Below are 54,634 nucleotides of genomic sequence, written 5' to 3'. Positions count from 1 at the left end.
TGACTCTGTTTTGGCAATCGGACGCAAGTCAAAATATGGAGGCACCACTGGCAGATTGGCAAAAGACCACTTGCCACGTTTTACGTCGAATTCTTCGGGAGCGGCGATCTCTAATAAATGACCCACTGCAGAAGAAATCAGAAATTCATCGCTTTCAAAATAATCTTCATATTTTGTAAAGCCACCCAGGGCCTTAGCAATGTCATTGGCAACTGAGGGCTTCTCGGCAATGATGAGAGCCTTTGGGTTATCCCCGGCAGTAGTCTTCGAGCTGCTTTTTTTGGTAGTTGCTTTAGTCGCCACGCGTTTTGCCTAAATTTGAGCTAAAAATGATGATTTATTGGGTAAAACGGAGGGTCGATTAATGCCTAAACAGGACCCAGCCAACTGCATACCCCTTTTTTATTATTAACCGATAAATTAAGAAAAGTCCAAAAACCCCAATTTTTTGCCTATTTTGGTTGCAACAGATTGCCTATTTTTATAGCAAAACCTTGCTTTAAAGCTATTTAAACGCGGTTTTTAGGGAAAAATCGAGCTCCTCAAGTATGTCACTGGTCCTAAAGGCCAGTTTTGCGCCTTGTTGAATCAGCAGGTGACAACCTATTGAATTGGGGTTGCTTACAGGGCCAGGAAGGGCGAAAACCTCTCTTCCCAACTCTGCAGCCAAGCGCGCCGTAATGAGAGAGCCCGACCTTTTTGCCGCTTCTATGACTACAACGCCAAGCGATAGGGCTGCAATGATGCGATTTCGCCTGGGAAAGTGACATGCCTTTGGGCCCGTCCCCATAGGCAACTCAGATACCAGTAGCCCCTGTTGTCCAATGGCCCTAGAGAGGCTGATGTTTTGACGGGGATAAACAAGGTCTAAGCCGGTACCCAGTATGGCGGCGGTAAAGTGGCCCGGCCCAAGCTCAATAACCGCATGGTGGGCCGCGCTATCAATGCCCATTGCCATCCCAGAAACAATGAGCGCCCCCGCCTTGGATAAACCCTGTGCAAGGTGGCGAGCATTTTTTAAGCCTTCTGGGCTGGCTTTTCTAGAGCCGACGATGGCAATCATGGGCTTCTTTAAAAGACCCGCATCCCCATATATATAGAGCGAGTCTGGAGGGTCATATAAATCGTGAAGACGGCGAGGGTAGTCAGCACTTTTGCGATCGATGCGGATGGCGTTGGTCATTACAGGCGTTAATTGCATAAATCAATTTTGTGCCTTAGGGGAATTAGAACAATCAGGACAGACTGATAGCTCTGTTGGATAATTCTTATATGGCCTTGTTAAACGTCCTTTGTTATCCAGATCCCCGCCTGCATAAGGTTGCAAAACCGGTTGCACAGGTTGACGCTCGCATTAAAAAAATTGTCGCTGATATGGCGGACACTATGTATGAAGCACCCGGTGTTGGCTTGGCGGCAACCCAGGTAGACATACATGAGCGCATCGTAGTGATCGACGTATCTGATGAACAAAACGAGCTGATGGTTTTTATTAATCCGGAAATTGTTTGGGCAAGCGAGGAAACGAAATCTTGGCGCGAAGGTTGTTTGTCCGTCCCTGAGTTTTATGATGAAGTTGAAAGACCAGCAGAAATCCGAGTTAAGGCATTAGATGTTAACGGCAAAGAATTTGAAATAAACGCTGATGGTTTGTTAGCGGTTTGTTTGCAGCACGAGTTAGATCACTTGCAGGGAAAAGTATTTGTCGAATATTTATCAATCCTCAAGCGAACTCGTATCTCACAAAAAATGAAGAAGCGCGCTAAAGAATTAGTAGGTCAGCGCTAAGCGCCCCAATGAAAATTGTCTTTGCTGGAACCCCAGAGTTTGCTGCGCAAGCCATGCGTGCAATCCACACTGCTGGGCATGAAATTGTTTTGGCTTTCACTCAACCGGACCGCCGTGCTGGCAGGGGTATGCATTTACAAGCAAGCCCGGTTAAAGAGTTTGCTTTAGAAAACAATATTCCGGTATTGCAGCCCGAAACTCTAAGGCGCACTAGTGTTGATCCACAAAAAAAAGTACAAGCTGACGAAGCCTATGAGCGCCTCTCCTCAATCGAGTTTGATGCCATGGTTGTTGTTGCATATGGCTTGATCTTGCCCCAAGAAATTTTGGATATTAGCGAACGACCCGGAAGATTTGGCAGCTTTAATATTCACGCTTCCTTGCTTCCGCGTTGGCGTGGTGCTGCGCCAATTCAGCGGGCGATTGAGGCCGGAGATGCAAAGACTGGTATTTGCATTATGCAAATGGATGCAGGTCTTGATACTGGTGATACCGTTTTAGTTTCTGGTCTTGATATTGCCCCCGATGAAACAAGCGCAAGCTTGCATGATCGATTGGCACAACTTGGGGCAGATTCGATCGTGAGCGTCTTAGATGCTTTGCAGCAAAGTAAAAATATGAACCGGGTGCCACAGCCAAACGAAGGCATTACTTATGCTGAAAAAATACTAAAGAGCGAAGCAGAAATTGATTGGTCCTTAAGTGCAAAAGAAATCGATCAACGCATTCGTGCCTTTAATCCTTTCCCTGGCGCTACTGGTCAGGTTGGTGGTTTGGCGTTGAAGCTTTGGGATTCCAGAATTCCGGAGATCGGGGCGGTAGGCTCAACCGGCAGCGTTGGTGATGTGCTTGGGTTCAGTGGTGATGGCGTATATATTCAGTGTGGTCAAGGTGTCGTCGAGGTTATGCACATGCAAAAACCTGGGGGCAAAAAAATTGACGCTAAAACCTGCTTACAGTCGATTGGCGTTGATCAAAAACAGTTGCACTTTTTGTCAAAGGAGTAGAAATGTTTAATTTTGCAAAGACTGCTGTTTTGATGGCAGCCATTACTGCGTTATTTATTGTGGTTGGTGGCATGCTGGGCGGCGAGCAAGGCATGTTGATGGCTTTGTTGATGGCTGTCGGTATGAATTTTTTCAGCTATTGGTTTTCTGACACCATGGTATTGAAGATGACTAATGCACAACAGGTGGACGAAAGATCTGCGCCCCAGTTTTATGCATTGGTGAAAGAGTTGGCCGAGAAGGCTGGTTTGCCAATGCCTAAAGTATTTTTGATTAATGAAGATGCGCCGAATGCATTTGCAACGGGACGCAATCCAGAAAACGCTTCCGTTGCCGCAACAACCGGCATTCTAAAAATTCTCTCGAATCGTGAGTTGCGCGGCGTTATGGCCCATGAGCTGGCGCATGTTCGCCACCGAGATATTTTGATTTCAACAGTGGCTGCAACTATGGCAGGTGCAATTTCTGCATTAGCAAACTTTGCGATGTTTTTTGGCGGGCGCGATTCAGAGGGCAGACCCAACAATCCAATAGCGAGTTTGATGGTGGCGATATTGGCGCCAATAGCGGCAAGCCTGATTCAGATGAGTATTTCACGAGCACGGGAATATGAGGCTGATCGTGGTGGTGCAGAAATTAGCTCTGATCCAGAGGCTCTTGCGCATGCACTAGAAAAAATTCATAACTATGCCCAAGGTATTCCATTTCAGGCTGTTGAGCAACATCCAGAAACTGCACAGATGATGATTCTGAATCCTCTTAGTGCTGGCGGCCTTGCGCAACTATTCTCAACCCACCCCCCTACAGAAGAGCGGGTGGCACGCTTAATGCACATGGCTAAAAACGGGGAATACCCCGGAGCAAATTAATTTGACCGACCAAAAAACACCACGCAGTCTCCCGCTTTCAGAAGCAATCACTATTGCAGCACAAGCAATCGGTGAGGTAATGAGCGGAAGATCGCTTACAGAAGTCTTGGATCAACTTGAGCCGCATGAGCGACCTATCGTTCAAAGCCTCAGTTTTGATGCGCTACGAAAGTGGGTGCGCTCGCATGAGTTAATCAAGCAATTTATTCCAAAGACTCCGCCGCCTGAAACAGATCACTTGCTAAGCGTGGCAATCGCTTTATTTTTGCAGGATGCAACAGAGGGCAAAGGATATCCAGCGCATACCATTGTTGATCAGGCTGTGAAGGCGTGTGGCGAATATGACAAGACCATGTATGCCAAGGGGTTGATGAATGCGGTTCTACGTAAGGTCAGCCTCTTAGTGCAGCCGCCCGAAGGTGATAGGCGTTACCCGCCTGACCCCATTCCAATGTATGTGCCCGCATGGTGGCGCGCAAATTTAAAACGCAATTACTCTAAACAGTGGCAAGCGATTTTGTTTCAGCAGGCTAAGCGCGCACCATTAATTTTGCGTGTCAATCAACGGCAATATACGCGCGAGCAATATCAATCATTGTTGTCTGATGCTGGCATTGCATCAAAACCAATTGATGAAGTGGCTGGTATTGCTTTGCCTTCTGCGCTTTTAATTCCAGAAGCTGTACCTGTTTCTGATTTGCCAGGTTTTTATAGTGGCGCTGTATCTGTCCAAGATGCGGGAGCTCAGCTTGCTGCAATTTTGTTAAACCCACAAGATGGCGAGCTAGTGTTAGACGCTTGCGCAGCTCCCGGTGGCAAAACAGCGCATCTATTAGAGCTTGCCGATTGCTCAGTGCAGGCTTTGGAGTTAGATGGTGAGCGGATTGGAAAGATTGGCGGTAATTTAGATCGCCTTCGCTTGCATTCTGACAAGGTAAGAGTGCTTCGTGGAGATGCCTCTAAAGCTGCATGGTGGGATGGCATTCCTTTTGACAAAATTTTGCTCGATGCGCCCTGCTCTGCTTCGGGGATTGTGTCTCGCCATCCAGACATACCGTTTTTAAGACGTGAGGCTGATGTAAGGGCCCTGCAAGAAAGGCAGCGCGGTATTCTGAATCAGGCGTGGAAGATGCTCAAACCAGGGGGCGCCCTCCTATATGTCACATGTTCAATATTTTTTGAAGAGGGTGAGGATCAGGCCGCTTGGTTTGCTGAGCAGCACCGCGATGCGGTACGATTAGGCGCTCCAGGTCAGATTTTGCCTGGTGAACTAAACGACGGTTTTTACTATGCTTTGTTTAAGAAAAATGGGCCATGAGCCAAAGAATTAAACAATTCCTCTTTTTGTTCTTGATGGTTTTGGGAATTTTCTCAACCACCGTGAGTGCAGAAGGTATCAAGATCAAATCCTTTGAGTTGGAGAGGTCTGATAACGACTGGCTTTTGAGCGCTACGTTTCAGATTGAATTATCCCCGGGCCTAGAAGATGCAGTACAAAAAGGTGTGGTGCTGTATTTTCAGACTGAGTTTGATTTAACGAGATCTCGCTGGTATTGGTTTGATGAAAAGCCAGCTCTTGTACAAAGACAAACCCGTTTGTCATATCAGCCCTTAACGCAGCAGTACCGCATTGCTTCCGAGGGCTTTACTTTCTCAGCTAAATCGATGTCTGAGGCGTTACAAGCAGTGGGCAGTATTGGTGGATGGCGTGTAATGGAGAATTCACAACTAGACCCAGGTAAATCCTATACGGCTAGTATGCGCATGAACCTAGACCTTAGTAAGCTGCCAAAACCTTTTCAGGTCAACGCGCTAAACAACCGTGATTGGAATGTTTCTAGCGATTGGTATCGCTTTCCGTTCTCTTCAAATGGCCCCAACCTGATTAAACGATGAGATCTATAGCGTCCCTGCTGGACTCGGGCTTTTTTACATCAAAAGCATTGGGTAAAAAAGTTGTACCAATCACGATTGGTTTAATTGGTGTATTCGCTTTATTGCTTTTGGTTTTGTTGGCAATAGCCTCATCCAATACTGAGTTTTTTGATAACTACTTCATTTGGTTATATGCCGCAAATGTTGTTATTGGAATTTGTCTGACTTTAGTTATTTTGACTCTAGTGGGTGTGATTGCAGTGCGTTGGTATCGAGGTCATTTTGGCACGCGTTTGATTGCCAAGCTAGCGATGATTTTTGCTTTGGTTGGCATTGTTCCCGGTTTAATTTTGTACGGCGTTTCTTTGCAGTTCGTATCCCGCAGTATTGAAACCTGGTTTGATGTGAAGGTAGAGTCGGCATTGAATTCTGGCTTGGAGCTGGGGCGTGTGACTCTGCGTGTTGCTCAAGAAGAGATTTTGGGCGAAGGTAACTTTATTGCCGAGCAGATTGCACTGGTTCCAGCGGGCGCATCTACGGAGCAAGTTGCGACTATGGTTATGAAGATTCGTAACCAGTTTGGTATTCAGGAGGTGAGCCTCTTCAATATGCAGCGTAATTTGATTCTTACTAGTGAGTTAAAGCCCAAAAAATACTTTCCTCCGCCTAGTGCAGATGTGGTTGCTGAAGCCTTTAAAAAGAAAGGGACCACCTTCTTAGATCAGATTGAAGTGGATGGCGGGCAGCGTGGCTATCGTATTAGAGCAATCGTTCCTGTAATACGAAAAAAATCGATTCATAACAAATCAGATTCCAGTAAAGATGCGGATGATAAATATTTTTTACAGCTGGTGCGCTATATCCCTGCCCCATTGGCAAAAAACATTTTTGCGGTTGAGTCTGCCTATAGTGAGTATCAAGAAAAATCATTAGGGCGCACAGGTTTGCGCAAGATGTTCGTCGGAACTTTAACCCTCACACTCTTTTTCGCGGTATTTGTTGCAATCACCTTGGCGCTCATGTTGGGTAGGCAGTTGGCCCGCCCACTCCTAATGTTGTTGAGGGGTACGCAGGCGGTTGCCCAGGGTGACTTGTCGCCTAAGCCCGAGTTAGATACTGGCGATGAGCTAGGAATGCTTACGCGCCAATTTAATGTCATGACAAGGCAGTTGGCAGATACTCGGACCTCTTTACAAGAATCTAAGGCATTCTTGGAGCGCGTGCTGGGAAGTCTTACTGCAGGCGTATGTATTTTTGATAAAAACTACAACGTTGTTTCTAGCAATGCAGGGGCTGACCGAATTTTTGGTCAAGACCTCACCCAGCTTGACGGAAAGCCCTTAAGTAGCAGCCCTGCTCTACAAGAGTTTGAGGGCGCCATTAAAGAAGGCTTTGCCACCATGAAGCTGGCTGTAGTTAGCGAGGGTGACGCGGGACAAAATGCCAAACAAACCAATGCGCCTGTATGGCAAAAACAAATTCAGCTACACAGCACCAATGAGTTTGAAAATGAATTAGGCGTTACCTTATTTGTGCGTGGCACAGAGTTGACTGGTGATTTACGAATGGTTGTCTTTGATGACATTACCGATGTGGTGAGCGCACAAAGATCGATTGCATGGAGTGAGGTAGCAAGACGCCTTGCCCATGAAATTAAAAACCCTCTTACACCTATTCAGCTCTCTGCTGAAAGACTGCAACATAAGCTTGCTGGTAAGTTAAGTCCTGAGCAAGAAGAAATGATTAATCGCAGTACTGAAACCATCATTGGCCAGGTGCAAGCCATGAAAGAAATGGTGAATGACTTCAGGGATTTTGCCAAGACGCCAACCCCTCAATTGAAGCCGGTTTCTATTAATACACTCACTTCAGAAATTTTGGGGCTTTATGAAGGTAGCCCATTGAAAACGAAGTTGGATCCAGCTTGCCCAAATATTATGGGTGACCCAACCCAGCTGAGGCAGGTAATTCATAACTTACTCCAAAACGCTCAAGATGCTACTCTTGAAGGCCCAAATCCCACCAGTCCAGTAGAGGTAAAAACAGAGTTGGTGCCTTATGGTGAGCATAATGGCGTTGTCCAAAATGCGGTGCGCTTAACAATAAGTGATTGTGGGGTTGGATTTCCAGCTAAGATATTGGCAAGAGCCTTTGAGCCGTATGTAACAACTAAGAGCAAAGGCACTGGATTAGGTTTGGCAGTGGTGAAGAAGATTGTTGATGATCACGCTGCGAAAATTGAAATTAGAAATCGTATGCAGGGCGATGAAGTAGTTGGTGCGCAGGTATCAATATTGTTTATGAATCTAGCAAAAGAGGCAGCCTAAGCATGGCTAGTATTTTGGTTGTTGATGACGAGATGGGAATTCGCGAGCTTCTCAATGAGATTCTGACGGATGAAGGCCATACTGTGTACGCTGCAGAAAGCGCAATACAAGCGCGTACGATTCGCGAACAAATGCGACCTGATTTAGTGCTGTTGGATATTTGGATGCCTGATACCGACGGCATTACTTTATTAAAAGAGTGGTCTAACACTGGCCAACTCACAATGCCTGTAGTCATGATGTCTGGCCACGCAACAATTGATACCGCTGTCGAAGCAACTCGAATTGGCGCCCTCAATTTTTTAGAAAAGCCGATTGCCCTACAAAAGCTTTTGAAGACGGTTAGCAAGGCTTTAGAGAGCTCTCCTAAGTATGTTGAACCCGAACAAGAGCGTGCTGTTCAGGCCAACACAAATGCGGTAACAACGCCAAAGCAGGCTGTTGTCGAATCAGCTCCAGCACCTGCCGAGGGTGAATTCATCAGCGGAATAGCAAAAACGTACTTTGACCTGCCGTTAAGAGAGGCTAGAGATCTATTTGAAAAAGCGTATTTTGAGCATCAGATGCAAATCATGGGTGGCAGTATGACCAAGATTTCTGAGTACACGGGCCTTGAGCGTACCCACTTGTATCGCAAGCTAAAGGCGCTTGGAATAGATACCTCGCGGAATAAAGGCGAGAGCTAGACCCCCTTTAACCATGGGCATGAAGCCCATGAAATTAAGCAAATCCCCCAAATCAAGGGCGCTTAAAGCAAATTCGTTATAATTCCAAGTCTTGGCCTGGTAGCTCAGTCGGTAGAGCAGAGGATTGAAAATCCTTGTGTCGGTGGTTCGATTCCGCCCCGGGCCACCAAGAAACACCAAAACCACCTTCGGGTGGTTTTTTCATGCCTAGCCCCTTAGTTTTAATCACGTCATACTTCAAACATAAATAACCAGTAGAGTGTTAACTTAACTTTTAAAGGGGATCTACATGAATCGTATTAAGGGCGTATTAATTAGTTTGATCGCTGCTGCTACATTAGCTGCATGTGCGTCGATGACGGGCGGAGCCATGGCGCCATATACCAAAGTAAATGATGGCATGTTAGTAGGTAGTAATAATATGACCCTGTATACCTTTGCCAAAGATGCGGCTGGTTCAGGTAAGTCTATGTGTAATGGCCCATGTGCCACCAACTGGCCACCACTATTAGTTGATGGTAGTCCAGCAGTGTCTGGCGATTATTCTGTAATCACTCGTGATGACGGCAAAAAGCAATTAGCATTCAAAGGAATGCCCCTGTATTTCTGGGTTAAAGATACCAAGCCAGGAGATAAGACTGGAGACGGCTTCTTAAATGGTGCTTGGAAAATTGTGAAGATGTAATAGTAGCAAGCAGGATTAAGCATCCTAGGCCCAGGCCGATTCCGCCCCGGGCCTCCAAGAAACACCTAAACCACCTTCGGGTGGTTTTTGTTTGGAGAATTGCGTATGGGGCGCCTGATTAAGAAGTGTCCTTTAAAAGGACAAATCAATTAGACATCCCTGCGTCAGTCGATGTCGTTTTAAACGACAAATTAGACGCTGAAATCAAAAACGCTTAACGAGGTTTAGAGCGACTGCGGGAGCAGTTCTGTAATTGGTGCTAAGGGCAGTATTGCCGTTGGTGTTAATGGCAGTCACACTTCCTCCCATATTGGCAAGGGCGTAAAGATCTAGGGCTGTGGTTCTATCAATCGCATAGGAAAACTTGGCAAATACGGGAATGAACTTGTTTTGACCAACGCCACCAGCGTAAGGGCCTGAATCATTTAGGCGAAAGCGATAGCTATTATAGGCTGCACCGCCCGACACTTTAAAGTCACTAGTAACCTTATAGGTTAGCTCCAGACCTGCGCCACCCGCTGGACCACCTGGGAATGGATTATTTAGATTCCAGCGATCAGAGATCTTCCAATCAATCACAATAAATGGAAATACTCGGTTCGTATCAATCTGGCGAAAGACGCCAGTACCCAGGCCTAGATTTAAGGTGGGCGAGAGTTGTTTTGAGCCATTAAAAATAGCGCCATAAGTAAGGGAGTTATTTAGATTGGCGCCAGTCTCTGCAGAAGACTCTATTGTGGGAATAAAGTTGAGCCTCCAATCAGAGTCGAGTTTGTGAGAATAGCTGAGGCCCAGTGCCGGAGTGCTAATCGTCGTCCATGGACTCTTCCCACCATAGCCGTAGCTATTCATATTGCTCCAGTTCCAAAACTGGCTGCCATAGCGAACAGAGACGCCAATTGAAGTTGCCGCTGAAATGGGTTTCAGCAAATTGAGCGTGGCGCCAGCACTAGACCACCCAAAATTCCCACCCGTATTTAGGCTGGTATTAAATTGGTTTATTCCCGTAACACTAACCGTAGCCTTAATAGCATCATTTTGTGCGACTCCATCAGGTTGGGCATGGCCTACCATAGGAATTCCAAACCAGATCAGGGATATGCTTAAGGTGGACAAATATTTTTTCATGGTCTTAGGATAACTGTTTTCTAGAATCCAAGGCTGTATAAAAAGCAATAATAAGCCTCTAATATTAAAAATATCTATTTAAACGACAGTTATTATGTCTAGATATCCTCTGCCCTGGTTCGATTCCGCCCCGGGCCACCAAGAAATACCAAAACCACCTTCGGGTGGTTTTCTCATTTGTTAGCTAAAGCATTAACGCAGTTCGACTTTGCCTGTCGCTGTCGTTTTAAACGACATTTACTGGGCCTCTAACCTAAGATATGTTCTGCTGATATTTCCTTTGTGTAGTTCATTAAAGTTCGCTAACTTTTCAAATTGGGGGGCATTTGATAAGCCCTTAACGGCGGCTTCAACACCCGCCATTTCCTCAGCGTATTTTTTTGTTCCATCAACAAGAAACTTCAGATAGTCGCCTGTTTGTCTCTTTGCTTTGTTTAGATCGCAAATATTGCCATGTCCAGGAACAATTACCTTTGGATTAATAGATTCAATCTGATTAAAAGCATCTAACCATGTTGAGGCATTACTTTGCGGCAAAACTCCTAACAATCTATCGACGTATATATGGTCTCCCGAAAACATGATGTTTTGGTCTGGAAGATACACCACGACATCGCCTTCAAAGTGAGCGTGATTAAGATATTTAATCTGAACTTTTGTGCCACCAAGATCCAGAGCAACATCATTTTGAGTAATTGGTTTTTGAGCATATGCTGGTTTAGTTCCGTTAAAGCGATCCTTTAAAACGGCTTTAACCGAGTCTACTTGCCCGCCCGCCATCAATTTTTGCGTGGCAACCGTTTTACTAAGAGCAATCACTTCAGCGCCTTGCGATATAAAGTAATCATTGCCTAACCAGCGATGGTCTTGAGAGCCTGTGTTGATGACCCATCGTATTTTCTGCGCAGTTATTTTTTGAACCTCTTTACTAATTAGCTCCGCTCCTTGTTTTGATGCGCCGCTATCAATCAGTATGACTCCATCCTTTGTAACCACAACCCCATAGTTGGCATTTAGACCTTGGTTCTCATAAGTTCTACCGCCAATTTCACCAATCAAGGCATAACTAGATTCATTAATCTTTTGGCTTTTAAGGGTTTGAGCATATGATGCTGAACCGAATGTTGCTACCAAAAATATAGTTAAGAAAAATTTTGTCATAGAAAGTCCATATTGAATGGCTCTATTATTAGTGATTAGTTTCTAAAAGGTAAGCCTTAATACCCCTCACATTAACTATTTTTGTATGAAATGAAGCAACTTATGGATTTTTTAAAATGACAGTCTAGAAATAGAGTCAGACATCCTCGGCCCTGGTTCGATTCCGCCCCGGGCCACCAAGAAACACCAAAACCACCTTCGGGTGGTTTTTTATTTGTTAGCGTCTAGAGACAGGACGCCATTAGTCTCGGTTAGCCCCATCATGAGTCGTCCCTTTAAAAGGATAAATCAAGTTAGCATCCTTGCGTCAGTCGATGTCGTTTAAAACGACATTACAAATATATGCGTATATACGTATATATAGAAACCTTACTTTCTTTGATTAAGTTTTCCTGAGCTCCATATGTCTAGTTGCCGTTGAGCTTCAGCAGTGATGCCATCAATAGAATCTTGGGGTAACTGCTTAAGGCATTCTGCCAAGGCTTCGGGGCTGAGTTTTTCAGCAGACTTGCTCTTCTTGATTTCTTGCGGTGATTTGCCATCCCAGGCAAATGGATTGCCAAACGCTGGTGTATCAGGCAGGCAATCATCCCTGTAAATTGGGGCATCATTTGTAGCAAATGGCGTAAATGAAATGGTTCTCTCAAAAATAAGTGATTTCCCAGTTGGCGTGGGCGGCAAAGCAGGCATAGACTTCATTGCCTTTCTCGCCAATTGCTCTGCTTTGTCCGATGTTTTCCAAAGTGTTTCCACTTTAACGACAGCGCCATTCGGAGCAATTTCAATTCTAAATCTCACTTGCCCTTGGTCTGGCCCCTCAACAGCAGTTCCCATCATACTTCGCACTTGCTGACCAAAGGAATGGCGATAGCCTTTGCTATTTTTGAGTGTGTACTTTGAGGCAAAAGCCCACTCTTCTGCTGTTGGCGCTAAGGGAGCGGCCAATGATACTGGCTGTTTATCGATGTTTTGACTGGCGTTTAAGTCATTATTGGTTTTAGCGATAGGCTCTTCAAGCTGAACCTCAATGATGTCTGGATTTTTATCTTTGGGTTTTAAGTGGGTGAAGCCTTCATATGATGTCCACAGCAGAAATAGCCCTAGGTGAAGAGCGATGGAGAGCCAGATAGCGACGGAGCGCATAGGCGCCGGTTGTTTGGTCAATTTAGAGGCTTAGACTGTATCGATTGCGTTATAGGTTTGCTTGTTGTCCATACATCATGTCATGGCTAGCTAGGTGCCGTTTAAGCGTCTTAATCAGAATAGGCTGCCATTGATGAGTCATTGATTTGTCGTTTTAAACGACAAATCAATACTTGTAGTATTTAATACATTAATGTAGCATATATTACATGAACAAGTTCTATGCCCTCATCCTATCTTTGCCTACTTCCAGCCCTACGGAGCGGATGCGAATTTGGCGTTCTTTAAAGGCTTCAGGCGCCGCTGTTCTGCGAGATGGTGTATATATTTTGCCAAATGATAAGCAACACAAAACAACATTCGAGCTTGCTTCAGAGCAAGTATTAAGTGCGGGTGGTTCAGCTTATGTAGTGACTATTGAACAGCCGACAAGCGAAAGTTTTAAATCGTTGTTTGATCGAGCAGAAGACTATGCCCAATTAATTCAGCAATCTAAGGCTCTGATTAAAAAACTTAAACCCAAATTAATACTTGAACAAATTAAAGAAGCGCGAAAACTTCGTAAGCAATATGAGGCATTAGTAGCAATTGATTTTTATGTTGGTGAATCAAGCAGACAAGCTAATCGTGTTTTAGAAGAATTGGAGCTTGCGATTGCTGCCATTCAATCTCCAGGTGAGCCGCATGCCATTCAGCGAAAAATTACCAAGCTCAATATCAAGAACTATCAAGGCAAGAGGTGGGCAACCCGCTCTAGACTTTGGATTGATAGGCTCGCTAGTGCTTGGCTTATCCGTAAGTACATCGACCCAAAGGCATCATTTATCTGGCTTAAATCAATAAAGGAGTGCCCTAAGACCGCGTTGGGATTTGATTTTGATGGCGCTACCTTTACCCATATAGATGGCCTAGTGACATTTGAAGTGATTGCCCAAAGTTTTGGAATTGATGATGCGGCTATTAAGCGTTTGGGCGCTGTGATTCATGCTTTGGATGTAGGTGGTATTCAACCAGCTGAAGCGCAAGGTGTTGAGGCAATCATTGCGGGGTTGAAGGTATCCACTAAAACCGATGATCAATTGCTCGACAAAGCCAGCGGTGTATTTGATGCCTTGGTAGGCGCATTTACGAAAGAGGGTGTGAAATGAGCAATTCAATAGAACAACTCAAACCAAGTTATTCACTTTGGCAATTGGTTATCTATATGCTCAAGTTGGGTACTTGGGGTTTTGGAGGACCGGTCGCTTTGGTAGGTTATATGAATCGAGATTTAGTGGAGAAGTATGGCTGGATAACTGAAGCTGATTATAGAGAAGGAATGGCCTTAGCTCAGATGGCCCCTGGTCCAATGGCTGCACAATTAGCCATATATCTTGGGTATGTGCATTACAAAATTCTTGGAGCAACTTTAGTAGGTATTGCATTTGTGATCCCCTCATTTTTTATGGTGGTTGCTCTAGGATGGGCATATGTGGCTTATGGAGATTTAGCTTGGATGCAGGCAGTTTTTTATGGCGTGGGTGCCGCCGTGATTGGCATCATTGCGATTAGCGCCCAAAAACTCACTAAGAAAACGATTGGTAAAGATAAGTTATTGTGGGCAATCTTTGTAGTGATGGTGGTAAGTACCGTCATCACTCAATCTGAAATTGCCTCACTCGTCTTTACTGCAGGCCTTATTACTTTATTTGTTAAGGCGCCACCAAAGTGGTTTAAGAGCGGTGGACTGAACTCCATTGCCGTTACTCAAGTACCAGCATTTACGAGTATTTGGGGTAGCTTTGATCTTTCACTTCTAAGTCAAATTGCCATCTTCTTTACAAAAGCAGGCGCCTTTGTATTTGGTTCGGGATTAGCCATCGTGCCATTCTTATATGGCGGTGTAGTTGTAGAGCATCAATGGCTAACTGAGAAACAGTTTGTCGATGCGGTGGCTGTTGCAATGATTACGCCAGGTCCTGTAGTCATCACTGTTGGCTTTATTGGATATCTCATTGCTGGCTTTACTGGTGCCAGTGTTGCGGCATTGGCCACTTTTATTCCTTGCTACTTGTTCACTATTATTCCAGCACCTTACTTTAAGAAATATGGCAAGAATCCGAGTCTGGTTGCTTTTATTGACGGAGTAACAGCCGCCGCAGTTGGTGCTATTACTGGTTCAGTCATTGTGATTGGTCAGCGCTCTATTGTGGATATTCCGACTGCTGTATTGGCTATTGTGACGACCGCATTGCTTTGGAAATACAAGAAACTCACTGAGCCGGTGGTGGTAATTGCGGCCGCTTTATTTGGTCTAGTGTTATACCCAATGTTTCGTTGAGTAGTTTTAGAAACTTCATTAAAGAAGTTAACATTATTGGTGGCAGATCTAATTTAGCCGCAATGGATGTTGATAATTTAGTGAAAGTCTTAAAGCCTGTTTATAGAGAGACTTATGCAGAAAAGGTCGAATAAAAGGTTAAATCAAGACTGCGCTTAGCCATAGAAACGTCCTTTAAAAGTACGTTTCTTGTTCAGGTTGTCCAACTCTAAGTCTGAAAATAAAATAGCGGTATGACAACGGTAATCTGCCCACAAAGTGACTAAGGTAATTAAAGTACCCGAAAGCCACCTAGAGGTAATCTCCTCACCCCAGCAAGATTTCCAACCCACAGCCCTAAGTCAGCTCAAATACGCAGAGCCCACAGAGCTTTATCTGCGTGATGGCGACGTAGTTCTCTTTCGCAGGCCAAATAGCCCACTCTGGCAATGTCGTTTTAAACGACATGACAACACATGGGACAGAGTCTCAACCAAGCAAGCATCAATTGAGCATGCTGTCAGAGTTGCCTGTGATTTATATGATGAAGCTAGATTTCGCCAGCGTCTAGGGCTTGCGCAAAAAGCACCCACATTCGCAGAAATAGCGCACGCCACACTTTATGAAATGCGGCGTGATTTGGGTGAAGGAATTGGAAAGAGTGTTTATCTAAGTTACATCACGTGTATTGAGAAATACTTTTTACCTTACTTTCAGGATAAGCGACTAGAAGAAATAACTTATACAGACATTCATGAGTTTGAGATTTGGCGTAATAGGCAGATGCGGCTAGTACCCAAGTCCAGCACCTTAATGAACTTTGCCAGTGCTTGGACAAAGTTACAGCAGACAGCAGTTAATAAAGGTTGGATTAGTGAGAGGGTGGCAATCCCAAAACTAACAACACGAGGGCACAAAGGCAAAACTCGCCCAGCATTTAGCCGAGAAGAGATGGATTATTTGTTGGGGTACATGAAAGATTGGATTAATCATGGCAGATTGGAGATAGAGCAATTAACCCGCCCATTATTAAGAGACTATGTGGAGATTTTGTTTTACACAGGCATGCGGCATGGCACCGAAGCATTGAATATCTGCTGGAACAATATTGAATGGCATACGCAAGGAGATAAAAAATATCTACGTATATGGGTTAGTGGCAAAACAGGTGGCCGTTGGTTAATTGCTAAACATAAAGCTATAGATGCTCTCAAGCGATTACATAGTAGACAGCTAGCCGTTAAAGATATTTCATTTGACAGATTATTTGAATCACGTGCGCCTAATCGTATTTTTGTATTTGCTGATGGACACCAGCCAGCACGAATTGACGGAGCGTTTAAAAGACTAATGAGAGATACTGGTTTGGGGTTAAGTCAGGATGGGCAGATGCGTACTTTGTATTCATTGCGCCATACTTACGCCACTTTGGAGTTACTTGAAAATAAGACTGATATTCATACTCTAGCCAAACAAATGGGAAATAGCGCCGCCATGATTGAGCGACACTATTCCAAGCTAACCCCTACGATGGCTGCTGAGCAATTGGCCTAATGTGCTAGAGAACAATCTATTCAAGCCATTTAGCAGACTTGTACCAACCCTTAATTTTTTCTTCTAAAAATTTTAAGGTTGGATTTGCAAAATTTAAGAAGCACTCAGATTTAAGTAGCTCCGTAGAATCTTTCAATGATGGATCAATTAACTTATTTTTGTTTACAGTTTTTTCAAGATCCTGAGTTTGTTTGATTAAGCTCTTTGCTTGCTTTATAGAGTTAACAGTATTGTATGTTTCTTGGCAAATGTCCCAAAGTTGATCCAAAGATTCTTTAGTTAAAGTTAAATGATCAACAATAACTTCACTATGTGTTAGATCAAACATAACATTACGTTTGGCATCGCCACCTAAACGTAATACGGTATTCATATAACACGGTCCATGGTGCCAATGACCTATGACTGAATTAAGGCTAAGACCACTATGTACTATATCTAAGACATGACTGAATTGATGAATATTTCCCGCATAATGACCATCGGCTTTATAAAAACCAGCAGATTTGGTTCCTAAAAATTTCTTTACATTGCTCGGCGTGGGTAGTGTGTAATCAATGCCGTGACGAAAAAAAATAAACTTAACTTCTTTTTCATTTCCAATAAGCTCTCGCATAGTCGCCCCTTAAGCAAGTTTAGAAATAACTTCGCCTGTGTAATTAGGCAAAATCTGTACTTGAGCGCCACTCAAATTGATTGAGCGAAACCCTTTTTTAAATTCCATGTCAAACCATGCCAGCTTTGCTTTAGCACAAAGTTCCTGACCCAAAACATGAAAAGAGTTCTTGCCATTAGCAAGCTCGATCACTCCATTAATATTTGCAGAGCGATACTTTGCATTTGTAACGCGAATCGCATAAGCATTAGTAACTTCAGTGTGTTCTGCTGCAATAGCATTTTTGCGTGTGTGTGGTGCTGGCATGATTTTCTCCTTAGTTAGCAGCTTGATTAGATTTGGCTCGACGTGCTTGACGAGCTACGTTGTTAATGACATTACGTAGCGATCCATTTGCCCCTTTGATAGTCGGAATCAACTCTTCGTCGTTTAAAACGACATCGTGAGCTGCGACAACCTTGTGAGCTATTGGCAGATAGGTTTCTGGATCAGCAGCATTCATCTCAACTAAAATGCAGCGATCAAGTAGGCCTTTATCTAGCTTAGATACGCTATTGGTGGTTAATACAAATACGCCACGTGTTGTATTCAGAGATGACTTAAGACTTTCTTGTGCCTGTTTAGTCAGAACATCCACCTCATCCAAAATGATGTAATGCTTGCCGCTGGCATTTAATGATTGCGTCGAAAGAATCTTGTCAATTGTTTGCGAAACCTGAACGCCATTTAAGCCTTGGCGACAGCCGATGTATGACTCAGGCAATGCCTGAACATGTCCAGTTGTGCCTTTTTCAATTGCATTGGGAAGCATATTGGCAAGCGTGGTTTTACCTGTGCCATAAATGCCGTACAACAATACGCCGCTCTTGCCTGCATATGGCAAAGGTTGTGCACCAGTCACAACATCCTTAATGCGCAGGCGTGATTCTTCATTGCTGTAAATGAAGTCATCGGGAGTTTTAGGGCTAATTTCATCTTGATTAAACATGTCTTTTCCTCAGTGATGGTTGGTGGCAACCTGTAGCAGTTGCCACCAGGTTCGTTAAGCCGCTACAGGCTTTCCATCCGCATCGTTAGCGGCCTCAATTTCTTTTTTCGCTTGAGCTTCGATTTCCTCAGCTTTTGCATACGCGGCTACATAAGCTGCTGTCAAAACACCTGAAGAGCGAAGTACTGCGTAAACTCCAAATGAACCATCTGGTTGTTGATTGCCCAGCATTACGCAGTCATCTCCCATGTGCTCAGCGTCAGCAACATGCGATAACAGCTCGGACTTAGCAAAGCCAATAAAGAAGCCACGAGAAGCAAGACGTTCCTTCATGATCTGCGCCTTCTCAGCGGGCGAGATGAAAGTCTTGCTTTGAGAAAGGCGAATTTCTTGTACGCCACCCATCTCGTCAATCCAAGCTGCTAAGTTTGAAACGCCAACACGCTGCTTTTTGGATTCGCGCAGCACTAAGGAGTAGCTGCTGATGCGACGACGGTTTTCCATCCCAAAGACAGCGCGAAGTACGCGAGTCTCAATGGGTGTTTCCTTGTTGTAACGCCAGCCACGCTCTTTGTAGAACTTTGCTAATGAGTCTGAACGCTGCTTAGCTTCAGCAGAAGGCAAGTCTTTGCAGAATGCTTTGCAATCTTGTAAAACTAGATACAGCTCCTCATTGCTTTTACGCAAAGACCCCTGCTCCCAGTGAATACGAGCCGCCTCCATTGCTTTGATGTCGGCAACTGAGTAATGCATAGGTGTTGCTGACACTTTTGCCATGACATTGCCAAATGTTTTGTCATCATTGGCTACTAGCGTAGCTGATGACACTTTTACTTCTACCGCTTCGTTTGCTAGAATTTCCATGTTGTTACCTTTCTTTTTCGTAACGCAGGTTGATAAAGTTTTTAAGAGGATTGCGTTACTTGTAAAAAATTCTAGAGAGCGTTTTAGCGTCTGAAAATTCGAAAAACCTGAACTATCAACTTTTCCGAACAAATAAATGGACTATTTAAATTTCTACAAAGGTTTCCCCGTCGAGAACGATGTATGGGGGTTTGATGTCGAGGTTGCCGCCTCTAAAGCTGAGGGGTCAATGTATGAAGCTTGGTTTAATGTGCTGAAGGCCTCCCATTGGTACGCTGAAATACAGTCAACCAGAAGATTTAGAAATGTGGCTATGGCTCATACCTATAGAAGGTTCGGGGACTTGAGCCAACTCAACTTTAAAGAATGGTGGAAGATTAGAGGGCACAGGATTTTTAAAGAAAAAGTTCCGTATAGAACAATTAAGCCCGTTTCACTTGATTACAAAATCAAACGATCGAATAAGGAACTTAAGCCATCAACTCTGGTATTGGAGATTCCGCTTAATTTGTCGCTCGATAAGTTAAAAGAACAATTCGATAAGATTTTGCGAGCTCAAGAAGAGTATCAAAATCTAAAGAAATACAATCGATGGGATGAAAGTACCGCCCCTACAAGACTTTTTAAAGACAATCTGAAATTTGGGTTCGATCGAATCAATCGCGATTTAAAAATCTATCTTGAATATCAGTCAGAATCACAAAAGCAAGGTTTTGTTGCATATAAGCTAGCGCAAAAATATGGCTTATTGGGGCACCTAAAGCCTGATGAAAAAGTAACTCCAGATGAAATGAAGAATCTTTTAGATCGTCTTGACTATGTTCTAGACACTACGAAAAAGTTGATAGCCAATGCAACTGTTGGAAGGTTTCCAGATGCAGGCTACTTTGAGCCTGCTGAAGATTTATTAGACTAATTCCACTGCCGCTTTCATCTGGTCTGGGCTGGAGTATAGATACCCAGCGGTAGTACTAATGTTGCGATGGCCCGCTAGGGACTTCAATATATGTATAGCTGTGCCCTTGTTTGCCAAGGAAGTTAAGAATGATCTTCTGCCTGAGTGTGAGCTGCAACCTTCAAGTCCAGCACGTCTATATAGAAAGTGAAAGTACTGTGTAAGCGTATTGGCTGAGAAGCCAGCTCGTTTTTGGGTATAGAACAAAGGCTTATTGGTATCGGTAACTCGTATCCATTTAACGTACTGAGCAATTTCTTTTTGCATACGGGCATTGATATATACAGTTCTAGCGTATTTGCCCTTAGTTTGTTCTGGCCTTAGGCGGATTTCATCTTTAATGGTTCCGCTGTCGTTTAAAACGTCGCAAATACGTAGAGCTGCAACTTCCCCCACTCGCATTCCTGCGTAATGGGTTAAAAGTAAGGCGCAGCGATTGCGGGCAGAATGCTTGCGTGTAGCGATGTGATCAAGAACTCTGCGTAGTTCTGTTGTGTTTAGTGTTTTTGCTTGTGACATATGTAGCTCCCAAAATGTAATAAATAAGCAGCTACAGTATGTTTTCTTATGTTTGGTTTGAGCAACCGAAAATGGCAAAACAAAGATCTTTTCAATTTCAATGACTTAGCTCTAAATGTAATAGTTTCATACTTCTATTACATTTCGTGGCTTAAATGCCACAGCTAAATCCTTCGTTTAAGCATATATATTTAGCCCTCAGCTACCCATGTATGCGGGTGAGCTAGATCACCGCTTAAACGAATAATTTGATACCCGAATGGGTCCTGTGCCCTTTAAAAATAGAGCTGCGAAAAATTTATATGAAGTACTTATAGATTCAGGGTGGTGATTTTGCGTCTATACCCAGTCAGGTAAAATGCAATTCAATTACATTTCATAAAAATTTAAATGAAAACTGTTGCCGCCATATTTGAATTTGAAAATTTCCCCATTCAGCTTGAATTAAAAAATTTCTCAGTAGCTTTAGATGAGCGAATTCGGTCACAAGACTCAAAAGGATATCTTGGAAAGTCAATGGCTATCAATGAAGGGGTTCCCATTGCAGTTCTCTGTGCGTATGAAGATGGCTCAACAGCAACGGCTCAGGAAATCATTGACTCTGTAATGGGTCTGGTTGGACAAGCAGTAGTTGCTTTTGGTGGTTGGGGGTTGTGGGATTCAGTCAGAAATAACTGCTCTGGTTGGGAAATTACTAAAGAAGAAATGCCAGATTTTTATACTCAACTTGAACAAAATTTAAATATCTAATCAAGCCTTATTGGACGAACTGCATTCGTCCTGTGTTTCGCTTCCGCTCACACATATCTTCTTTCTTTTGATTGCTGATTGGTTGATAGATTCTTTAGTCAAACGACGGCTATAGCACTATGAAAGTACTAAAGCCGCCGCTACGTGTAGATTGGTACGATGAGTTCCTCAGCAACACGACTCTAAAAAGATTTATTGAAGACAGATGTATTAAAACTTCAAACCTAGAAAATCTAGGAATCTTGCGGCCTACTTGTATTGCATAACCTTTAGAGCAGTTATGCCAAGTGCGGGCTCATTAGCCGACGTATTACAACCCGCGTTTGTACCTGTTTGTTAAGGTTGGTTGTACCTTAGTTCCTGGATAGTTTGCCTTGCTTGCAGTTCTTGTTTATGAGCCTGTCTTTTGATTTTGGTTGCTAGATTGAGTATCGGATAAGCCAAAGTAGGGCTAAGTTGATTGCATTTCTTTTTATCTGCGGTTTTGCTTTTGAATTTATTGAGTGCCTTAGTTTGATGTTTTGTTAAAAATTGTGAGTAATTTTTGAGTAGTTCTACTGCAACGATGCGGGCTTGCACTAATTCAAGAGGCATTGTTGAAAAAGTCTGCGGATTAAGTCCATTAGCTTTTAGAAGGCTGTTAGTAACTTTCGAATCGTACTTTTGACGATTGTTAATTTGAAACTGTGCCTCAGTTAATCGTTTCTTCTTGTAGTTCATAAAAGTATTTAGCAAAACCTAATAAAAGAAGAACAGATCTGGCTTAAATCCTTTGGTTCTGGCAGATATTGGCAAAAAGAGGTTGTCCAACCAAAAACTCTGACCATAAATTAAGTGTGCCCATTAACTACAAAGGAGAAATGAAATGAGCACATTAAACAGTTTGAAAATGGTTAACTCTAAAAAGCCAACGTCTATCCCACCCATTTTGCAGCGACGCAATAAGCTCTCTACAAAAGTATGGGAGCAGATCCAACTTGCGAAGGCCCAACGCGAAGGCAATACTTTTACTGTTAAGAAATTTAAATCAGTTAAAGACTATGACGGCTCTCGCAAAACCGTAGAGCATCAAAAGCGTGTACGTCAGTGGTGGTTTGTGTCTAGTGACGGCAAGGTTTGCCTAAACGTTCGCTATGGAAGCCGCGTGATTGAGTTTGCAAAAGGCAAAACAGCCGTAGAAGTTGCCACTGCAGATGAGCTTATCAAAGCCTTAGAGATTATCAAAGGCGCTGTAGAAGCGGGGGAGTTAGATACCCAGATAGAGCAAGCCAGTGGCGCTGTACGTGCTGGGTTTGGTAAGTGAGTAACCACGAGCTAATGCTAATCCTAGTGTTAGCTCTTTTTCTATGGATGGATTAAATGAAAACATATGTAGCCTACGTACGTATACAGCCGCAGGGCTGGGTAGTGCAAACTCAAGTAGTTGCCGATAACAGTCAAGCCGCTTATTTCTTATTGCAAGGGCAGTATGGTGCAAACAATGTGGTGCATTTGCCAACAGAGGTTTAGGTGGGGATCGTCTAAATCCTAGACGATCCGATAAATATAAGGAAAGGAGAAAGCCATGAGAATGTATGAGATTGCCAATGCAGAAGATCAGCTAGGATTATTGCGAATCATTATGAATAACACCTGGAGTGCCATTAGCCAACAAGCTAGTACACAGGCAAAACAGAAGGCGGCTCAAGCCAGTAAGCCCAAAGCCAAGACCCCCAAAGCCCCAAAGATACCTAAACCCAAGGCGGTGAGTTTGCTTCAAAGAGCTATGCCTGCTCCAGTAACTAGGCCAGCACAAGCTGTACAGCAAAAAGTAGCTAAGCCAGTTGCTCAAGCTAAAACGATTGCACCTTCACAACCTAAGTCACCCGCTACAACAGGGCCCACTATTACTACTAAATCGCCGCAAGAGTTAAAAATGTTTAGGGACTATTTAAGGGGCGAAACGCCCAAACCGCTCTAATGATTCAAAATCGCGGTTTGATCTGGTGATTACTCTTTTTAGAGTTTGACAGATTATCTGGCTGACAGGTAATGCGTAAATCAATACCTCGTCTTGAGTCTTGGCATCCATTTCACTGCTATTCGCTTTGCAGTTCTATTGATTCTCTGGCGTTTGCGTAGCCCTGAGCCAGTATTTAAAACCCTAGTTAATTTAATGAGCACAGAACATCCTGTATTTCTATGGATTACTTTGTAGGTGATGCGTGAATGACTAAAGGGGTTATGAGATTGATATTGAGCAACATACTGCAAATAGCCAATGCTTAATATGGATTCCTGACCTTCAATAGAATCTCGCAAGCTTTGCTCAAATCTAGCCTGTGTGGGTAGCTTGGAATCAACGGAAGTAGTTTTAAGTTCTTTGGGTAATGATTTCATTCTAAAATTTGCCGTTATTAGCAATTTTAGTTTCAGGAATTCATTTATTTGGGTGTGGGAGTTGTTTATTTACCCATACATCGAGTGGGTAAATAATTTGATGCAGTTAAAAATATTCATTTTAATCAATGAGTTACAGCATTATAGATGTTGTATTTTCACTGTATTAGGGTATTTAGATTTGTAATCTTGAGCTGTATGTTGCAAAATCACTTCGCTCACCTACCAATTGGTAGAAAGAGGTGACCGTATCGCCCGGTCCATAATAGGCGACCAAATTCTTAAATCCGCCTCCATGGCGGATTTTTTTTAAAACCAATCAACATTCATAAGTGCTGGATTGGTTCCATTGCGATAAGCATGAAGTCTTTTTTTGTAATCAACCTTTTTATGGGGATGATCTATATAAAAGCTTGTTACAAGAATTGAACTGGATCTACCGAGCTTTTGAAGGATGACTACAAAATCATGGTTTTCTGCCCAGAGATATAGTCTTATATCTTTTTTAGCATTATTTTCTTGATGATAAAAATATGAAACTAATGGAGCCGAATGGTTTTCAATGATTACCTTTACCCAATTGAGGCGCTCTGCACGTCTTGGATCGTAAAGCCTTATCTTGGTTAACTGATCCTTTTTTGTCGTGAGGTGCCAAAAAGTTTTTTCTTTGCCATCCTCTAGTTGTTTAGATTGTGGATCTATGTAAATTGTTTGATTCAGGTATGTCCTATTGCAGACAAAATCTTGATGAAAAAATCTATAAAGATGATCAAAAAGCTTTGTAGCATCAATGCCACTTGTATTGATAATAGAAGGAAGCATCTTATTTTCTTGGGCTAAAAAGGAAAAGATTAAATTTTTCTTCCCAAGGTGCCGAAGCAATATTTAAGCTTCTATGGCTTTTTACTTTTAAGTGTTCAATAATTTGATTTTTTATACTGCTTAAATGAGCTAGATCATTTCTATTGACATAGCCAATCGCCCCAATCAAGAGATCGCAAAGTTGAATTAAGTTCGATTCGTGGGATCTTATGACTTGAGTTGAAAGTTCAAGATTTCCATGCATCCTGTTAATTAAAATATCTCTTAAACGCGAGGCCTTATTGTTTCCTTGTGTATCTACATAGTCAAAATAAATTTGATATGTAGTATTTGGCGTAGATAAAAAATCTCTTAAAGAGTAGTACGCCATTTTGTAATAAAAATCAGCGTGAGATCCATTGTTATATTTCTCGTGATCTAGTAGATTTTTATCAAGAACAACCGTCGCTTTAAATTTTAAAAAATGACAATCAAAAAATAAGTTAATGAGAGCTTTATAAAACGGCAAATGTTTGGTATGTAATTTAGTCCACTTAATTTCAGTGTGATAATTATGAACGACACGCAAGCTTTTTATTTGCTTTATGGCGTTTGCCACTTGATCTGCGTCACATTTAATCGCTCCAAATACCATTATGTTTGAGCTGTCACTTAGGAGATGACAACTTTCATCGCAAAATATTTTGTAATGCGTAGGTGGCGAAGTGGTTGTATTTGACAAAGTAGAAATGGATTTAAAAGATTTTAATTAATCAGAAAAGTTTACAGAATTTAGTAGATTAAAGTAAGGTATTTGTATGTCGTTTAAAACGACATTCCAAGTACCAATGGTTGGCTGCAGGCACAGGATTCGAACTAAAGGTTTGGTGGCATGGCTGAGAACCAAACTTTGTTCGGTACCACTACTAGGATTCGAACCAAAATTGGGTGGCATGAGCAGGAGTCGAACCAATTTTTGACTGATACATGAACCGAGATTTAGCGCATTTGTGTAGTTAATTTATTGGTACTCCTTACGTCAGTCACCGCTACATATTGGTATTTGGGTTTGCGCACAGTTTCAACACGCTACGGTAAGTTTCTGAAAACGCTCAGCATTTTTTGCGCACAATCTGTCTCGGTTGGCATAACCACTTGAAATGCTTGGCGAAGCGGTCAATCGGAGGATGCTTGAAAATCCTTGTGTCGGTGGTTCGATTCCGCCCCGGGCCACCAAGAAACACCAAAACCACCTTCGGGTGGTTTTTTCATATTTGGGTGAAACTATCGTCATGAATATTGACGAATATCGTATTGCCACAGCAAGGGACGTACCAGAGCTGGTGGGCTTAATAAATAACTCGTATCGTCCCAACGGCCCTGAGACCGGCTGGACTCATGAGTCAGGGCTTATAGAGGGCGACAGAATCAACACACAGCAACTTGCTGATCTGCTTGATGGGGATGGGTCGACAATATTGCTCGGCCTAAACAAAGGTGAGATTGTTGCCTGCGTGAATATCAACGAAGAGGCTGGGGCAAGCTATATCGCCATGCTGACAGTTAAGCCGTCATATCAAAATCTTGGCTTGGGCAAAGAAATACTTCAGCTCGCAGAAGAGTATGCCGAAAATCAATATGAGTCTTCAGAGGTTAATTTATTTGTTATTTCAGAGCGTAAAGAGTTATTTGATTTTTATTTGCGTAGGGGCTACGAGCCCACGCAAGTAAGCTCAGACTATCCAGCAGATGCTGGCGTTGGAAATCCTAAGATCAGTGGCCTTAAGCTGGTGTTGTTAACAAAACAACTTGTCTAAGCATCTCGGCCCCGGTTCGATTCCGCCCCCGGCCACCAAGAACACCAAAACCACCTTCGGGTGGTTTTTTTCGTTTATGCGGTACGTTTAGATGTCGTTTAAAACGACATCTTAGGCTTTGGGTAGTTCAATGACAAAGCATGCTCCGCCATCACTTGTGTTGTGGGCACTAATTTCACCGCCAAATCTATTGATGATAGTTTTTGAGAGCCACAGGCCAATTCCAGACCCAGCTTCCTTATTGCTAACCATTAAATCGAAAATTTTGGTCTCCTGGCCAGCGGCAATACCATGCCCATTGTCTTGAATAGAAATTTTTATAGTCTTGCCCTCTTGTTTGGCGCAAATCTCTATTTTTTTGTGACCTATATCAGCCTCATCAAGAGCATCAATCGCATTATTAATTAAGTTAATTAATACTTGCTGCCACTCGCTCACATTGACATTAATTTGATAGTGACTAGCGCAATTAAGCTCAATGGTGGTTTTAGAGGAGCGTAACTTACCTTTAGATATTTCAATAACTTGATTAATCGATTCAGCAAGATTGACATGGGCAACGCTGTTATTTTGATTAGAGCTTAATCTGGATAAATTTTTAACAATGGTTGAGGCTCTATTGATATCCTCTAATATGCTTTTAATAAGCTCTTTAAGAAGTGAAACATTGCCTGGGTCTGATTCAAGTTTCATCTCAGCAAATTGCGCATTGAGTCTTGATGCGCCTAGAGGCTGATTAATCTCATGTGAAATAGTGGAGGCTAAGGCATTAATCGATGCCGATCTATTTAGTTTTTGTAAGGAAAGAATCATCTCATTGCGTTCATCTAAAACATCAGAGAGTCGTAGGTTCATACTATTTAAGCGTGTATGTTCAGTAAATCCCATATGGAGCCTGAGAACAATATAAGCAAGGTTTCTGATAGCGCCAAATAAAAGCAGTCCAAACCAAGTGATGACATTTAAAGTCTGAATGTCAAATGAATGACTACTGTAGCCGCTCGCAATGATAAAAATTCTTACGAGATACAGGGCGATTACTACTCCAAAAACAATACCCAAAAAATTAAAAAATATTTCATTTTCAAATTCTTTTTTTACTTGTACTGTTTGATAAAGACAAAATACATTTGCGATAGCAAATGTTGACATTGTCAGTGCTGATATAGCTGGAGTTATTTCTCCGCCGCCTATTTGCCTAGCAAATTCAATCACAAGAAAAAGAGTGCTGGGGATGATAAAGGTAAGTAAGCTAAGCTTTACTTCTGCTTGACTGACGGCTAAACGCTTTAATGATTCACTAAACAGGAGAATGGATAGGGCTTCAAAACTAACCATCAAGCTATAACTGATGGTTAGTGGAATGTTATTTCGATGAGCTGTTATTGCGGTGGCAATTGATGTCAGCAAGCAGCCCCAAAGCCACAGTTTGGCTGAGCGATCTTTTCGCTTCCAAAATAATGCGCCAATAAGAGCCGCTGATAAAAAACTCAGAGCGCTATAAAACAAAAAAATGGTTTGAATCGTAAAAGGTGTCATCCGCGAGAGTTTATGGGATTGGCTGTGACTTGTAATGGGTTTCGTATTCGCCCTAAGGCTAATTGACCCGACTAGGCTACAGAGAGAACATAAAGCCCTAATTTATTAAAGTTGTGGGCTGTATGACTTTGTTGGAAATTCAATCTTTTAGGCAGTTGGGTAAGCGTCTTCGCGAGGCTAGAGAGATGCGTAGCTTAACCTTGCCCGTAGTAGCGGGCTCTTGCGGATTGGCAATTCAAGAAATTGTTCGGATAGAAAATGGTGAGCTGTTGGGATTTAAGCAGGCACCCGAGAGCACTTTAACTAATGCCCAGATTTATGCCAAGGCATTAGAGGTTGAATTAGAGGATTTCAGGAGACAGCATTCTGGGATAAGAGCAACCAATGCTCAAAACGATGAAGTCTATATTCCAGCTTTTTTAAGAAAAAAATAATTATTATTTTCGGCTTGTCCGCTCCTACGGACTTAACCACTTTGGGTGAAAACTTAAAGTGGTTTTTATTGAGTCATCTATTTTGGCGGGTAGTCTAGAGCTAGAGTCATACACCCTCTGTCCTGGTCGATTCCGCCCCGGGCCACCAAGAAACACCAAAACCACCTTCGGGTGGTTTTTATTTTGCCTTAGCCTCATGTGGGGCTTTTTTGTATAGTATTTAGATATGACAAACCTAAATCAGCTCCCTACAGATCTCCCTATTCCTCAAGATGATGGCTCGACTAATCATTTGAAGGGAATGAGGCTGCCCAACGTTTCTTTAAATGCTACCAATGGAACGCCCATTAACTTTGGTGACATCAAAGGTAAGTTGGTTATTTATTGCTACCCAATGACAGGGCAGCCCAATGTTGCTTTGCCAGATGGTTGGGATCAAATTCCTGGAGCAAGAGGATGTACACCGCAGAGCTGTTCATTTAGGGATCATTACCAAGAGCTTCAAGCATTGGGCGCAGAGGTTGTGGGTTTGAGTGTTCAAACTACTGAGTATCAAAAAGAGATGGCCGATAGACTTCACCTTCCATTCCCAGTGGTTAGTGATGTGAATTATGAATTTCAAAAGGCATTGAATATGCCAACATTTGTTGCTGCTGGAATGACTCTCTTAAAGCGAGTCACGCTCATTGCGAACAACGGTGTAATCGAGGCAGTTCATTACCCCATTTTCCCAAGCGATAGTGATCCAGCATGGGTAATTGATTATTTGAAGAGCTATTAAAAAAACAGGGAGCATAAACTGCCCCCTGTTTAGCGCCTGAATTGCTCAACTACTCAAACATATCTGCGTTCATGACTTTGGTCCATGCAGCAACAAAGTCATTCACAAACTTTTCTTTGTTGTCGTCTTGTGCATAGACTTCAGCATATGCACGCAGTATAGAGTTTGACCCAAACACCAAGTCCACTCGTGTAGCAGTCCACTTGGTTTTGCCAGTAATGCGCTCAACGATGTCATAGCTATTGCGGCCGGTTGGCTTCCATGAGTAACTCATGTCAGTGAGATTCACAAAGAAATCATTACTCAATACGCCGGGCTTGTCCGTAAATACTCCATGTTGAGTGCCGCCATGATTTGTACCAAGTGCGCGCATGCCACCAACAAGCGCTGTCATTTCTTGGGCAGTGAGACCCATTAATTGGGTGCGGTCAAGTAACAGCTCTTCAGGAGTGACTGCATAGTTTTCTTTCAGCCAATTCCGATAACCATCAGCCAATGCTTCTAGAACTTCGAAAGATTCAACATCAGTCATTTCTTGAGCGGCATCTCCACGACCAGCCTTAAATGGCACTTTGATATCAAATCCTCCAGCCTTCGCTGCTTGTTCTATGCCAATATTTCCGGCGAGAACAATGATGTCAGCAATGCTTACACCAGAGTCTTTGGAGATTTTTTCATACACACTCAGCACCCTTGCTAAGCGATCGGGCTCGTTGCCAACCCAATCTTTTTGAGGTGCCAGACGAATGCGCGCGCCATTAGCTCCGCCGCGTTTGTCTGAGCCTCGGAAGGTGCGAGCACTATCCCATGCCGTTGTCACCATATCGCTGATGGATAAGCCGCTAGCTTTGATCTTCGTTTTAATCGCTTCAACCCCATAGTCTTTTGGGCCGACCGGAATAGGATCTTGCCAAATCAAGCTTTCCTTAGGGACGTCTGGGCCAAAGTATCTTGCTTTAGGACCCATATCTCGGTGGGTTAACTTAAACCATGCTCTTGCAAAAGTCTCTGAAAAATACGCAGGATCTTTTGAAAACTTCTCGGAAATTTTGCGATATTCAGGATCCATTTTGAGAGCCATATCGGCATCAGTCATCATCGGCATGCAACGAATGGATGGGTCTTCAACATCAACAGGCTTATCTTCTTCTTTGATGTTGACTGGCTCGTATTGCCAGGCGCCCGCAGGACTCTTGGTGAGATTCCATTCGTAATTGAGTAATAAGTGGAAATAGCCGTTATCCCATTGAGTTGGATGGGTGGTCCATGCGCCCTCAATACCGCTGGTAACGGTATCTCTACCGATGCCACGAGTCTTGCGATTCATCCAGCCGAGGCCCTGCTCTTCAATTGGCGCCCCTTCTGGTGCAGGCCCAAGATTTGCAGCGTTACCGTTACCATGTGCTTTGCCCACTGTATGGCCACCCGCCGTCAGTGCAACAGTTTCTTCATCATTCATGGCCATGCGAGCGAATGTGACCCGCATATCTTTGGCTGTTTTCAGCGGATCCGGATTGCCATCAACACCTTCTGGGTTAACGTAAATCAAGCCCATCATCACTGCTGCAAGCGGGTTAGCTAAATCGCGTTCGCCGGAATAGCGACTACCTTCCCCGCCGCTTTTTTGTAGCCATTCTTTTTCTGATCCCCAGTAGATATCTTTTTCTGGATGCCAGATATCTTCACGTCCAAATGAGAAGCCAAAAGTTTTTAGCCCCATGGATTCGTAAGCAATTGTGCCGGCAAGAATCATTAAATCTGCCCAGCTTACCTTGTTGCCATATTTTTTCTTGATGGGCCATAAAAGCCTGCGAGCCTTATCTAAATTGGTGTTGTCAGGCCACGAATTGAGCGGCGCAAAACGTTGATTGCCAGTGCCGGCTCCGCCGCGACCATCGGCGATACGATAGCTGCCGGCCGAGTGCCATGCCATCCGAATCATGAGACCACCATAGTGCCCCCAGTCGGCTGGCCACCAATCTTGGCTATTTGTCATGAGCTCTCGCATATCTTTTTTGAGCGCGCTCACATCTAGCTTTTTTAATTCATCGCGATAATTGAATGATGGCCCCATCGGGTTGGTCTTGGTATCGTGCTGATGCAGAATATCGAGATTAAGTGACTTAGGCCACCATGCCATTGGAGTATTGCCAGACTCTGTATTTGCTCCGTGTGCTACTGGGCATATTCCCTTTGATGTCATATTGATCTCCTTTTAGATAACTAATAATTTGATTTGTTAATCTCTGTCGTTCAGATTAACTGATAAAGCTATAAATAGTCTGTGTACTAGACAGTATTTTTATTCGCCCGCCATATATGTAATGAGAATGCTCATGACATGCCCTCCTTGTTAAAAATTATTAATAATCTTTCCCCAGTTTTAGGCGCTTACTTATTGCTTGCTACGAACTCATCTTGTTCTTAGATAGATCATTAGTCAAATGAATTAAATTGAACTTATTGATCGAAAAAATTGATAATAAAACCGGTATTAAAGTAGCCCCTATTTCAATAAGGAACGTAGTCGCTTCCATCACTCACGGACCTCAAGGCCATTAAGCGACAATAGAAACTCATAATAAAAAGCTGGAGACTGCATGTATAAGCTGGTAGCCTTTGATGCCTATGGAACATTGTTTGATGTGTACTCGATGGGCCAGTTGGCGGAAGAATTATTTCCTGGCCACGGACAAGCTTTTGCTTTAATGTGGCGCGATCGTCAAATTGAATATACCCGCTTAGTTACGATGAGCGATCCCAATCCGGGTGGCAGCAAACACTATCTGCCATTCTGGGAATTAACCATTCGTTCGCTTCGCTATGTTTGTAAGCGCATGGAATTAAATCTCACAGCAGAATGTGAGAAGCGACTCATGAATCAGTATGCCAAGCTCACTGGCTTTAACGATAGCTTAAGCGTTCTTAAAGCGATTAAGGATATGGGAATTTCCACCGCAATTCTGTCTAACGGTAGTAGAGAGATGTTGGCAACAGTGGTCGAAAGTAATGGCCTAGCGCCATACCTGGATAAGGTTGTCACGATTGAGGATGTGCGTTTGTTTAAAACGGCGCCGCAGGCTTACGAACTTTTATTAAAAGCTTTTCCAGTGAAGAAAGAAGAGATCTTGTTTGTCTCAAGCAATGCCTGGGATGCGCTAGCCGCTAAGTGGTATGGATTTGATGTATTTTGGGTCAATCGTCTTGGCCATCCTTTTGAAGAGATTGGCGAAAAACCAAACTACGAAGGAAATTCTTTAAGCAAAGTTTTGGAAGTTATTTAAGGAGAAATAAATGTTGCTAATGACTTCAATTATTGCCGCAATCTTGACTATTATTTTCGTAAAGCTTTCTTTTGCGGTAATTGGCCTTAGAAGAAAAAATAAAGTTAGCCTAGGAAGTGGAGGTTACGACGATCTTGAAAGAGCTATTCGCGCTCAAGGTAACTTTGCCGAGTATGTGCCAATTGGACTCATTTTGATTGCTTGTCTTGAGTTAAATGGCGCCCCTTGGTGGCTTGTAATTCTTCCCGGCATCGCTTTAATCATTGGGCGCTTAATTCATGCCAAAGGTATTAATGAGCCGCCGCCCAACTTTAGTAGTCGTGTATTGGGAATGAAATTTACTTTTGGGACTCTCATTACATTGGCAATCCTCAATGTAGGCTGGCCCTTGTATAGCCTGGTTGCATAGGGATCATTCAATTCACGTTTAATTTTCCTGGTGAGGAATTCTAAGACCGCCCGCGGGCAGTTTTTTTAACAAAAGTTCTGCTATAAATTGGATATCTAATAGAGTGGATTTCATACATTCAATCGGGATAAAAAATCATGAAAAAATTACTTCTTACTAGTACATCGACTTTAGTTGCTATGGCTCTAACAGGCTGTCTTGCCAGCACAACCTCTCCTGATGGGGTTAACTGTAACTATTCTCAAGGTAAGCCCATGTGGGAAATGCCGCTAGATTGCCAGGGCGGTCGCTAAAGGATTGACTGGGTATTTATTTAGTCACCCACTGTTGATAATTTGAGATGAGTAAGCTTGCCTGATCTGATTCTTCAGGCTCTAGTCCTGGGTTCGCTCGGTCTGGGCGCCGGAGTTTTGGGTGGTGTCATTGGCTTTGGCACCACTATCATCCTAATGCCCGCTCTCGTTTATTTTTATGGGCCTATTCAGGCAATTCCTGTTATTGCTTTGGTTGCAACCGTAGCCAATCTCTCGCGTATTTTTTTGTGGTGGAATCTCATTCAGTGGCGCGTTTGTATTGCCTATAGTTTTACAGCAATACCATTCACGGTGTTGGGTGTGAATACTTTAGTGCGGCTTGATGAGCGATTGGTCGAAATGACTTTGGGCGGTTTTCTAATTTTGTTAGTTCCAATCCGCCGCTGGATGCGAAAAAAGAATTTTTATTTAAAGCTTTGGCAGATGGGCTTGGTTGGCGCCATCATCGGTTACTTGACAGGCATTGTCGCTACTACCGGAGCAATCAATACCCCATTCTTTTTGGCGTATGGCTTAAGTAAAGGTGCCTTTTTGGGCACGGAGGCAGCAAGCACCCTTTCAATTTTATTTACCAAGGGCATAGCATTTCACCAGCTAGGATTTTTGAACATGATGGCTATCATGCAGGGACTTCTAATTGGAGTTTGTGTTTTGGCTGGCTCAATTTTTTCCAAAAAAATAGTGTTGGCATTGCCAGAAGATAAATTTTTATTGCTGATGGAGCTGGTCATGTTGATCTCGGGACTATCTATTTTGGCGATGGCTTTTTAGTGTGCATTGGTACAAATCACTAGTTTGATAAAACTATCATTCGGTTATAATTTTCATAAGCAGGAGAGTGAGGGACTTCCCTCCACCGAAGGCGCAAACTCCCATGAACGCTCAGGTATCCACCAGGAAGGTACTGCTTATCCTAAACAGCCGTCTGGAGAGTCACCATTTTTATGGTGCACCGAAGGAGCAAGCCCTAAGCTACGCTTAGGGTGAATCTCTCAGGTATCAAGGACAGGGGGAGCGGCATCCGTTAGCGCGGCGATAGTCCGTGAGCGATGGTCCGCTTTGGGAGAGTCTCTATGCACATTCTGATCGAATAGGTTGCCGTTTTTTTCTTGTCGCAAATGCGGTATTTAAAACATCGATATTTCTCAAAATCAATTTTCATTTTTGGGTGCTAACTTATTAAGGTAAATGTATGACAAACAAATTTGTTGAAGAGGCTCCATATCACCCTGGCTACGAAGATGCTGGCTTTAAAGGCGTTGCTTCGCCCCTGGCTGCAGAAATTGATCGCTTCAGAAAAAGTAATTCTCGTTACTTAAGCTTTGCTGATGTAATCGTTGATTTTTGTGTATCAGATCAAAATAAATTACAGCACGCTAAGTAAGCACAAAAATAATAAGCCACCCTAGGGTGGCTTATTGATTAAAAGGACCAGATAATTTAGTCTTTAGAGGTCTAAATTATCTAGCGCTAAATTTTCTAGGTGGCTAGTATCGGCCCAGCCGTCCACTTTCCATGTATACCCATCATGACTGATCCAGTTGAGGGAGGCATTAGGTACGGCAACAGCTTTTTCAGCGTCTAAGGCTTGATTGCTTGCGATTCTGTACATCATGTCTAATGCGCCGCCATGGCTCACCAATAAAACTGTTTTTCCAAGATATTTTTCGCGGATTTTCTCGAGAGCGGCGTTAATACGATCTGCAAATTGTTGAATACTTTCTCCGCCACGTAATTCCTCAGTAATATTTCTGCTCAGATGAGACTTCCAAAGGTCTGGCTCGAGTTGAGGCGCTTCATCGGTGGTGAGGCCTTGCAGCGCTCCAAGGTGTCGCTCTCTAAGCTCCGCATTGGTAATGGCCGATGTGGCAAATAATTGTTCAATCGCTTTTGCTGTTTTGGCAGCTCTTTGGAGGTCGCTTGTATATAAAACATCAAATGCAAGATTAATTCTTTTGATGGCGTGCGCCATTTGCTCGGCTTGCGCCAAGCCGCGAGCATTTAGGTCTATATCTGTATGGCCCTGAAGGCGACGCTCGGCATTCCAGTCTGTCTCACCATGGCGAACTAAACAAAATCGAGTAATGGTCATGCCGCAATGATAAAGACTTAATTATTTTTTAGAGTCCAGGCGCGCGGATTATGTTCAAAGCCAATGTGCTCGTAGTATTCGTTTGCCTTGGGCGCGGCTAACAGGACAATCATGCATTCAGGGCCAAGTCGAGATTTGGTTTCTTCAATCAGTCGCTTACCAATTCCTGAGCGTTGATATTTTTGATCGACCGCTAAGTCTGCAAGGTATGCCACATAAGCAAAGTCCGTTAAGGACCTAGAAATGCCTACTAAAGTTTCACCATCCCATGCTGTAATTGTAAGGTTGGCATTTTTGAGCATGGCCTCAAAGGTTTGTACATTGTGAATAGGGCGACGCTCTCCAAGAGTTGAGCGTTTGTAAAGATCTATCGCTTGCTCAGTAGTAATAGTGGCGTTGTCGCGGTATTCAATCATTTTTCTTTCTCTGTGGATAGCTGATCACCTATGGCTAGGACTCCAGAACTTAATACCTCAGCACGAATCCCTCCGCGTCCTTCAAATGCATCCATGAAGCTTGGTCTACTGAGTAGTTGAGCGGGTCTTTCGCACGGAGTGCAAAGTTCAGTGCCCAGCATTTGAATGTCCCCTAACTGAAATCGCTTGCCTACCAGGCCATTGAGTTCGGCTGCAGTGATGCCCTCAAGTGCGATATTTCGGCGTGTCTCTGCAGCGTCAAAAGTGGGCTCATCACCAGCTTTTAGCCATTCATTAGCCGTTTCAATGTCTGATAGGCTAATTAAGCTGATGTGGCGTACCTTAGCAGGCTCCGTTGCAGAATATGCTCCAGTGCCCATGGCATAGCGGTCTCCCTCAATGCCTATGCCAGCAATGAGTTTGGCGGAGTTAGCAGATTGCATCTTTGCTCCAGCGGAGTTCGCAAGATAAATAGCTTTTATATGGGCGTTGAATTTCATAGGCAGTTGTTGAATATTACAGCCCACCTGCGGTCGATTGTTAATACAATTCATTCAATACAAGAAAAAGGGTGATGGTGAACAAAGAAACCAAAGGAATGTTGATTGGCTTTATTGGCATTCTGATTTTTAGCTTAACGCTGCCAGTTAGCAAAATTGCTGTTTTAAGCTTCAACCCTTATTTCATTGCCTTTGGTAGAGCAAGTTTGGCAGGGCTTGTCGCGCTCGCCTATCTTTCTTATAAAAAAGAGAAAATGCCTTCCAAGGTCGATTTTGTAAAGTTTGTTGTAATAGCTTTAGGGGTTGTATTTGGATTTCCTATTTTTACTACTGTTGCAATGACCCAAGGCTCCTCCTCTCATGGCGCCGTTATTTTAGGAATGATGCCGCTTGCTACAACGGTGATTGGGGTTTTGCGTTTTAAGGAGAGACCCTCATTGGGTTTTTGGCTGGTGTCTCTGTTGGGGGCTGGCTTGGTTGTTTTATATGCCTTGCTCAAGAGTTCGGGAAGCTTTACCTATATTGATGGACTGTTAGTCTTGGGCGGCATCAGTGCATGCATTGGCTATGTAGAGGGCGGCGAGTTGTCAAGAAAAATGAACCCGCGCGCGGTAATTTCATGGGCATTGGTAATTTCATTGCCGGTAAATCTGGTGATGACTTGGCTGACGTATAGCCCAGAATATATATACGCAGGCACAGTGGCATGGACTAGCTTTGTCTATCTCAGCCTATTTCCCATGTTTCTTGGGTTCTTCTTTTGGTATGAAGGTCTTGCAATTGGCGGCATTGCAAGGGTCAGCCAAGTGCAGCTCATTCAACCGTTTTGCACTTTAGTGGCAGCTAGCATTTTGCTTGGAGATCCGCTCACAGTCATGAACTTAATCTTTGCAGTTTTGGTGGTCTCTACAGTCATACTGGGAAAGAGGATGTTGGTAAGAAGAGTGTAATAAATTTTACGTTTAATTTTTGGATGATGATGAAATTAAAAAGCCCCGATTAGCGGGGCTTTTTAATTACGCAACTACAACTTTATGTTTGCTAAGAGCTCGCAATATTTTGCTTTTCTCTTTTGGTTTTGTGCTTGCTTCTAATAACTTAGTAAGCTGTGCTGAGTTAAGGGGCCCTAAGCGCGCTTTACCAGTTTTGGTAAGCATAGAGTCGTTTTTTCTGGTTCTTTGATTTTGGCCTACAGCCATAAATTTCCTAGAGTAATGGAATGATGAATCTCAAGGCTTGCTTCAGAGATTCCCCTATCTAGGGCGCACAATAGTGATCACAATCCAGAATAACAGTTAACGCCTGCAGAAGCTATGATGTAACCATGATGAATTTACCCAGTTTAGTTTTTGCCCTTGTAATGGGCTTCTTAATGTCCCTGAGCATTACGCTTGCCACTACTTTTGTACGAGTTGGCCCAACGGAAAATTTCTTTTGGCTGTGGCTTGAGGTTTGGGTGGTGGCCTATCCAGTAGCGATTGTCTGCATTTTGATTTATAGACCAGCTGCCAGCAAAATTACTGGAAAGATTCTACAAAAGCTGAGCCAACTCTAAATGAACAAAATACTAAAAAATTTCATGCTTAGCGTAAGCTGCATATTGATATTGAGCGCTTGTGCTGCAGTGTATACCGATGCTTCTGACTCCAATCACGTTACTTTCTTAAATAGTAGCGGAGAATCGATTGAACAGTTAACAAAAAAAGCAAATGCGTATTGCGCCCAATACGGCAAGACGGCTTCATTCAGAAGCGGCGATACTCAGTTGGTTGCTGTGTTTGATTGCAAAGCGCCGCGTTAATTTATTGAAGCGGTTGATTGGTTTAGCCTGCTAAATCTGATTGATAAATTAGACCGGCATGCTCTCTCAGTGCGTGGAATTGAATTGATTCCCACCGTTGTTGAGCAACGTCTAATTCTGATTTATGCGATGCCAAGAAAACGGATGCGCCTACAACATCTTCGGCCATGCGATGAATGTTTTCTTGGGTAAATTTCTTTAGCGCAACAGGGTCGTCTGAGCTTACCCAGCGCGCCAGGCTGTAGCGAGCTGGCAATAGACGTACCTCTGCGCCATATTCGGTTTGGAGTCGGTGACTAACCACTTCAAACTGGAGCTGGCCAAATGCACCCAGTAGCATAGTGCCGCCAGCCATTGGCCTAAAGACTTGAATGGCACCTTCTTCACCTAATTGCATCAGTCCAGTTCGCAATTGTTTTGAACGCAGTGGATCTGCAGACTCAACCATGCGGAAAATTTCAGGCGCAAAAAATGGCAGACCAGTGAACTGGAGCTGTTCGCCCTCGGTTAATGTGTCGCCAAGGCGAAGTAATCCATGATTGGGTAAGCCAATAATGTCGCCAGGAAAAGCTTCATCCAAAATATCGCGTCGTTGTGACAAGAAGGAAAGCGCATTATTGGTACGCACCTCTTTGCCATTACGACATATCTTGAGCTTCATGCCGCGCTGAAAATGACCAGAGCAGATTCTTAAAAACGCCACTCGGTCACGATGTGCCGGATCCATGTTGGCCTGAATCTTAAAGACAACTGCGGAGAATTTGTTTTCTGCAGGACTCACTTCGCGTTGCAATGCTTTGCGTGAACCTGGCGAAGGCGCTAATTCAACTAGTGTGTTCAGAATTTCCCGCACGCCGAAGTTATTGATTGCGGAACCAAAGAAGACTGGAGACTGACGCCCTGCCAAAAAGGCTTCTAAATCAAATGCAGGCATCGCTTCTTTAATAAGTTCAACTTCAGCCAAGGCATTCTCTAGGTCAGTACCTAGGCGCTCTTTAAGGGCCGGATCATTCACATCAACCACTGCATGGGAGTCTTCAGTGACGCGATCTTCGCCGGCTTTGAACATGCGCATCCGCATATTGGCAATATCGATCACACCAGCAAAAGATTTACCCATGCCAACTGGCCAAGTAAATGGAACCACTTCAATGCCGAGAGCCGTTTCGATTTCATCCATGAGTTCCATTGGCGGTTTTACCTCACGGTCCATCTTGTTGATGAAGGTGACAATAGGCGTATTGCGTGCGCGGCATACTTCCAGCAAGCGTAATGTTTGAGATTCAACGCCATTGGCAGCATCAATCACCATAAGAGCAGAGTCAACCGCAGTTAATACTCGGTAAGTGTCTTCTGAGAAATCTTGGTGACCCGGAGTGTCTAACAAGTTAATGATGCAATCGCGATATTCCATCTGCATCACTGAGCTTGCTACAGAAATGCCCCGTTGTTTTTCAATCTCCATCCAGTCGGAGGTTGCATGTCGACTTGCTTTACGTGCTTTAACACTGCCTGCAATTTGAATGGCGCCCGCATAGAGCAGTAATTTTTCAGTAAGCGTAGTTTTACCCGCATCTGGGTGAGAGATGATGGCAAAGCTGCGGCGTCTAAGTACTTCTGCGCCTGGCGTGCTGGGGGTGGAGGTTTCGATGGTAATTCTGCGCTGATTAATCTATGAATGGACGCAATTATAAGCGTGCCAAGAAGACTCAAAACTGCTCATGTGGGCCAACATAGCGCCATTGACCAGGGGGCAGTGGCCCCAATGAGATGCGACCCATTCTGACGCGCTTGAGGCCCAAGACCTTAAGGCCTACCATCTCACACATTCTGCGGATTTGGCGTTTACGACCTTCACGCAAAACAAAGCGAAGCTGATCTTCGTTTTGCCAACTCACTTGTGCCGGCTTTAGCTCTACGCCGTCTAGCGAGAGGCCATGTCTTAGGCGATCTAAGTCTTCGAAAGAAAGTAAGCCTTCAACGCGCACTAAATATTCTTTTTCGATCGGGCTATTTTCGCCGATCAATAATTTAGCAATACGGCCATCTTGAGTCAGAACCAGCATGCCAGTAGAGTCAATATCTAATCTTCCGGCGGGCGCTAGCCCCTTTGTATTGAAGCGCGGACTTCTACCCTTGTCTAGTGGACTAGCAAAGTAATTTTCGGGGGTGATTAAAGAGGCTGCGGGTTGATATTCCTGTTCATCGTCGTAATGAGAGATATATCCAACAGGCTTATTTAAAATCACGGTGATGCGAGAGGCTTGTTGTGCCTTGGCACCAGATTGCAACTCAATTTTTTGATGACGAAAAGCGCGAACCCCTAACTCATTAACCACTTCCCCATCTACCGTTACTAGACCTTGTTCAATATATGAGTCTGCTTCACGACGTGAGCATAGACCAAGCTCAGAGAGTAATTTTGAGACGCGTACTTTTTCTTCCATTCCTACATTATCCGTCAATTACTGCCTGCGGTGAGGCAATAGAAATCATCTTAAGTTCTGACAATATGAACGCTGCAGGGAGCCTCTTCGACAATCTTAGTCATCGAGGTTCTCCATGGCGTTACCTTGTTGGGTAGCTTATGTGATGCGCCAATCAGAATAAGCGATGCATCATTATCTTTAGCAAACTCAACAATCCGTGAGGCGGGATCAAGAGCTTCTAGCACGTGATAAGAGATTCTCTCTGGTGGCAGCTTCAGTGGTTTGGCCCAATCCATGAGTTGCACTAAATGGCCGCGCACAATTCCGCTGGCGGTTTCATTTTCTTGGTTGCCCTCGAACGTTGGAGTGCTGCTAATGGTGCTCAAGCAAACCAATCGACTTTCGGGATAGGCGTGCAGTAAGTTTTTAGCGGTAATTTGCATGCGCTCTCTTAAGTCTTCATCAGATTGGCGTGTATCTATTGCAGCAATCATCAGAGGCGCATCAAAGTTACCCATGCTGGGACGCGGACTGGGAGAGGGTTCGTAGCCAGCGGCCTTGAACATGCCCTTGAGGTTTTGCCAAAAACTAGGCGGCTCAACACGGTCTGCCCGTTCGGTAAGTGTTACGCCCTCAGGATCACGCAACACTTGTCGTAAGCGAGCAGCGCTCTGGTAGCGATCGACTGCGCGAGGTTCTAGACATCTCAACACTACCTCTTGAAGCCAGCGCGGAATCTCTCTGCGAATTGCCCGTGGTGGAAACGGCTCAGCCCACATTCGTCTACGTAGGCCGCTCATTGATTGTGGATTGCCAAATGGTAGTTCGCCGGTTAGCAATTCATACATGATTGCGCCGATAGAAAAAATATCACTACGCGAATCTGAACGAATTCCAGCTACTTGCTCCGGAGAGATATAAGGCGCGGATCCAACGCCTTTACGCATTTCTTCTGCAAGCAAATCTGGATAGCGAGCATGATGCGATAAGCCAAAATCTATGAGGGTTAGTTTGCCCTTGTCATCAACCAAAATATTTTCAGGCTTGATGTCTAGATGTATTGCATCTTGAGAGTGTAGTGATTGAACTGCTTGTGCAAGATCCGCTCCGATGCGAACAACTTCATCGATCGTAAAAACTTTACCTTCTTTGATGTAGTCCTCGAGGGGTCGCCCTTCAACCCTCTCCATTGCGATATACGGGCGTGTGGCCATGTTGCCGGAACCCAAATATTTAGGAACGTAGGGGCTTTTAAGAGAGCGCAAGATGGTCAATTCAGTTTCAAACCCGATCAAGCTCTCAACCGGCTGGTCTCTACCAACGCGTGGAATCTTTAGCAGAATGGGGACATCAACACCTTCTTTGGTTGCTGAAAAGAGGCTAGCCATTCCGCCGCGATGAACCTCTTTGCCCAAAGTAAATCCATCAACTACTTTGCCTTCTTGAAATATATCGTCTACTGCTTCAATGTCAGTATTAATTGCCATTAGACTTACTTGCCTGTAATGAGGCGATTAGCCAAATCTTCCGGCAGTCCAGCGCGACGCACTTTTTCGGCAGCAGTAAAGTGATCGTAAGGGGTGCGATGAAAGGTGAGCATTTCAGATTCGGGTTCAAAAACTGCGAAGCATGCCTCTGGATTGCCATCTCTGGGTTGACCAAGTGAGCCCACAACTCCAACCCACTGGCGATGATGTAGTACTGGAATTTCATCGCCAGGATGCGGCGCAAAACGTATGAGTTTGCCAACGGCACTTTGATAAAACAAAGCTTGTTCGTGTGCATGACCAACAAAGGTGTAATTTTTCCCTGAGTTTTGTACGCAGCGCCAAGCGCTCATACTATCGGTAATGTAATTCCAGTCAGCTGGATTATGTGCGGAGGCGTGGACAAAACAAATCTGATCTTCTTGAACCATGAGTGGAAGATTTTTAAGGAACTCTACATGGCCAGAATTAAGTTGAGACTTAGTCCATTCAATAGCAGCATTTGCGTTGGAGTTCATTTGACTGCGGCTATCCTTAAATACAGCTTCATCATGGTTGCCGAGAATGGCAATCGCTTTTTTGTTTTCTACGAGATCGGCAATGCGATCAACGAGCGCGACAGGGTCGGCGTTATAGCCCACTAGGTCACCCAAAAAAACCATCCGGGTTACTCCAAGCTCTTCGGCGCGTGCCATACAAGCATCAAAAGCCTCTAAATTACTGTGGAGGTCGGCAAATAGCCCAATACGTTCAGTCATCCCTTAATGATAGGACAAAAGGCCTCTAGATAGAAGGGTTATAGGGGTTTGGGCTGCTATCGGGACGGTTTTTGAAGCGCTTGTGAACCCAATAGTATTCCGCCGGGCGCAGTCGAATTTCATCTTCAAAGTATTGGTTAAGACGTGCGGTGTCTGATTTTGGATCTTCTCCGGGAAAACTCTCTAATGGTTTTCCAATTTCACATAGATATCCAGATTCATCTGCTTTCAAGGTTGTTGTCATTAGACACACGTCGGCGCCAGTAATTTTGGCTAAGCGAGAAATCGTAGTGATCGTATTTGTTTGAATTCCGAAAAATGGTACGAACTCAGAATCTTTGAGGCCTAAATCAATATCCGGCGCAATGATGATGAAGTCACCGTTACGAATTTCTCGAATGATGGCTTTAACATTTCCCTGCCGATCAATAGAGTTGCCGCCAAAACGATTACGCCATTCCACAATTTTTTTATTAAAAAATGGATTCTTCATTCTTTGAAAAAATCCGGAAGTACGTGGCCAGTGCTTTTCTTTGCTCAGCGCACTCAAAATAATGCTACCTTCAATTCCGGTGAAGTGCATATTCACTAAGATGCGAGGTTTTTTGCTGGAAAGATCTACGGCCGATCTCACTTCGATCATATTGCTCAATTGTTTTGAGCTGCCGCACCAAATAATACTTTTTTCAACCAGGCTACGGCCGAGTAAGCGCCAATGTTGTTTGCTTAAGCTATCAATTTCAGCTGAGCTTAATTGCGGAAAGCATAGTCGCAGATTGGTTTTTACAACCCGATTCCTATCGCCGGGAATGCGAGCAGCTATAAAGCCAAGCCCATAACCAATGGCAACTAATGATCTATAAGGTAGCAGCGCAAGAAGCTTGAGTAGTGCAACGACTACATGGTTAGAAAAAGATTTGAGCAAATTAATTTTGCGCTAGTTCGTAACGCTTAACTGACTTCGCATAGCGCTCAGTCATTTCTTCGATGGAACTACTTGACATTCCTAAATCATTAACAAGGCCGGTCTCAAGTCGATAAGCCCAGCCGTGAACCGTTAGATCTTGTCCGCGTGCCCATGCATCTTGCACGATGGTAGTTTCACAAACGTTCACTACTTGCTCAATGACGTTGAGCTCGCATAATCGATCTTGACGTTTTGGAGTTGGGATCATGTCACCCAGATAACGCTCGTGTTTTTGATGCACATCTTTAACGTGCCGCAACCAGTTATCAGCAAGACCAACTCGCTTATCAGTTAATGCTGCATGCACACCAGAACAGCCGTAATGACCCACCACCAGAATATGTTTCACCTTAAGTAGGTCGATAGCAAACTGAATAACCGATAAACAATTCAAATCAGTATGAACAACTACGTTTGCAACATTTCGATGTACAAATAATTCACCAGGCAATAAATTGACAATGTCATTTGCTGGTACTCGACTATCAGAACAGCCGATCCAAAGATACTCTGGAGCTTGTTGAGAAACTAAGCGCTTAAAGAAGTTGGCATCCTTGGCCACCATGCTTTCGGCCCAGGCGCGATTGTTTGAAAATAGTTGCTCTAAAGCTTGGGAATTCTTCATCGTCATAGTTTCAGTTTAAAGTACTTTGATGACACCTATTTGGTTAAAACAAACCCCCACTGGAATCATCCTAAATTTGCACTGCCAGCCAGGCGCAAAACAAACCAAGGTGGTTGGCTTGCATGATGGCTGTTTAAAAATTTCTCTACAGGCGCCCGCCCTTGAAAACAAGGCAAATGAACTTCTATTGGCCTGGCTTTCTAAGCAATTAAGAGTGCCTCAGAAGCAAATTCAATTTGTTTCTGGTCAAAATAGCCGCAAGAAAAGAGTGGAAATTTGGGGGCCCATTAGTCCAGAGCAAATTGCTCAGCTGTTGAGTCCCTAAGACCATGTTGCAGCCTACCAAAAAATAGCCCACAAAATTCCCAGAATGAGAACCCACTTGCCTACGTAATAAACGGTGCGATGTTTTGCTTTTAATTTTTTGGCTTGCGCGCGAAGTTGGTAAAAATAGGTAAATAGAACATTTACAAACCCAACTTTTTCACCTTCTACGTTTTGAGAGGAGGCTGCACTCATAACGTATCGCCCAAACCAGCGATTGAATAATTCAACAGCTTTGGTGTAAACAGGTCGCTCAACATCGCAAAACAAAATAATCCTCTGCTGATCGGTTTCATTGGCGGCAAAGTGAATGTAGGTTTCATCAAACATCACCGCTTCACCATCTTTCCAGTAATAGCGCTCGCCATCGACATCAATAAAGCACTTGGGGTTGTTCGGTGTAGATAAGCCAATGTGATAGCGCAAGGAGCCTGCATAGGGGTCTCGGTGCCGCACCAAAGTTGCTCCGGGTGGTAGCGACGCGAACATGGCCGCTTTGACGGAAGGGATTGATTTAAGTAGGGCGACCGTTTTCGGGCATTTAGCTTGGGCTGACGGCACTTCTTTTCCGTACCAGCAAAGGTGAAAACGCTTCCAGCCGGTGCGAAAGAATGAATTAAAGCCAATGTCGTTATAACCGGTAGCCGCTGCAATAGAGCCGCCCTCCTGTAGAGAAAGCGCCTCCTGGCGTATGGTTTCCCAGTTTTCTTGGATAGGCTTCATCTCGGGAAATTGGCTAACTGGGATAAAGGCGCTGGCCTTCACTTTTGAAAAGAGGTACAGCAGGGTATTTACTGGCGCTAGAAGCACCTGGTAGTCCGTAAGAGACCTTACTACGCCAAAACGCACCTTTCCCCTGAAATAGACGTAAATAGCTGACGCTACAAAAATAAAAAAGATGACGTGGCGGATTTCCATTTGTTTTGTCTATTTAAGGTAGTTATAGATATTTTAATTTGGATGCTGACCTCAAATAGAGTATTTCTCGCAACTAGATGCTCATATACTTCCTATAGAAGATATAAGGACCCGCTTAGGGTTTATGTGGTGATTTACCAAGGAAATTCTGATGAATAGCTTTATAAAATGGCTCTTAAGCCTTGTTTTAATTGGGTTAGTGGGCATTTCAGTCTATACGTGGGCAATGCTCAATTGGAGCTACGGAAGTGGCGAGCGTGCTGGATATGTGCAGAAATTCTCTAATCGCGGCTATGTATGCAAAACCTGGGAGGGTGAGTTGGCCATGGTTTCCATGCCGGGGACTATGTCAGAAAAATTCCTCTTTACGGTGCGTGAAGATGCTGTGGCGCAAAAAATAAATGCTAATTTAGGAAAAAAGGTTGCCCTAAAGTATGAGCAACACATCGGATTGCCGACAACCTGTTTTGGCGACACGGAGTATTTTGTTTCTGATATCGTAGTTTTGGATGAGTAGTTTGTAGTCGTATTAAAAAATTGCTGTAGCGCAACTTTATTTTTGTAATTTTTTGTGGTTAAAATCATGTAAGCGTAATGTGCGCTGACATCAATATCTATAAGGAGCTTCACTTGAACAAAGCCGAACTAATCGCAGCGATTGCTGACGACGCGGAGATTTCTAAAGCCAAAGCTGAATTCGCATTGAATTCTGCTATCGAGACAATCATCAAAGCTGTTACTAAAGGTGACTCAGTACAACTGATCGGCTTTGGTACTTTTGCTTCCGGCAAACGTGCTGCACGTATGGGTCGCAACCCAAAAACTGGCGAGCCACTCAAAATCGCCGCTGCAAAAACTGTTAAGTTTTCTGCTGGTAAAGCATTTAAAGATTCTGTTAACAAGCGTAAGAAGTAATTCTTCCTTTGTTGATAAAAAAGCCCGGCATGCCGGGCTTTTTTATTTCCTCAAGAATTGCGGACTGCTAAAACAATTTGTATTTAGCTTTGCACTAAGCGGCGATGACGATGAATGCTCATCAATATGCCCGCACCAAATCCCAGGGTAACTAGCGCAGTACCACCGTAGCTAATAAATGGTAACGGCACCCCAACAACGGGCAATAGACCGCTCACCATGCCGATATTCACAAACGCATAAGTAAAGAAAATCAAGGTTACTGCCGCACCCAAAAGTCTTGTAAATAAATTAGGCGCGCTTGCGGAGATGGCGAGCCCTCTTTTAATCAGGGCGAAGAAAAGTGCAAGCAATACTAAGTTACCTAATAGACCAAACTCCTCGGAGAAAACGGCAAACACAAAGTCGGTATGTTTTTCTGGGATGAATTCCAAATGTGCCTGAGTTCCCTGAAACCAACCCTTACCAAAGAATCCACCTGAGCCAATCGCAATCATAGATTGAATAGTGTGAAAGCCTTTGCCCAATGGATCACTAGTTGGATCTAGCAAAGTGCAAACACGATGCTTTTGATAATTATGTACAAGCGGCCAAACTACATCATGTGCGCAGATAGTGCTACCGAAAATAATAATTAGCAGAATACCAATAACGCCTAGAGCAACAAAGGGCAAAATCCATTTCCATGGCAGGCCCGCCAAAATAATGACGTAAAGTCCCGCAGCAAAAACTAAGAGAGCAGTTCCTAAATCGGGCTGACGGGCAATTAAAAAAACCGGGATGGCCAAAATAATCGCGGCAACCGCATAGTCCCAATTTTTTTGAATACCCTCGCGCCTTTGAAAATACCAAGCAAGCATCAGTGGCATTGCAATTTTCATAATTTCAGAGGGCTGAATCACTAATCCAATATTGAGCCAGCGACGCGCACCTTTTTTGATTAATCCAAATGCAGCTACTGCAATTAAAAGAGCAACACCAAACCCATAAATCCAAACTGCACCCATCTCTAACCATTTTGGCGGTATGCGTGAAACGAGCCACATCACCACAAATGAGAGCGCAAGATTACGCAACTCTTCTGCAATTTGTACGGGAGTGTTTTGACTTGCTGATAAAAAAGTAAAAAAGCCAACAGCCGCTAAGCCAAGCAGAATAAGGCCTAGCTGGCGGTCTAATCCAGCAAAGATGCTAAAGAAAAATCCTTTAACTTTAATTAAGGGGCTCTTTTCCATTCAGGAATCTCCTTAGGCCACTTGCCCTCAATGTAGTAGTCCAATGCTTTACGTGCAATTGGCGCTGCATACTGTGCGCCGAAGCCAGCGTTCTCTACAACCATGGCAATCACAATGGTTGGTTTATCTACTGGAGCAAATGCAATATATAGAGCATGGTCGCGTAAGAATTCTGCAGTAGCACTATGTTTATATTCCTTGGAATTCAAACTAAAGACTTGTGCAGTTCCTGTTTTTCCGCCAACTTGATAGCCGGTGCCTTTAAATGCAGCGGCAGACGTGCCTGAAATGTTTACCTCAAGCATCGCTTTCTTGATGACTTCAATATTTTCTGCATTGAGATCGATGCGATAACTTTCTTTGGGTGTTGTGAGCACTCTGTTTCGTGTGAATGGATCTTCAATTGCTTTCACTAAGTGCGGTTTCATCACAATGCCGTTATTAGCCACGTTCGCCATGGCATGAGCCAATTGCAAAATAGTAAAAGCGTTATAGCCCTGACCAATGCCAAGAGAAATGGTCTCGCCTTCGTACCATTTTTGCTGTTCTGGTTTTTTGAAAGTATTTTTCTTCCACTCGGTAGATGGTAGAACGCCTCTTGCTTCACCTTGTAAATCAATGCCAGTAATTTGACCAAAGCCAAGCGGCTTCATAAAGTCATGCATCATGTTGACGCCCATATCACGTGCAAGTAAGTAGTAATAGGTATCGCAAGATTCAACAATTGACTTTTGCATATCCACAATGCCATGACCACCTTTTTTGTCGTCGCGGAAAGTGTGATTGCCAAACTCAAAGTATCCAGGATCGGAGATGGATTGCGATGGCGTACGCTTTTTATATTCCAAGGCGGCTAGCGCCATGAAAGGCTTATAAGTTGATCCTGGTGGATAGATGCCTTTTAGCGGACGGTTATAGAGGGGCTTCTGTGGTGAGTCGTTCAACTCTTTCCAGGTGACCGAATCAATGCCCTCAACAAAATCATTTGGATTGAAGTTGGGCTTAGAAACAAATGCTAAGACATCTCCAGTCTCAGGTTCAATCGCGACAAACGCGCCACGGAAATTTCCATAAAGCTGCTCAACTAAATATTGCAACTTGATATCAACGGAGAGAACAACGTTTTTACCGGGAACTGATGGTGAGCTAGAAAGTGTGCGTACGGGTTTTCCGCCGGCAGTAATTTCTACTTGGTCGTATCCAGGCACTCCACGCAAAACAGTTTCGTAGCTTTGCTCTAAACCAATCTTTCCAACGTACTGAATGCCTGGCAAGAAAGATGCCTGTAAAGCGTCTGGATCATCAGCCTTGGCGCCCTCGATTTCGGCCTGCATGCGCTCCTTGTCTTTTTGAGAGACGCGGCCAATATAGCCAATCAAATGGGAGGCCAATTCGTTGTATGGGTACTCCCGGAAGCTCCTGGCCCGGATTTCTACTCCAGGAAAACGGTAGCGATTTGCCATAAAACGGGCAGTTTCGGTCTCGTTGAGCATAGAACGCAGGGGAAAAGTGCCCATATTCCGTGAATCTTCGAGGGATCGCTTGAAATTACGCTTATCTCTGGGTGAAATATCAATAATTTCAGAAAGATCGCTAATCAGTTGGTCTACGTTGCCTTTTACCTCTTCAGCATTCACATCCAGAGTGAGGGCGGAATAATTCCTGCCGATCACAATGCCATTGCGATCAATTAAAAGACCTCGGTTTGCAGGAGCAGGAACAAGAGCAATGCGATTACTCTCCGCTAGTAGCGCATATTTTCCGTGACTGACTAGTTGCAGCCATACAAGGCGAGTAACAAGCAATAAAAAACAAACGGTGACGAACAAGGTCGCAATGTGAATGCGCTCTTGAAATGAGTCTAGGTCAGGCTTTTTAAAAGAAACCATCTTGTTTCTTACAGAGGTCGATTGTGATCAACATCTATGGGACGACGCTGTGGCGCAAGTAGGATGCGCGTCGCTATTGGCCAGAGCATTGCCTCTATCAGCGCTTGAATAGCGCCTGTGAGAGCCCACCAATAAAGTTCGCCGCTTAGCAACCAATGCGCCAGAACGGGAAATAGTGAGACCAATAAGAAAATCGGGAGTAGATGCAGAGCTTGTGAAAGCGCGGTGAGAGCCACGATGCGCCTGTGCCAGGAGATGGCAACGTAAGCAACAAGCGAGTAACTAAAGGCGTGTAAGCCTAGTAGATCGGAGTTGTGAACATCCATCATGAGGCCCAGAATGAAGGCGGTGATCACGCTCACATAACGGTGCTGATGAATATTCCAAAACACGATGCACAGAATTAACCAATCTGGCACCCAACCATAATTACCAATCGGCAGCAGATTTAATAGCAGCGCACAAAATAAGCTGAAGTAAATAAAGACCGGATTTACCGGGCGCAGAATATAGCCGCTTTGGAAATCAATCATTGCATTCCCCGCGCACGAGTTTGTCGACGTCCCGGTGTATTGGTTACACCAGTGGCTGACTTGTTATTTGTTGGTGCTTTAGCATCAAATTGTGGATCATATAAAAGTGCGAGTGCTTGACGATAGCGATTGACTGCTGCTACTGGTACACAAAAAACATTGGATGAATTCTTGTCAACATTGCGCTCAATTTTGCTAATGACAGCCACCGCAAAACCTGGGGGGTAAACGCCGTCAATTCCAGAGGTCAGCAAAATATCGCCGACTTCTAAATCACTGGCTACAGGTAAATATCGAAGTTCTAAGGGATTGCCACGCCCAGTGCCAAAGACCGCTGCACGCAGGCCATTACGTGCCACCTGTACTGGAACCGCAAAATCGCGGTCTTCTAACAGGGAAACCTCTGCAGAGCGCTCATAGAGGCGGACTACCTGGCCCAAAATGCCAGAATCATTGGCGATGGGGTTGCCAAGCTTCAGGCCATCATTACTGCCGCGATTGATCACAATGCGCTGAGAAATCGGGTTAGGAGGATTAAATAGAATTTCGACCGGCAATGTTTTGAATGGAACCTGTTTTTGCAAAGCCATCAGCTCGCGCAGGTTTTGGTTTTCCACCATCAAAAATTCAGATTGATTTGCAAGCAGGGAAAGTTCTGCTTGGCGAACCTTCATAACTTGGTTTTCTTGGTCAAGAGTTGATCTTGTTGTGAAATATTCTGATGTTGCTTCAAGCGCATTGCGCGGCATCATCATCACATATTCAAGTGGACGCAAAATCCAATTGACGTTGTTGCGGATGGGATCGAGTGCTTTGAAACGAAAATCGATCAGCATCAGAGCGATGCTGATCGACAGACAGACAATCAGTTTAAGTAAGGCCGGAATGCCCTGTCTGAAAAGTGGTGGAGCGCTATGTTGCAATTCCCTGGTCGACGTGTATGTCGCTTATTCGTGCGAGAACACTCCGCCTAACTTATCCATGCGCTCAAGTGCGATACCGCAACCACGAGCCACGCAAGTTAAAGGATCTTCAGCAACATGAATCGGCAGCCCAGTTTCTTCAAGCAAGAGGCGATCAAGGTCGCGCAATAAGGCGCCGCCGCCAGTTAGCATCATGCCGCGCTCAGCAATATCGGACGCCAACTCAGGTGGAATCTGTTCGAGGGCTGCTTTAACAGCGGTAACGATTTGATTCAATGGATCAGTTAATGCTTCCAAAATTTCATTGCTAGTAACTGTGAAGCTACGTGGAATACCTTCGGAAAGATTGCGACCCTTTACTTCCATCTCGCGTACTTCAGCGCCAGGGAAAGCAGAGCCAATTGTTTTCTTAATCAACTCAGCCGTTTGTTCACCGATCAACATGCCGTAGTTACGACGGATGTAATTTGTAATAGCTTCATCAAACTTATCGCCACCAACACGAACGGAGCCTTTGTAAACCATACCGCCCAATGACATCACGCCAACTTCAGTTGTGCCGCCACCGATGTCGACAACCATCGAACCAGCAGCTTCAGAAACAGGTAAGCCAGAACCAATTGCAGCAGCCATCGGCTCTTCAATTAAAAATACTTGTGATGCGCCAGCGCCTAATGCAGATTCACGAATCGCACGACGTTCAACTTGAGTAGATCCACAAGGAACGCAAATGATGATGCGTGGGCTTGGCTTTAATAATTTGCTCTCGTGCACAAGCTTGATAAATTGCTTGAGCATTTGTTCGGTAATTGTGAAGTCAGCGATAACGCCGTCTTTCATTGGGCGAATTGCCTCAATATTCCCTGGAACACGTCCCAACATCGCTTTTGCCTCTTTGCCGACGGCCAAAATGGTCTTTTTGCCGTTTGGACCACCTTCTTGGCGAATTGCCACAACAGAAGGTTCATCGAGGACAATACCCCGCTCACGCATATAAATTAAGGTGTTGGCGGTTCCTAGGTCGATGGCTAGGTCATTGGAAAAGTAGCTGCGGAAAAAACCAAACATGATGTAGTGGGAAAATAGAAAGTGTTAATGAAAATATATAGGAATGATACTCTAGCGCCCCATGAAACTTGATGATGTCCAGCGCATTGCGCACCTTTCTAGGCTTGAGTTAAATCAGGCAGAAGCCGAGGCAGTTTTGCCTCAATTGCAGGCTATTTTTTCCTTGGTTGAGGAAATGCAAGCAGTTGACACAACTGGTCTTGAGCCTTTGGCTCATCCAATCCTCTTTTTACGTGATTTGGCTCAGCCTATGCGTGCTGACCAGGTTACTGAGTCAGACCACCGTGCTGAAAACATGCAATCAGCCCCTGCGCAGCAGGATGGCTACTTCTTGGTGCCAAAGGTGATCGAATGAGTTGGCACAATACCCCGATTGCCTTAATGGCAAAAGCACTAGCCGCAAAAGAGGTCTCCAGCACTGAGCTAACCCAGTACTTTTTGGACCGTATTGAGGCTGGAAAACAGTGGAATGCCTATCTTGATGTGAATGCTCACTTAAGCTTAGAACAAGCAAATAAAGCAGATCATCTAATTTCATCTGGCAAAGCTGTCAAGTTAACCGGCATCCCTGTTGCTCACAAAGATGTCTTCGTAACGCGTGGCTGGAAGTCAACTGCAGCCTCCAAAATCTTGGCTGGATATCAGAGCCCTTTTGATGCCACGGTAGTGGCTAATCTGGGAATCCCAGACGAAAACAATCCCCATGGTGCGGGCATGGTTTGCCTGGGCAAGACCAATATGGATGAGTTCGCAATGGGCTCATCCAACGAAAACTCTGCCTTTGGACCGGTTTTAAATCCTTGGAATGCCGCACACGTAGCTGGAGGCTCTTCTGGCGGCTCTGCTGCAGCGGTTGCTGCTGGCTTGGCGCCGGTTGCCACCGGTACAGATACTGGTGGTTCCATTCGTCAGCCAGCCGCCTTCTGTGGCCTAACCGGAATTAAGCCTAGTTATGGGCGCGTATCTCGTTACGGCATTATCGCCTATGCATCTTCACTCGATCAAGCGGGCCCGATGGGCAAGACCGCAGAAGATTGCGCTTTGCTACTTTCAGCAATGTCTTCGCATGATCCGCGTGACTCCACTTCTTTGGCGGACTCCGGAGAAGATTACGGCCGTTACCTCAACCAAAATTGGAAAGAGGGAAACAACAATTCAGCAAAACCACTAGAAGGTTTGCGTGTTGGTTTGCCAAAAGAGTTCTTTGCTGAAGGTTTAGCAAGCGATGTTGCCAAATCCGTAAACGAAGCCTCCAAGCTTTTAGAAAACTTAGGCGCGACACTAGTTGAAGTCAGCTTACCTAAAACCAAATTATCAATTCCTGTGTATTACGTTTTGGCACCAGCAGAAGCATCAAGTAATTTGAGTCGCTTCGATGGCGTACGTTACGGTTATCGTGCAAATGAATATCGTGACCTTGGCGACATGTATGCAAAGTCCCGCACTGAAGGTTTTGGTTCTGAGGTGAAGCGCCGCATCATGATTGGAGCCTATGTTCTTTGTCATGGTTACTACGATGCCTACTATCTCCAAGCACAAAAGATTCGTCGCATTATTGCGGCCGATTTCCAGGCGGCATTCAACCAGTGCGATGTCATTCTGGGTCCCGTAGCCCCTGATGTGGCCTGGCGCTTAGGTGAAAAATCAAAAGATCCTGTGCAAATGTATCTAGAAGATATTTACACCCTGTCTACTAACTTAGCGGGCCTGCCAGCAATGAGTGTCCCATGCGGATTTAATACCAATAACTTACCTATTGGTATGCAACTCATCGGCAACTATTTTTCAGAAGCACGCTTATTGCAAGTGGCTCATCAATATCAGCAAGCCAGTGATTGGCATTTGCGTCAAGCAAGTGAGGTGTCATGATGCAATGGGAAGTCGTTATTGGTCTAGAGACCCACGCACAATTACAAACACAATCGAAGATTTTTAGTGGTGCAAGTACGCGCTTTGGTGCGCAGCCAAATACACAAGCATGTGCGGTTGATCTTGCATTGCCCGGTGTCTTGCCTGTCCTCAATCGTCAAGCTGTTGAACATGCGATTCGTTTTGGCTTAGCCGTCAATGCAAAGATTTCACCGGCAAGCATCTTTGCGCGTAAGAACTATTTCTATCCTGACTTACCGAAGGGCTATCAAATTAGCCAGATGGAAATTCCGATTGTTGTGGGTGGCCAGGTAGAAATTCTGGTTGGCGATGAGGTGAAGGTAGTTGAGCTCACCCGCGCCCACATGGAAGAAGATGCTGGTAAGTCTGTTCACGAAGAGGGCTTTACTGGCCCCCATGGCGAACCTTCAAGCGGCATTGATTTAAACCGTGCGGGTACTCCTTTATTAGAAATCGTGACCGAACCAGTGATGCGCAGCGCCGCTGAGGCAGTTGCCTATGCCAAAGCCCTGCATGGACTGGTGGTTTGGCTTGGCGTTTGTGACGGCAATATGCAAGAAGGTTCTTTCCGTTGCGATGCGAACGTATCTGTTCGACCTATGGGGCAAGCTGAGTTTGGCACCCGTTGCGAAATCAAGAATCTGAACTCCTTCCGCTTCTTGGAGGAGGCAATTCAGTACGAAGTGCGTCGTCAAATTGAGTTAATTGAAGATGGCGGTACCGTTGTTCAAGAAACCCGTTTGTACGATCCCGATCGCGGTGAAACACGCAGCATGCGTAGTAAAGAAGACGCAAACGACTATCGCTATTTCCCAGACCCTGATTTATTGCCAGTAGTCATTGATGACGCATGGATTGCAGAGGTGCGTAGCAAGATGCCTGCATTGCCGGC

65 protein-coding genes, 1 tRNA gene and 1 riboswitch (2 of these 67 running past the window's edge) are annotated in these 54,634 nt (G+C 44.2%); of the genes, 35 read left to right on the top strand and 31 right to left on the bottom strand.

Translation table 11 applies throughout. The annotated features are described in order from the left end of the window. Together JaK3_RS01470 and dprA are read right to left on the bottom strand one after the other, a co-directional pair. Positions 1–303 carry the beginning of a DNA topoisomerase III gene (locus JaK3_RS01470; RefSeq protein ID WP_068320023.1) on the bottom strand. Its footprint begins 2,376 nt before the window's first position, so 303 of the gene's 2,679 nt are visible here — the first part of the coding sequence; its start codon is at positions 301–303; its stop codon lies off the left edge, out of view. A 202-nt stretch (positions 304–505) separates the two neighbouring features. Beyond that, the gene (gene dprA / locus JaK3_RS01465; RefSeq protein WP_068320021.1) at positions 506–1,183 is read right to left on the bottom strand and encodes a DNA-processing protein DprA; all 678 of its coding nucleotides are present in this window, start codon (positions 1,181–1,183) and stop codon (positions 506–508) included. 89 nt (positions 1,184–1,272) lie between these two features. Between dprA and def the strand changes: the two genes are divergently transcribed. From def to JaK3_RS01420, 9 genes are all read left to right on the top strand, one after another. Next, positions 1,273–1,788 (top strand): peptide deformylase, encoded by a 516-nt coding sequence (def, locus tag JaK3_RS01460; protein WP_068320019.1) that lies wholly within the window; start codon positions 1,273–1,275, stop codon positions 1,786–1,788. Between the two features lie 8 nt (positions 1,789–1,796). Then, complete coding sequence (fmt, locus tag JaK3_RS01455; RefSeq protein ID WP_068320012.1) at positions 1,797–2,795, top strand: methionyl-tRNA formyltransferase; 999 nt, start codon at positions 1,797–1,799, stop codon at positions 2,793–2,795. Positions 2,796–2,797: 2 nt separating this feature from the next. Next, complete coding sequence (gene htpX, locus JaK3_RS01450; protein WP_068320010.1) at positions 2,798–3,664, top strand: zinc metalloprotease HtpX; 867 nt, start codon at positions 2,798–2,800, stop codon at positions 3,662–3,664. A 1-nt stretch (position 3,665) separates the two neighbouring features. Next, entirely contained in the window at positions 3,666–4,982 is a 1,317-nt protein-coding gene (gene rsmB / locus JaK3_RS01445; RefSeq protein ID WP_068320007.1) for a 16S rRNA (cytosine(967)-C(5))-methyltransferase RsmB, read from the top strand. Continuing rightward, on the top strand, positions 4,979–5,560 hold the full coding sequence (locus JaK3_RS01440; protein WP_068320005.1) for a DUF4390 domain-containing protein: 582 nt from the start codon (positions 4,979–4,981) through the stop codon (positions 5,558–5,560). Before rsmB ends, JaK3_RS01440 begins: the two co-directional genes overlap by 4 nt. After that, positions 5,557–7,866, top strand: a complete 2,310-nt coding sequence (locus tag JaK3_RS01435) for a sensor histidine kinase (RefSeq protein ID WP_068320004.1) — start codon at positions 5,557–5,559, stop codon at positions 7,864–7,866. The genes JaK3_RS01440 and JaK3_RS01435 overlap by 4 nt, the downstream gene beginning before the upstream one ends. A gap of 2 nt (positions 7,867–7,868) precedes the next feature. After that, positions 7,869–8,552 carry a response regulator gene (locus JaK3_RS01430; protein ID WP_068320002.1) on the top strand — a complete coding sequence of 228 codons (684 nt, stop codon included), beginning with the start codon at positions 7,869–7,871 and terminating at the stop codon, positions 8,550–8,552. A gap of 93 nt (positions 8,553–8,645) precedes the next feature. Beyond that, positions 8,646–8,721 (top strand) — tRNA-Phe (locus JaK3_RS01425). Positions 8,722–8,841: 120 nt separating this feature from the next. Further along, the gene (locus tag JaK3_RS01420; RefSeq protein WP_015422222.1) at positions 8,842–9,237 is read left to right on the top strand and encodes a COG4315 family predicted lipoprotein; all 396 of its coding nucleotides are present in this window, start codon (positions 8,842–8,844) and stop codon (positions 9,235–9,237) included. Positions 9,238–9,441: 204 nt separating this feature from the next. Here JaK3_RS01420 and JaK3_RS01415 read toward each other — a convergent pair whose 3' ends face one another. The 4 genes from JaK3_RS01415 to JaK3_RS10810 form a co-directional block, all read right to left on the bottom strand. Continuing rightward, the gene (locus JaK3_RS01415) at positions 9,442–10,311 is read right to left on the bottom strand and encodes a DUF6268 family outer membrane beta-barrel protein (protein ID WP_068320000.1); all 870 of its coding nucleotides are present in this window, start codon (positions 10,309–10,311) and stop codon (positions 9,442–9,444) included. Positions 10,312–10,602: 291 nt separating this feature from the next. After that, on the bottom strand, positions 10,603–11,526 hold the full coding sequence (locus JaK3_RS01410; protein WP_068319995.1) for an MBL fold metallo-hydrolase: 924 nt from the start codon (positions 11,524–11,526) through the stop codon (positions 10,603–10,605). A gap of 369 nt (positions 11,527–11,895) precedes the next feature. Beyond that, on the bottom strand, positions 11,896–12,690 hold the full coding sequence (locus JaK3_RS01405; protein WP_205627472.1) for an energy transducer TonB family protein: 795 nt from the start codon (positions 12,688–12,690) through the stop codon (positions 11,896–11,898). A gap of 28 nt (positions 12,691–12,718) precedes the next feature. Continuing rightward, positions 12,719–12,811, bottom strand: coding sequence for a MucR family transcriptional regulator (locus JaK3_RS10810; protein WP_240480849.1), 93 nt, complete (start codon positions 12,809–12,811; stop codon positions 12,719–12,721). Positions 12,812–12,878: 67 nt separating this feature from the next. Here JaK3_RS10810 and JaK3_RS01400 point away from each other — a divergent pair, with 67 nt between their 5' ends. The 3 genes from JaK3_RS01400 to JaK3_RS01390 all read left to right on the top strand — a co-directional run bounded on the left by JaK3_RS01400 (position 12,879) and on the right by JaK3_RS01390 (position 16,522). Next, positions 12,879–13,817, top strand: coding sequence for a chromate resistance protein ChrB domain-containing protein (locus JaK3_RS01400; protein ID WP_068319979.1), 939 nt, complete (start codon positions 12,879–12,881; stop codon positions 13,815–13,817). After that, positions 13,814–14,989: a chromate transporter gene (locus JaK3_RS01395; protein WP_068319974.1), complete on the top strand. Its 1,176-nt coding sequence runs from the start codon at positions 13,814–13,816 to the stop codon at positions 14,987–14,989. The genes JaK3_RS01400 and JaK3_RS01395 overlap by 4 nt, the downstream gene beginning before the upstream one ends. A gap of 258 nt (positions 14,990–15,247) precedes the next feature. Next, on the top strand, positions 15,248–16,522 hold the full coding sequence (locus tag JaK3_RS01390; protein WP_068319970.1) for a tyrosine-type recombinase/integrase: 1,275 nt from the start codon (positions 15,248–15,250) through the stop codon (positions 16,520–16,522). Positions 16,523–16,538: 16 nt separating this feature from the next. Here JaK3_RS01390 and JaK3_RS01385 read toward each other — a convergent pair whose 3' ends face one another. From JaK3_RS01385 to JaK3_RS01370, 4 genes are read right to left on the bottom strand one after another with little or no spacing between them, the layout of a single operon-like run. Then, positions 16,539–17,138 (bottom strand): hypothetical protein, encoded by a 600-nt coding sequence (locus tag JaK3_RS01385; protein ID WP_068319968.1) that lies wholly within the window; start codon positions 17,136–17,138, stop codon positions 16,539–16,541. Positions 17,139–17,147: 9 nt separating this feature from the next. Then, positions 17,148–17,444, bottom strand: coding sequence for a hypothetical protein (locus JaK3_RS01380; protein WP_068319966.1), 297 nt, complete (start codon positions 17,442–17,444; stop codon positions 17,148–17,150). Between the two features lie 10 nt (positions 17,445–17,454). Beyond that, on the bottom strand, positions 17,455–18,126 hold the full coding sequence (locus JaK3_RS01375) for an AAA family ATPase (protein WP_068319965.1): 672 nt from the start codon (positions 18,124–18,126) through the stop codon (positions 17,455–17,457). Positions 18,127–18,180: 54 nt separating this feature from the next. Beyond that, a complete protein-coding gene (locus JaK3_RS01370) occupies positions 18,181–18,990 on the bottom strand; it encodes a hypothetical protein (RefSeq protein ID WP_068319961.1) in 810 nt (269 codons plus the stop codon). Between the two features lie 136 nt (positions 18,991–19,126). Between JaK3_RS01370 and JaK3_RS01365 the strand changes: the two genes are divergently transcribed. Beyond that, positions 19,127–19,906: a hypothetical protein gene (locus tag JaK3_RS01365; protein WP_068319959.1), complete on the top strand. Its 780-nt coding sequence runs from the start codon at positions 19,127–19,129 to the stop codon at positions 19,904–19,906. Here JaK3_RS01365 and JaK3_RS01360 read toward each other — a convergent pair. Continuing rightward, positions 19,898–20,464 carry a tyrosine-type recombinase/integrase gene (locus JaK3_RS01360; RefSeq protein WP_068319957.1) on the bottom strand — a complete coding sequence of 189 codons (567 nt, stop codon included), beginning with the start codon at positions 20,462–20,464 and terminating at the stop codon, positions 19,898–19,900. The two genes, JaK3_RS01365 and JaK3_RS01360, sit on opposite strands and share 9 nt — an antisense overlap. A 390-nt stretch (positions 20,465–20,854) precedes the next feature. Here JaK3_RS01360 and JaK3_RS01355 point away from each other — a divergent pair, with 390 nt between their 5' ends. Further along, positions 20,855–21,214, top strand: coding sequence for a hypothetical protein (locus JaK3_RS01355; RefSeq protein ID WP_068319955.1), 360 nt, complete (start codon positions 20,855–20,857; stop codon positions 21,212–21,214). A 336-nt stretch (positions 21,215–21,550) separates the two neighbouring features. Here the strand turns inward: JaK3_RS01355 and JaK3_RS01350 are convergent, their stop codons facing one another. Next, positions 21,551–21,934 carry a hypothetical protein gene (locus JaK3_RS01350; RefSeq protein ID WP_068319953.1) on the bottom strand — a complete coding sequence of 128 codons (384 nt, stop codon included), beginning with the start codon at positions 21,932–21,934 and terminating at the stop codon, positions 21,551–21,553. Between the two features lie 145 nt (positions 21,935–22,079). Between JaK3_RS01350 and JaK3_RS01345 the strand changes: the two genes are divergently transcribed. From JaK3_RS01345 to JaK3_RS10650, 4 genes are all read left to right on the top strand, one after another. Then, positions 22,080–22,517, top strand: coding sequence for a DUF6641 family protein (locus JaK3_RS01345; RefSeq protein WP_068319951.1), 438 nt, complete (start codon positions 22,080–22,082; stop codon positions 22,515–22,517). A 56-nt stretch (positions 22,518–22,573) separates the two neighbouring features. Next, positions 22,574–22,723 carry a hypothetical protein gene (locus tag JaK3_RS10655; RefSeq protein WP_161484694.1) on the top strand — a complete coding sequence of 50 codons (150 nt, stop codon included), beginning with the start codon at positions 22,574–22,576 and terminating at the stop codon, positions 22,721–22,723. 55 nt (positions 22,724–22,778) lie between these two features. After that, a complete protein-coding gene (locus JaK3_RS01340; protein ID WP_068319949.1) occupies positions 22,779–23,174 on the top strand; it encodes a hypothetical protein in 396 nt (131 codons plus the stop codon). Positions 23,175–23,267: 93 nt separating this feature from the next. Continuing rightward, positions 23,268–23,411, top strand: a complete 144-nt coding sequence (locus JaK3_RS10650) for a hypothetical protein (protein ID WP_161484693.1) — start codon at positions 23,268–23,270, stop codon at positions 23,409–23,411. A gap of 491 nt (positions 23,412–23,902) precedes the next feature. Here the strand turns inward: JaK3_RS10650 and JaK3_RS01335 are convergent, their stop codons facing one another. After that, the gene (locus tag JaK3_RS01335; protein WP_068319947.1) at positions 23,903–24,415 is read right to left on the bottom strand and encodes a hypothetical protein; all 513 of its coding nucleotides are present in this window, start codon (positions 24,413–24,415) and stop codon (positions 23,903–23,905) included. A gap of 1 nt (position 24,416) precedes the next feature. Next, on the bottom strand, positions 24,417–25,136 hold the full coding sequence (locus tag JaK3_RS01330; RefSeq protein ID WP_068319945.1) for a DUF3800 domain-containing protein: 720 nt from the start codon (positions 25,134–25,136) through the stop codon (positions 24,417–24,419). Between the two features lie 550 nt (positions 25,137–25,686). Between JaK3_RS01330 and JaK3_RS01325 the strand changes: the two genes are divergently transcribed. Next, complete coding sequence (locus tag JaK3_RS01325; RefSeq protein WP_161484692.1) at positions 25,687–26,211, top strand: GNAT family N-acetyltransferase; 525 nt, start codon at positions 25,687–25,689, stop codon at positions 26,209–26,211. A 111-nt stretch (positions 26,212–26,322) separates the two neighbouring features. On the opposite strand, the gene JaK3_RS01320 is transcribed toward JaK3_RS01325, so the two are convergent. Then, a complete protein-coding gene (locus JaK3_RS01320; RefSeq protein WP_068319941.1) occupies positions 26,323–27,750 on the bottom strand; it encodes a sensor histidine kinase in 1,428 nt (475 codons plus the stop codon). A gap of 122 nt (positions 27,751–27,872) precedes the next feature. Here JaK3_RS01320 and JaK3_RS01315 point away from each other — a divergent pair, with 122 nt between their 5' ends. Next, positions 27,873–28,184 carry a helix-turn-helix domain-containing protein gene (locus JaK3_RS01315; protein WP_068319939.1) on the top strand — a complete coding sequence of 104 codons (312 nt, stop codon included), beginning with the start codon at positions 27,873–27,875 and terminating at the stop codon, positions 28,182–28,184. A gap of 226 nt (positions 28,185–28,410) precedes the next feature. Next, on the top strand, positions 28,411–28,965 hold the full coding sequence (locus JaK3_RS01310) for a peroxiredoxin (RefSeq protein ID WP_068319937.1): 555 nt from the start codon (positions 28,411–28,413) through the stop codon (positions 28,963–28,965). Between the two features lie 49 nt (positions 28,966–29,014). Here the strand turns inward: JaK3_RS01310 and katG are convergent, their stop codons facing one another. Next, positions 29,015–31,168 (bottom strand): catalase/peroxidase HPI, encoded by a 2,154-nt coding sequence (gene katG / locus JaK3_RS01305; protein WP_068319934.1) that lies wholly within the window; start codon positions 31,166–31,168, stop codon positions 29,015–29,017. A gap of 397 nt (positions 31,169–31,565) precedes the next feature. Between katG and JaK3_RS01300 the strand changes: the two genes are divergently transcribed. From JaK3_RS01300 to JaK3_RS01285, 5 genes are all read left to right on the top strand, one after another. Then, positions 31,566–32,249: a haloacid dehalogenase type II gene (locus JaK3_RS01300; protein WP_068319932.1), complete on the top strand. Its 684-nt coding sequence runs from the start codon at positions 31,566–31,568 to the stop codon at positions 32,247–32,249. Between the two features lie 10 nt (positions 32,250–32,259). Then, positions 32,260–32,658 (top strand): MAPEG family protein, encoded by a 399-nt coding sequence (locus tag JaK3_RS01295; RefSeq protein ID WP_068319930.1) that lies wholly within the window; start codon positions 32,260–32,262, stop codon positions 32,656–32,658. Positions 32,659–32,795: 137 nt separating this feature from the next. Next, on the top strand, positions 32,796–32,951 hold the full coding sequence (locus tag JaK3_RS10725; RefSeq protein ID WP_167345981.1) for a hypothetical protein: 156 nt from the start codon (positions 32,796–32,798) through the stop codon (positions 32,949–32,951). Positions 32,952–33,008: 57 nt separating this feature from the next. Then, positions 33,009–33,743: a sulfite exporter TauE/SafE family protein gene (locus JaK3_RS01290; RefSeq protein WP_068319927.1), complete on the top strand. Its 735-nt coding sequence runs from the start codon at positions 33,009–33,011 to the stop codon at positions 33,741–33,743. A gap of 144 nt (positions 33,744–33,887) precedes the next feature. Continuing rightward, positions 33,888–33,991, top strand: a riboswitch (glycine riboswitch). 173 nt (positions 33,992–34,164) lie between these two features. Next, complete coding sequence (locus tag JaK3_RS01285) at positions 34,165–34,356, top strand: hypothetical protein (RefSeq protein WP_068319924.1); 192 nt, start codon at positions 34,165–34,167, stop codon at positions 34,354–34,356. A 63-nt stretch (positions 34,357–34,419) separates the two neighbouring features. On the opposite strand, the gene JaK3_RS01280 is transcribed toward JaK3_RS01285, so the two are convergent. The 3 genes from JaK3_RS01280 to JaK3_RS01270 are packed head-to-tail and all read right to left on the bottom strand — an operon-like array spanning position 34,420 to position 35,923. Beyond that, positions 34,420–35,064 carry a histidine phosphatase family protein gene (locus JaK3_RS01280; RefSeq protein ID WP_068319918.1) on the bottom strand — a complete coding sequence of 215 codons (645 nt, stop codon included), beginning with the start codon at positions 35,062–35,064 and terminating at the stop codon, positions 34,420–34,422. Between the two features lie 17 nt (positions 35,065–35,081). Continuing rightward, positions 35,082–35,480 (bottom strand): GNAT family N-acetyltransferase, encoded by a 399-nt coding sequence (locus JaK3_RS01275; RefSeq protein WP_068319914.1) that lies wholly within the window; start codon positions 35,478–35,480, stop codon positions 35,082–35,084. Continuing rightward, positions 35,477–35,923: an MOSC domain-containing protein gene (locus tag JaK3_RS01270; protein WP_068320650.1), complete on the bottom strand. Its 447-nt coding sequence runs from the start codon at positions 35,921–35,923 to the stop codon at positions 35,477–35,479. The genes JaK3_RS01275 and JaK3_RS01270 overlap by 4 nt, the downstream gene beginning before the upstream one ends. Positions 35,924–36,054: 131 nt before the next feature. On the opposite strand from JaK3_RS01270, the gene JaK3_RS01265 reads away from it, so the two are divergent. The 3 genes from JaK3_RS01265 to JaK3_RS01250 all read left to right on the top strand — a co-directional run bounded on the left by JaK3_RS01265 (position 36,055) and on the right by JaK3_RS01250 (position 37,781). Beyond that, complete coding sequence (locus JaK3_RS01265) at positions 36,055–36,930, top strand: DMT family transporter (RefSeq protein WP_240480847.1); 876 nt, start codon at positions 36,055–36,057, stop codon at positions 36,928–36,930. 374 nt (positions 36,931–37,304) lie between these two features. Beyond that, positions 37,305–37,535 carry a DUF2798 domain-containing protein gene (locus JaK3_RS01255; RefSeq protein ID WP_068319900.1) on the top strand — a complete coding sequence of 77 codons (231 nt, stop codon included), beginning with the start codon at positions 37,305–37,307 and terminating at the stop codon, positions 37,533–37,535. A 24-nt stretch (positions 37,536–37,559) separates the two neighbouring features. Beyond that, on the top strand, positions 37,560–37,781 hold the full coding sequence (locus tag JaK3_RS01250; RefSeq protein WP_068319892.1) for a hypothetical protein: 222 nt from the start codon (positions 37,560–37,562) through the stop codon (positions 37,779–37,781). Positions 37,782–37,803: 22 nt separating this feature from the next. Here the strand turns inward: JaK3_RS01250 and JaK3_RS01245 are convergent, their stop codons facing one another. From JaK3_RS01245 to can, 6 genes are read right to left on the bottom strand one after another with little or no spacing between them, the layout of a single operon-like run. Then, positions 37,804–39,432, bottom strand: coding sequence for a peptide chain release factor 3 (locus JaK3_RS01245; RefSeq protein ID WP_068319888.1), 1,629 nt, complete (start codon positions 39,430–39,432; stop codon positions 37,804–37,806). A 58-nt stretch (positions 39,433–39,490) separates the two neighbouring features. Continuing rightward, positions 39,491–40,228: a pseudouridine synthase gene (locus JaK3_RS01240; protein WP_068319885.1), complete on the bottom strand. Its 738-nt coding sequence runs from the start codon at positions 40,226–40,228 to the stop codon at positions 39,491–39,493. Between the two features lie 50 nt (positions 40,229–40,278). Beyond that, a complete protein-coding gene (locus tag JaK3_RS01235; RefSeq protein ID WP_068319881.1) occupies positions 40,279–41,697 on the bottom strand; it encodes a serine/threonine protein kinase in 1,419 nt (472 codons plus the stop codon). Positions 41,698–41,702: 5 nt separating this feature from the next. Further along, the gene (locus tag JaK3_RS01230; protein ID WP_068319878.1) at positions 41,703–42,455 is read right to left on the bottom strand and encodes a metallophosphoesterase family protein; all 753 of its coding nucleotides are present in this window, start codon (positions 42,453–42,455) and stop codon (positions 41,703–41,705) included. A 25-nt stretch (positions 42,456–42,480) separates the two neighbouring features. Further along, positions 42,481–43,380 carry an LpxL/LpxP family acyltransferase gene (locus JaK3_RS01225; RefSeq protein ID WP_068319875.1) on the bottom strand — a complete coding sequence of 300 codons (900 nt, stop codon included), beginning with the start codon at positions 43,378–43,380 and terminating at the stop codon, positions 42,481–42,483. Between the two features lies 1 nt (position 43,381). Next, the gene (can, locus tag JaK3_RS01220) at positions 43,382–44,053 is read right to left on the bottom strand and encodes a carbonate dehydratase (RefSeq protein WP_068319872.1); all 672 of its coding nucleotides are present in this window, start codon (positions 44,051–44,053) and stop codon (positions 43,382–43,384) included. Between the two features lie 22 nt (positions 44,054–44,075). Between can and JaK3_RS01215 the strand changes: the two genes are divergently transcribed. Next, a complete protein-coding gene (locus tag JaK3_RS01215) occupies positions 44,076–44,372 on the top strand; it encodes a DUF167 domain-containing protein (RefSeq protein WP_068319869.1) in 297 nt (98 codons plus the stop codon). Positions 44,373–44,386: 14 nt separating this feature from the next. Here JaK3_RS01215 and JaK3_RS01210 read toward each other — a convergent pair whose 3' ends face one another. After that, complete coding sequence (locus JaK3_RS01210) at positions 44,387–45,283, bottom strand: aspartyl/asparaginyl beta-hydroxylase domain-containing protein (protein WP_205627482.1); 897 nt, start codon at positions 45,281–45,283, stop codon at positions 44,387–44,389. A 157-nt stretch (positions 45,284–45,440) separates the two neighbouring features. On the opposite strand from JaK3_RS01210, the gene JaK3_RS01205 reads away from it, so the two are divergent. Both JaK3_RS01205 and JaK3_RS01200 read left to right on the top strand, forming a co-directional pair. Then, complete coding sequence (locus JaK3_RS01205) at positions 45,441–45,806, top strand: hypothetical protein (protein ID WP_068319864.1); 366 nt, start codon at positions 45,441–45,443, stop codon at positions 45,804–45,806. Between the two features lie 113 nt (positions 45,807–45,919). Beyond that, entirely contained in the window at positions 45,920–46,204 is a 285-nt protein-coding gene (locus JaK3_RS01200) for an HU family DNA-binding protein (protein WP_068320646.1), read from the top strand. An 83-nt stretch (positions 46,205–46,287) separates the two neighbouring features. On the opposite strand, the gene rodA is transcribed toward JaK3_RS01200, so the two are convergent. From rodA to JaK3_RS01175, 5 genes are read right to left on the bottom strand one after another with little or no spacing between them, the layout of a single operon-like run. Continuing rightward, positions 46,288–47,439, bottom strand: coding sequence for a rod shape-determining protein RodA (gene rodA, locus JaK3_RS01195; protein WP_068319861.1), 1,152 nt, complete (start codon positions 47,437–47,439; stop codon positions 46,288–46,290). Beyond that, entirely contained in the window at positions 47,421–49,328 is a 1,908-nt protein-coding gene (gene mrdA / locus JaK3_RS01190) for a penicillin-binding protein 2 (RefSeq protein ID WP_068319859.1), read from the bottom strand. The genes rodA and mrdA overlap by 19 nt, the downstream gene beginning before the upstream one ends. Before the next feature lie 8 nt (positions 49,329–49,336). After that, positions 49,337–49,861 (bottom strand): rod shape-determining protein MreD, encoded by a 525-nt coding sequence (gene mreD, locus JaK3_RS01185; RefSeq protein WP_068319856.1) that lies wholly within the window; start codon positions 49,859–49,861, stop codon positions 49,337–49,339. Next, the gene (gene mreC, locus JaK3_RS01180; RefSeq protein WP_082786340.1) at positions 49,858–50,784 is read right to left on the bottom strand and encodes a rod shape-determining protein MreC; all 927 of its coding nucleotides are present in this window, start codon (positions 50,782–50,784) and stop codon (positions 49,858–49,860) included. Before mreC ends, mreD begins: the two co-directional genes overlap by 4 nt. 24 nt (positions 50,785–50,808) lie before the next feature. Beyond that, positions 50,809–51,852 carry a rod shape-determining protein gene (locus JaK3_RS01175; RefSeq protein WP_068319852.1) on the bottom strand — a complete coding sequence of 348 codons (1,044 nt, stop codon included), beginning with the start codon at positions 51,850–51,852 and terminating at the stop codon, positions 50,809–50,811. A gap of 61 nt (positions 51,853–51,913) precedes the next feature. Between JaK3_RS01175 and gatC the strand changes: the two genes are divergently transcribed. The 3 genes in view from gatC to gatB are tightly spaced (each overlapping or abutting the next) and all read left to right on the top strand, a layout consistent with a single transcriptional unit that may run on beyond the window. Further along, positions 51,914–52,207: an Asp-tRNA(Asn)/Glu-tRNA(Gln) amidotransferase subunit GatC gene (gene gatC / locus JaK3_RS01170; RefSeq protein ID WP_068319845.1), complete on the top strand. Its 294-nt coding sequence runs from the start codon at positions 51,914–51,916 to the stop codon at positions 52,205–52,207. Next, a complete protein-coding gene (gene gatA, locus JaK3_RS01165) occupies positions 52,204–53,721 on the top strand; it encodes an Asp-tRNA(Asn)/Glu-tRNA(Gln) amidotransferase subunit GatA (protein WP_068319842.1) in 1,518 nt (505 codons plus the stop codon). The genes gatC and gatA overlap by 4 nt, the downstream gene beginning before the upstream one ends. Then, positions 53,718–54,634 carry the 5' portion of an Asp-tRNA(Asn)/Glu-tRNA(Gln) amidotransferase subunit GatB gene (gene gatB / locus JaK3_RS01160; RefSeq protein ID WP_068319839.1) on the top strand. It continues 556 nt past the right edge of the window, so the window shows 917 of its 1,473 coding nt (coding positions 1–917); it begins with the start codon at positions 53,718–53,720; its stop codon lies off the right edge, out of view. The genes gatA and gatB overlap by 4 nt, the downstream gene beginning before the upstream one ends.

Source organism: Polynucleobacter yangtzensis, from assembly GCF_001595965.1.
Lineage (GTDB): Bacteria > Pseudomonadota > Gammaproteobacteria > Burkholderiales > Burkholderiaceae > Polynucleobacter > Polynucleobacter yangtzensis.
The sequence above is the reverse complement of the archived record's forward strand: the minus strand, read 5'-3'. Positions and strand labels throughout refer to the sequence as shown.

What these genes read in the sequence shown, in the direction of transcription:
- JaK3_RS01235 (WP_068319881.1), bottom strand. Translation starts at nt 41,697, where the DNA reads ATGGCAATTAATACTGACATTGAAGCAGTAGACGATATATTTCAAGAA.
- JaK3_RS01250 (WP_068319892.1), top strand. Translation starts at nt 37,560, where the DNA reads ATGCTTAGCGTAAGCTGCATATTGATATTGAGCGCTTGTGCTGCAGTG.
- def (WP_068320019.1), top strand. Translation starts at nt 1,273, where the DNA reads ATGGCCTTGTTAAACGTCCTTTGTTATCCAGATCCCCGCCTGCATAAG.
- htpX (WP_068320010.1), top strand. Translation starts at nt 2,798, where the DNA reads ATGTTTAATTTTGCAAAGACTGCTGTTTTGATGGCAGCCATTACTGCG.
- JaK3_RS01325 (WP_161484692.1), top strand. Translation starts at nt 25,687, where the DNA reads ATGAATATTGACGAATATCGTATTGCCACAGCAAGGGACGTACCAGAG.
- gatA (WP_068319842.1), top strand. Translation starts at nt 52,204, where the DNA reads ATGAGTTGGCACAATACCCCGATTGCCTTAATGGCAAAAGCACTAGCC.
- JaK3_RS01335 (WP_068319947.1), bottom strand. Translation starts at nt 24,415, where the DNA reads ATGCTTCCTTCTATTATCAATACAAGTGGCATTGATGCTACAAAGCTT.
- JaK3_RS01240 (WP_068319885.1), bottom strand. Translation starts at nt 40,228, where the DNA reads ATGGAAGAAAAAGTACGCGTCTCAAAATTACTCTCTGAGCTTGGTCTA.
- JaK3_RS10810 (WP_240480849.1), bottom strand. Translation starts at nt 12,811, where the DNA reads ATGACTCATCAATGGCAGCCTATTCTGATTAAGACGCTTAAACGGCAC.
- JaK3_RS01400 (WP_068319979.1), top strand. Translation starts at nt 12,879, where the DNA reads ATGAACAAGTTCTATGCCCTCATCCTATCTTTGCCTACTTCCAGCCCT.
- JaK3_RS01410 (WP_068319995.1), bottom strand. Translation starts at nt 11,526, where the DNA reads ATGACAAAATTTTTCTTAACTATATTTTTGGTAGCAACATTCGGTTCA.
- JaK3_RS10725 (WP_167345981.1), top strand. Translation starts at nt 32,796, where the DNA reads ATGAAAAAATTACTTCTTACTAGTACATCGACTTTAGTTGCTATGGCT.
- fmt (WP_068320012.1), top strand. Translation starts at nt 1,797, where the DNA reads ATGAAAATTGTCTTTGCTGGAACCCCAGAGTTTGCTGCGCAAGCCATG.
- JaK3_RS01355 (WP_068319955.1), top strand. Translation starts at nt 20,855, where the DNA reads ATGAAAACTGTTGCCGCCATATTTGAATTTGAAAATTTCCCCATTCAG.
- JaK3_RS01370 (WP_068319961.1), bottom strand. Translation starts at nt 18,990, where the DNA reads ATGGAAATTCTAGCAAACGAAGCGGTAGAAGTAAAAGTGTCATCAGCT.
- JaK3_RS01295 (WP_068319930.1), top strand. Translation starts at nt 32,260, where the DNA reads ATGTTGCTAATGACTTCAATTATTGCCGCAATCTTGACTATTATTTTC.
- mrdA (WP_068319859.1), bottom strand. Translation starts at nt 49,328, where the DNA reads ATGGTTTCTTTTAAAAAGCCTGACCTAGACTCATTTCAAGAGCGCATT.
- katG (WP_068319934.1), bottom strand. Translation starts at nt 31,168, where the DNA reads ATGACATCAAAGGGAATATGCCCAGTAGCACACGGAGCAAATACAGAG.
- JaK3_RS01265 (WP_240480847.1), top strand. Translation starts at nt 36,055, where the DNA reads ATGGTGAACAAAGAAACCAAAGGAATGTTGATTGGCTTTATTGGCATT.
- can (WP_068319872.1), bottom strand. Translation starts at nt 44,053, where the DNA reads ATGACGATGAAGAATTCCCAAGCTTTAGAGCAACTATTTTCAAACAAT.
- JaK3_RS01215 (WP_068319869.1), top strand. Translation starts at nt 44,076, where the DNA reads ATGACACCTATTTGGTTAAAACAAACCCCCACTGGAATCATCCTAAAT.
- mreD (WP_068319856.1), bottom strand. Translation starts at nt 49,861, where the DNA reads ATGATTGATTTCCAAAGCGGCTATATTCTGCGCCCGGTAAATCCGGTC.
- JaK3_RS01230 (WP_068319878.1), bottom strand. Translation starts at nt 42,455, where the DNA reads ATGACTGAACGTATTGGGCTATTTGCCGACCTCCACAGTAATTTAGAG.
- JaK3_RS01435 (WP_068320004.1), top strand. Translation starts at nt 5,557, where the DNA reads ATGAGATCTATAGCGTCCCTGCTGGACTCGGGCTTTTTTACATCAAAA.
- JaK3_RS01285 (WP_068319924.1), top strand. Translation starts at nt 34,165, where the DNA reads ATGACAAACAAATTTGTTGAAGAGGCTCCATATCACCCTGGCTACGAA.
- gatC (WP_068319845.1), top strand. Translation starts at nt 51,914, where the DNA reads ATGAAACTTGATGATGTCCAGCGCATTGCGCACCTTTCTAGGCTTGAG.
- JaK3_RS01340 (WP_068319949.1), top strand. Translation starts at nt 22,779, where the DNA reads ATGAGAATGTATGAGATTGCCAATGCAGAAGATCAGCTAGGATTATTG.
- JaK3_RS01315 (WP_068319939.1), top strand. Translation starts at nt 27,873, where the DNA reads ATGACTTTGTTGGAAATTCAATCTTTTAGGCAGTTGGGTAAGCGTCTT.
- JaK3_RS01310 (WP_068319937.1), top strand. Translation starts at nt 28,411, where the DNA reads ATGACAAACCTAAATCAGCTCCCTACAGATCTCCCTATTCCTCAAGAT.
- JaK3_RS01365 (WP_068319959.1), top strand. Translation starts at nt 19,127, where the DNA reads ATGGACTATTTAAATTTCTACAAAGGTTTCCCCGTCGAGAACGATGTA.
- JaK3_RS01350 (WP_068319953.1), bottom strand. Translation starts at nt 21,934, where the DNA reads ATGAACTACAAGAAGAAACGATTAACTGAGGCACAGTTTCAAATTAAC.
- JaK3_RS10655 (WP_161484694.1), top strand. Translation starts at nt 22,574, where the DNA reads ATGAAAACATATGTAGCCTACGTACGTATACAGCCGCAGGGCTGGGTA.
- JaK3_RS01385 (WP_068319968.1), bottom strand. Translation starts at nt 17,138, where the DNA reads ATGCGAGAGCTTATTGGAAATGAAAAAGAAGTTAAGTTTATTTTTTTT.
- JaK3_RS01395 (WP_068319974.1), top strand. Translation starts at nt 13,814, where the DNA reads ATGAGCAATTCAATAGAACAACTCAAACCAAGTTATTCACTTTGGCAA.
- JaK3_RS01380 (WP_068319966.1), bottom strand. Translation starts at nt 17,444, where the DNA reads ATGCCAGCACCACACACACGCAAAAATGCTATTGCAGCAGAACACACT.
- JaK3_RS01300 (WP_068319932.1), top strand. Translation starts at nt 31,566, where the DNA reads ATGTATAAGCTGGTAGCCTTTGATGCCTATGGAACATTGTTTGATGTG.
- JaK3_RS01420 (WP_015422222.1), top strand. Translation starts at nt 8,842, where the DNA reads ATGAATCGTATTAAGGGCGTATTAATTAGTTTGATCGCTGCTGCTACA.
- rodA (WP_068319861.1), bottom strand. Translation starts at nt 47,439, where the DNA reads ATGGAAAAGAGCCCCTTAATTAAAGTTAAAGGATTTTTCTTTAGCATC.
- JaK3_RS01320 (WP_068319941.1), bottom strand. Translation starts at nt 27,750, where the DNA reads ATGACACCTTTTACGATTCAAACCATTTTTTTGTTTTATAGCGCTCTG.
- JaK3_RS01205 (WP_068319864.1), top strand. Translation starts at nt 45,441, where the DNA reads ATGAATAGCTTTATAAAATGGCTCTTAAGCCTTGTTTTAATTGGGTTA.
- JaK3_RS01375 (WP_068319965.1), bottom strand. Translation starts at nt 18,126, where the DNA reads ATGTTTAATCAAGATGAAATTAGCCCTAAAACTCCCGATGACTTCATT.
- JaK3_RS01275 (WP_068319914.1), bottom strand. Translation starts at nt 35,480, where the DNA reads ATGATTGAATACCGCGACAACGCCACTATTACTACTGAGCAAGCGATA.
- JaK3_RS01345 (WP_068319951.1), top strand. Translation starts at nt 22,080, where the DNA reads ATGAGCACATTAAACAGTTTGAAAATGGTTAACTCTAAAAAGCCAACG.
- JaK3_RS01255 (WP_068319900.1), top strand. Translation starts at nt 37,305, where the DNA reads ATGATGAATTTACCCAGTTTAGTTTTTGCCCTTGTAATGGGCTTCTTA.
- JaK3_RS01430 (WP_068320002.1), top strand. Translation starts at nt 7,869, where the DNA reads ATGGCTAGTATTTTGGTTGTTGATGACGAGATGGGAATTCGCGAGCTT.
- JaK3_RS01360 (WP_068319957.1), bottom strand. Translation starts at nt 20,464, where the DNA reads ATGTCACAAGCAAAAACACTAAACACAACAGAACTACGCAGAGTTCTT.
- JaK3_RS01440 (WP_068320005.1), top strand. Translation starts at nt 4,979, where the DNA reads ATGAGCCAAAGAATTAAACAATTCCTCTTTTTGTTCTTGATGGTTTTG.
- JaK3_RS01270 (WP_068320650.1), bottom strand. Translation starts at nt 35,923, where the DNA reads ATGCAATCTGCTAACTCCGCCAAACTCATTGCTGGCATAGGCATTGAG.
- JaK3_RS01175 (WP_068319852.1), bottom strand. Translation starts at nt 51,852, where the DNA reads ATGTTTGGTTTTTTCCGCAGCTACTTTTCCAATGACCTAGCCATCGAC.
- JaK3_RS01415 (WP_068320000.1), bottom strand. Translation starts at nt 10,311, where the DNA reads ATGGTAGGCCATGCCCAACCTGATGGAGTCGCACAAAATGATGCTATT.
- dprA (WP_068320021.1), bottom strand. Translation starts at nt 1,183, where the DNA reads ATGACCAACGCCATCCGCATCGATCGCAAAAGTGCTGACTACCCTCGC.
- JaK3_RS01280 (WP_068319918.1), bottom strand. Translation starts at nt 35,064, where the DNA reads ATGACCATTACTCGATTTTGTTTAGTTCGCCATGGTGAGACAGACTGG.